The organism is Methylobacter tundripaludum (assembly GCF_002934365.1).
GTDB classification, from domain to species: Bacteria; Pseudomonadota; Gammaproteobacteria; order Methylococcales; family Methylomonadaceae; genus Methylobacter_A; species Methylobacter_A tundripaludum_A.
Genome location: NZ_PTIY01000006.1, coordinates 1 through 57,671 on the forward strand (window position 1 = coordinate 1; position 57,671 = coordinate 57,671).

The 57,671-nt window shown below is 51.2% G+C and carries 48 protein-coding genes, 2 tRNA genes and 1 pseudogene (1 of these 51 running past the window's edge); 19 read left to right on the top strand and 32 right to left on the bottom strand.

The window, feature by feature from the left end; genetic code table 11:
* Positions 1-180 precede the first annotated feature (180 nt).
* Positions 181-843, top strand: coding sequence for an FRG domain-containing protein (locus tag B0F88_RS08615; protein WP_258076606.1), 663 nt, complete (start codon positions 181-183; stop codon positions 841-843).
* Positions 844-960: 117 nt separating this feature from the next.
* Here B0F88_RS08615 and B0F88_RS08620 read toward each other — a convergent pair whose 3' ends face one another.
* From B0F88_RS08620 to B0F88_RS08645, 6 genes are all read right to left on the bottom strand, one after another.
* Complete coding sequence (locus B0F88_RS08620; protein WP_104423545.1) at positions 961-1,899, bottom strand: Nudix family hydrolase; 939 nt, start codon at positions 1,897-1,899, stop codon at positions 961-963.
* Positions 1,900-2,224: 325 nt separating this feature from the next.
* Complete coding sequence (argJ, locus tag B0F88_RS08625; RefSeq protein ID WP_104423546.1) at positions 2,225-3,439, bottom strand: bifunctional glutamate N-acetyltransferase/amino-acid acetyltransferase ArgJ; 1,215 nt, start codon at positions 3,437-3,439, stop codon at positions 2,225-2,227.
* Between the two features lie 3 nt (positions 3,440-3,442).
* Entirely contained in the window at positions 3,443-4,210 is a 768-nt protein-coding gene (locus B0F88_RS19340) for a nucleotidyltransferase domain-containing protein (RefSeq protein WP_181049862.1), read from the bottom strand.
* A gap of 38 nt (positions 4,211-4,248) precedes the next feature.
* On the bottom strand, positions 4,249-5,385 hold the full coding sequence (locus tag B0F88_RS08635) for a cation diffusion facilitator family transporter (protein ID WP_104423547.1): 1,137 nt from the start codon (positions 5,383-5,385) through the stop codon (positions 4,249-4,251).
* Positions 5,386-5,590: 205 nt separating this feature from the next.
* Entirely contained in the window at positions 5,591-5,824 is a 234-nt protein-coding gene (locus B0F88_RS08640) for a sulfurtransferase TusA family protein (RefSeq protein ID WP_104423548.1), read from the bottom strand.
* Positions 5,821-6,867, bottom strand: coding sequence for a tRNA (5-methylaminomethyl-2-thiouridylate)-methyltransferase (locus B0F88_RS08645; RefSeq protein WP_104423549.1), 1,047 nt, complete (start codon positions 6,865-6,867; stop codon positions 5,821-5,823). Before B0F88_RS08645 ends, B0F88_RS08640 begins: the two co-directional genes overlap by 4 nt.
* Before the next feature lie 310 nt (positions 6,868-7,177).
* Between B0F88_RS08645 and B0F88_RS08650 the strand changes: the two genes are divergently transcribed.
* From B0F88_RS08650 to B0F88_RS19905, 3 genes are all read left to right on the top strand, one after another.
* Positions 7,178-7,933: a glycoside hydrolase family 75 protein gene (locus B0F88_RS08650; RefSeq protein ID WP_104423550.1), complete on the top strand. Its 756-nt coding sequence runs from the start codon at positions 7,178-7,180 to the stop codon at positions 7,931-7,933.
* A gap of 150 nt (positions 7,934-8,083) precedes the next feature.
* Entirely contained in the window at positions 8,084-8,947 is an 864-nt protein-coding gene (locus tag B0F88_RS08655; RefSeq protein WP_104423551.1) for a hypothetical protein, read from the top strand.
* 92 nt (positions 8,948-9,039) lie between these two features.
* A complete protein-coding gene (locus B0F88_RS19905) occupies positions 9,040-9,666 on the top strand; it encodes an HNH endonuclease (RefSeq protein ID WP_181049863.1) in 627 nt (208 codons plus the stop codon).
* Between the two features lie 240 nt (positions 9,667-9,906).
* Here B0F88_RS19905 and B0F88_RS08665 read toward each other — a convergent pair whose 3' ends face one another.
* From B0F88_RS08665 to exaC, 3 genes are all read right to left on the bottom strand, one after another.
* Complete coding sequence (locus tag B0F88_RS08665) at positions 9,907-11,334, bottom strand: PilT/PilU family type 4a pilus ATPase (protein ID WP_104423552.1); 1,428 nt, start codon at positions 11,332-11,334, stop codon at positions 9,907-9,909.
* Positions 11,335-11,585: 251 nt separating this feature from the next.
* Positions 11,586-12,728: a PilT/PilU family type 4a pilus ATPase gene (locus B0F88_RS08670; RefSeq protein ID WP_104423553.1), complete on the bottom strand. Its 1,143-nt coding sequence runs from the start codon at positions 12,726-12,728 to the stop codon at positions 11,586-11,588.
* Between the two features lie 338 nt (positions 12,729-13,066).
* Positions 13,067-14,587 carry an acetaldehyde dehydrogenase ExaC gene (gene exaC / locus B0F88_RS08675; RefSeq protein WP_104423554.1) on the bottom strand — a complete coding sequence of 507 codons (1,521 nt, stop codon included), beginning with the start codon at positions 14,585-14,587 and terminating at the stop codon, positions 13,067-13,069.
* A gap of 380 nt (positions 14,588-14,967) precedes the next feature.
* Here exaC and B0F88_RS08685 point away from each other — a divergent pair, with 380 nt between their 5' ends.
* Entirely contained in the window at positions 14,968-17,535 is a 2,568-nt protein-coding gene (locus B0F88_RS08685; RefSeq protein ID WP_104423556.1) for a chemotaxis protein CheW, read from the top strand.
* A gap of 513 nt (positions 17,536-18,048) precedes the next feature.
* Here the strand turns inward: B0F88_RS08685 and tsaB are convergent.
* Entirely contained in the window at positions 18,049-18,741 is a 693-nt protein-coding gene (gene tsaB, locus B0F88_RS08690; protein ID WP_104423557.1) for a tRNA (adenosine(37)-N6)-threonylcarbamoyltransferase complex dimerization subunit type 1 TsaB, read from the bottom strand.
* A gap of 190 nt (positions 18,742-18,931) precedes the next feature.
* Complete coding sequence (locus tag B0F88_RS08695) at positions 18,932-20,848, bottom strand: ATP-dependent DNA helicase (RefSeq protein WP_104423739.1); 1,917 nt, start codon at positions 20,846-20,848, stop codon at positions 18,932-18,934.
* A 332-nt stretch (positions 20,849-21,180) separates the two neighbouring features.
* On the opposite strand from B0F88_RS08695, the gene B0F88_RS08700 reads away from it, so the two are divergent.
* On the top strand, positions 21,181-22,806 hold the full coding sequence (locus B0F88_RS08700; RefSeq protein WP_104423558.1) for a multicopper oxidase family protein: 1,626 nt from the start codon (positions 21,181-21,183) through the stop codon (positions 22,804-22,806).
* A gap of 29 nt (positions 22,807-22,835) precedes the next feature.
* Here the strand turns inward: B0F88_RS08700 and B0F88_RS08705 are convergent, their stop codons facing one another.
* Positions 22,836-24,392 carry a bacteriohemerythrin gene (locus B0F88_RS08705; protein WP_104423559.1) on the bottom strand — a complete coding sequence of 519 codons (1,557 nt, stop codon included), beginning with the start codon at positions 24,390-24,392 and terminating at the stop codon, positions 22,836-22,838.
* A 233-nt stretch (positions 24,393-24,625) separates the two neighbouring features.
* Here B0F88_RS08705 and B0F88_RS08710 point away from each other — a divergent pair, with 233 nt between their 5' ends.
* From B0F88_RS08710 to B0F88_RS08730, 5 genes are all read left to right on the top strand, one after another.
* Positions 24,626-25,237 carry a paraquat-inducible protein A gene (locus B0F88_RS08710; protein ID WP_104423560.1) on the top strand — a complete coding sequence of 204 codons (612 nt, stop codon included), beginning with the start codon at positions 24,626-24,628 and terminating at the stop codon, positions 25,235-25,237.
* The gene (locus B0F88_RS08715; RefSeq protein WP_104423561.1) at positions 25,234-25,845 is read left to right on the top strand and encodes a paraquat-inducible protein A; all 612 of its coding nucleotides are present in this window, start codon (positions 25,234-25,236) and stop codon (positions 25,843-25,845) included. Before B0F88_RS08710 ends, B0F88_RS08715 begins: the two co-directional genes overlap by 4 nt.
* A gap of 1 nt (position 25,846) precedes the next feature.
* On the top strand, positions 25,847-27,427 hold the full coding sequence (locus tag B0F88_RS08720) for a PqiB family protein (RefSeq protein ID WP_104423562.1): 1,581 nt from the start codon (positions 25,847-25,849) through the stop codon (positions 27,425-27,427).
* A gap of 1 nt (position 27,428) precedes the next feature.
* Positions 27,429-28,025, top strand: a complete 597-nt coding sequence (locus tag B0F88_RS08725; RefSeq protein ID WP_104423563.1) for a PqiC family protein — start codon at positions 27,429-27,431, stop codon at positions 28,023-28,025.
* Between the two features lie 61 nt (positions 28,026-28,086).
* Positions 28,087-28,162: transfer RNA gene (locus B0F88_RS08730), tRNA-Lys, on the top strand.
* A gap of 106 nt (positions 28,163-28,268) precedes the next feature.
* On the opposite strand, the pseudogene B0F88_RS19695 reads toward B0F88_RS08730, so the two are convergent.
* The 5 genes and pseudogenes from B0F88_RS19695 to B0F88_RS08755 form a co-directional block, all read right to left on the bottom strand.
* Positions 28,269-28,376, bottom strand: a pseudogene (locus B0F88_RS19695) (IS200/IS605 family transposase); the annotation flags it as partial.
* 98 nt (positions 28,377-28,474) lie between these two features.
* Positions 28,475-29,428, bottom strand: coding sequence for a hypothetical protein (locus tag B0F88_RS08740; RefSeq protein ID WP_104423564.1), 954 nt, complete (start codon positions 29,426-29,428; stop codon positions 28,475-28,477).
* Between the two features lie 46 nt (positions 29,429-29,474).
* Entirely contained in the window at positions 29,475-30,155 is a 681-nt protein-coding gene (locus tag B0F88_RS08745) for a phage tail protein (protein WP_104423565.1), read from the bottom strand.
* Between the two features lie 530 nt (positions 30,156-30,685).
* Entirely contained in the window at positions 30,686-31,387 is a 702-nt protein-coding gene (locus tag B0F88_RS08750; RefSeq protein WP_104423566.1) for an aspartyl/asparaginyl beta-hydroxylase domain-containing protein, read from the bottom strand.
* Positions 31,384-31,920: a GNAT family N-acetyltransferase gene (locus B0F88_RS08755; protein WP_104423567.1), complete on the bottom strand. Its 537-nt coding sequence runs from the start codon at positions 31,918-31,920 to the stop codon at positions 31,384-31,386. The genes B0F88_RS08750 and B0F88_RS08755 overlap by 4 nt, the downstream gene beginning before the upstream one ends.
* A gap of 39 nt (positions 31,921-31,959) precedes the next feature.
* On the opposite strand from B0F88_RS08755, the gene B0F88_RS08760 reads away from it, so the two are divergent.
* Positions 31,960-32,265 (top strand): DUF6916 family protein, encoded by a 306-nt coding sequence (locus tag B0F88_RS08760; RefSeq protein ID WP_146083338.1) that lies wholly within the window; start codon positions 31,960-31,962, stop codon positions 32,263-32,265.
* Positions 32,266-32,517: 252 nt separating this feature from the next.
* Here the strand turns inward: B0F88_RS08760 and B0F88_RS08765 are convergent, their stop codons facing one another.
* From B0F88_RS08765 to B0F88_RS08785, 5 genes are all read right to left on the bottom strand, one after another.
* Positions 32,518-33,012 (bottom strand): hypothetical protein, encoded by a 495-nt coding sequence (locus B0F88_RS08765; protein WP_104423569.1) that lies wholly within the window; start codon positions 33,010-33,012, stop codon positions 32,518-32,520.
* A gap of 250 nt (positions 33,013-33,262) precedes the next feature.
* The gene (locus B0F88_RS08770) at positions 33,263-33,463 is read right to left on the bottom strand and encodes a cold-shock protein (RefSeq protein WP_104423570.1); all 201 of its coding nucleotides are present in this window, start codon (positions 33,461-33,463) and stop codon (positions 33,263-33,265) included.
* A gap of 286 nt (positions 33,464-33,749) precedes the next feature.
* Positions 33,750-33,837 (bottom strand) — tRNA-Ser (locus B0F88_RS08775).
* A 103-nt stretch (positions 33,838-33,940) separates the two neighbouring features.
* The gene (locus B0F88_RS08780; protein WP_104423571.1) at positions 33,941-35,836 is read right to left on the bottom strand and encodes an ATP-binding cassette domain-containing protein; all 1,896 of its coding nucleotides are present in this window, start codon (positions 35,834-35,836) and stop codon (positions 33,941-33,943) included.
* Position 35,837: 1 nt separating this feature from the next.
* Entirely contained in the window at positions 35,838-37,136 is a 1,299-nt protein-coding gene (locus tag B0F88_RS08785) for a competence/damage-inducible protein A (protein ID WP_104423572.1), read from the bottom strand.
* A gap of 594 nt (positions 37,137-37,730) precedes the next feature.
* Between B0F88_RS08785 and B0F88_RS08790 the strand changes: the two genes are divergently transcribed.
* From B0F88_RS08790 to B0F88_RS08800, 3 genes are all read left to right on the top strand, one after another.
* Positions 37,731-42,911, top strand: a complete 5,181-nt coding sequence (locus tag B0F88_RS08790) for an AAA family ATPase (RefSeq protein ID WP_104423573.1) — start codon at positions 37,731-37,733, stop codon at positions 42,909-42,911.
* Positions 42,886-43,575 carry a response regulator gene (locus B0F88_RS08795; RefSeq protein ID WP_104423740.1) on the top strand — a complete coding sequence of 230 codons (690 nt, stop codon included), beginning with the start codon at positions 42,886-42,888 and terminating at the stop codon, positions 43,573-43,575. Before B0F88_RS08790 ends, B0F88_RS08795 begins: the two co-directional genes overlap by 26 nt.
* A 162-nt stretch (positions 43,576-43,737) precedes the next feature.
* Positions 43,738-45,720 (top strand): putative bifunctional diguanylate cyclase/phosphodiesterase, encoded by a 1,983-nt coding sequence (locus tag B0F88_RS08800; protein ID WP_104423574.1) that lies wholly within the window; start codon positions 43,738-43,740, stop codon positions 45,718-45,720.
* A gap of 32 nt (positions 45,721-45,752) precedes the next feature.
* Here B0F88_RS08800 and B0F88_RS08805 read toward each other — a convergent pair whose 3' ends face one another.
* Positions 45,753-46,652, bottom strand: coding sequence for an AEC family transporter (locus B0F88_RS08805; RefSeq protein ID WP_258076607.1), 900 nt, complete (start codon positions 46,650-46,652; stop codon positions 45,753-45,755).
* 113 nt (positions 46,653-46,765) lie between these two features.
* Here B0F88_RS08805 and B0F88_RS08810 point away from each other — a divergent pair, with 113 nt between their 5' ends.
* From B0F88_RS08810 to B0F88_RS08825, 4 genes are all read left to right on the top strand, one after another.
* Positions 46,766-47,149 (top strand): rhodanese-like domain-containing protein, encoded by a 384-nt coding sequence (locus B0F88_RS08810; RefSeq protein ID WP_104423576.1) that lies wholly within the window; start codon positions 46,766-46,768, stop codon positions 47,147-47,149.
* A 93-nt stretch (positions 47,150-47,242) separates the two neighbouring features.
* Complete coding sequence (pyrF, locus tag B0F88_RS08815; RefSeq protein WP_104423577.1) at positions 47,243-47,968, top strand: orotidine-5'-phosphate decarboxylase; 726 nt, start codon at positions 47,243-47,245, stop codon at positions 47,966-47,968.
* Positions 47,969-48,176: 208 nt separating this feature from the next.
* Positions 48,177-48,905, top strand: a complete 729-nt coding sequence (locus tag B0F88_RS08820; protein WP_104423741.1) for a sulfite exporter TauE/SafE family protein — start codon at positions 48,177-48,179, stop codon at positions 48,903-48,905.
* A gap of 9 nt (positions 48,906-48,914) precedes the next feature.
* The gene (locus B0F88_RS08825; RefSeq protein WP_104423578.1) at positions 48,915-49,880 is read left to right on the top strand and encodes a sigma-54 interaction domain-containing protein; all 966 of its coding nucleotides are present in this window, start codon (positions 48,915-48,917) and stop codon (positions 49,878-49,880) included.
* A gap of 8 nt (positions 49,881-49,888) precedes the next feature.
* Here the strand turns inward: B0F88_RS08825 and B0F88_RS08830 are convergent, their stop codons facing one another.
* The 9 genes from B0F88_RS08830 to B0F88_RS08870 form a co-directional block, all read right to left on the bottom strand.
* On the bottom strand, positions 49,889-50,623 hold the full coding sequence (locus B0F88_RS08830) for a PP2C family protein-serine/threonine phosphatase (protein ID WP_104423579.1): 735 nt from the start codon (positions 50,621-50,623) through the stop codon (positions 49,889-49,891).
* A 54-nt stretch (positions 50,624-50,677) separates the two neighbouring features.
* The gene (pdxJ, locus tag B0F88_RS08835; protein WP_104423580.1) at positions 50,678-51,421 is read right to left on the bottom strand and encodes a pyridoxine 5'-phosphate synthase; all 744 of its coding nucleotides are present in this window, start codon (positions 51,419-51,421) and stop codon (positions 50,678-50,680) included.
* Positions 51,414-52,211 carry a DNA repair protein RecO gene (recO, locus tag B0F88_RS08840; RefSeq protein WP_104423581.1) on the bottom strand — a complete coding sequence of 266 codons (798 nt, stop codon included), beginning with the start codon at positions 52,209-52,211 and terminating at the stop codon, positions 51,414-51,416. Before recO ends, pdxJ begins: the two co-directional genes overlap by 8 nt.
* Entirely contained in the window at positions 52,204-53,085 is an 882-nt protein-coding gene (era, locus tag B0F88_RS08845) for a GTPase Era (RefSeq protein WP_104423582.1), read from the bottom strand. The genes recO and era overlap by 8 nt, the downstream gene beginning before the upstream one ends.
* A complete protein-coding gene (gene rnc, locus B0F88_RS08850) occupies positions 53,082-53,765 on the bottom strand; it encodes a ribonuclease III (RefSeq protein WP_104423583.1) in 684 nt (227 codons plus the stop codon). The genes era and rnc overlap by 4 nt, the downstream gene beginning before the upstream one ends.
* The gene (locus tag B0F88_RS08855) at positions 53,762-54,139 is read right to left on the bottom strand and encodes a DUF4845 domain-containing protein (protein ID WP_104423584.1); all 378 of its coding nucleotides are present in this window, start codon (positions 54,137-54,139) and stop codon (positions 53,762-53,764) included. Before B0F88_RS08855 ends, rnc begins: the two co-directional genes overlap by 4 nt.
* A 44-nt stretch (positions 54,140-54,183) precedes the next feature.
* Positions 54,184-54,960 (bottom strand): signal peptidase I, encoded by a 777-nt coding sequence (gene lepB, locus B0F88_RS08860; RefSeq protein WP_104423585.1) that lies wholly within the window; start codon positions 54,958-54,960, stop codon positions 54,184-54,186.
* Between the two features lie 178 nt (positions 54,961-55,138).
* A complete protein-coding gene (gene lepA / locus B0F88_RS08865) occupies positions 55,139-56,938 on the bottom strand; it encodes a translation elongation factor 4 (protein ID WP_104423586.1) in 1,800 nt (599 codons plus the stop codon).
* 142 nt (positions 56,939-57,080) lie between these two features.
* Positions 57,081-57,671, bottom strand: partial view of a DUF3530 family protein gene (locus B0F88_RS08870; protein WP_104423587.1) — the 3' portion only. 231 nt of this gene lie beyond the right edge of the window; 591 of the gene's 822 nt are visible here — the last part of the coding sequence; the start codon falls outside the window, past its right edge — the gene reads right to left on this strand; it ends in the stop codon at positions 57,081-57,083.

Sequence of the window (57,671 nt, forward strand, 5' to 3'; positions counted from 1 at the left end):
TTGGTCTGATGACCTGTACTGGAAGTAATCAACATTTTTCACCCTTTCGACCGGAAAACAGGGGCATATTTTAGCATTTCCGGTCGAAAAGATGGGCTTAAAAATAGATATTAATTAAATATTTCAATTGGATAGAGGGTTTTTCAGGAGTGACTAAGTAACGGTAGCTTCACTACCAGAATGTGGCGGGGACAAGGTGATCTTGATTGGCCAATTCATAGTTCTGCTTACCGAAGAATCTCATCGCCTAGCGAAGGGAAATTAGCTTCATATGAACAGCGCCTGCTTGAACAAGCCACCCATAATGGCTATAGGTTTTTGGATGGTAGAGAGTTGTCAGACATGGAGTTGCTCGCTCGCCTTCAACACCATGGTGCAGCAACCAGATTAATCGATACAAGTAAGAGTGTGTTGGTAGCTCTCTGGTTTTGCTGCGTTTCGGAACCTAATAAAACTGGGGCTCTTATTGGCGTACACACCAATCATTTGGGTGGCTATGAAGGTGAAACTGATCGCCGCAAATACCAAGAGGTGATTAAAGGCCTAAAGGGGGTACCGCACCCACTTACTTGGGAGCCGCCGTCAATTACTAAACGCATTGCGGCCCAGCACTCACAATTCTTGTATAGCGAAGTTAAGAAAGATAAATGGGGTAGCTTAGCCCTCCCAAGGGATAAGGGGGCTACCTATATATTCGCTATTCCTTCCACACTAAAAACAAAATGCATTGAGATTCTACAAGAGGCTTTCGACATACGTCATCTGACGCTATTCCCTGATTTAGACGGTTTCGGACAGGCAAATAGCCATAACAAATATGAGTTCTATAACAACAGGTGGTAATCAATAGTATTAGTGCCATAGGATGGGCCGAGCTTGCAAGCCCACCGTTCGCGATTGATGCGGTTCGCTACTGCTCACCACATCCTACGGCACTACCCCATACCAACCCTACAGCACTCAATCCAAAAAAGCCCTGATCGCCGCTATCCCTTGGCCTCCACTTTGCCTCGCTGTCGTCAGATTGGATTCGGTCATGCCGCCCAGGGCGTAAACAGGCAGGTTGATCTTGGCGACCAGATCGGCAAATTGCTCCCAGCCTAACGATGCCGCGCCCGGATGGGTTTGGGTTGCGAGCACAGGAGCCAGCACGACAAAATCAACGCCTATGTTTTGCGCATGTAGCAGTTGTTCAAGATTGTGGCACGATGCGGCGAGCCATTTGGGTCGCTTGGTCAAGGCTTGTCCTGAACTAGATCGAAGGGCCATTAAGTGGTTGCTGGTTAGGTGGACGCCGTCTACTTCGGCTGGACATTCAACGGCTGAATTCATTAACAACACGGCCTGTTGCTGTTGGCATAGCGGGTAAGCCTGCTCAATAAACTTTGTGACGGAGACTGGCGGCAGGGTTTTCAATCTGGCCTGGATCAGCTTGACGCCCCGGTTCAATATTTCTTGCAGGTTAGTCAGCAACAAGGCTTCATCTGCGTCATCCAGAATCGCGTAATGATGCGGCAATCGGGCGGCGGTGATGATGGGCCGGTTGGCGGCGGGAAATGCGTAGTGTTCCAGTTCAGCCGGTGTTACCCATTTAAACAGCTGGCCTTCCAAGCTTTTGGCCTCGCCTGAAAACTGCTCGACCAAGAAAACGTTTAGCTGTACGAGCCGGTCGGGATACTGGTGCTTGATGGTAATCAGCGGGATTGCCGTGGTCACGGTGATGTTGATCTCTTCCTTGAGTTCGCGGGCCAGTGCTTGTTCGGCTGTCTCAAATTCTTCAATCTTGCCGCCGGGGAATTCCCACAGGCCGCCTTGGTGCAAATCGGCATGGCGCAGGGAAATCAGGATTTTTCCTTCCGGGTTTTTGACTACGCCTACGGCGACTTGGAGTGGGTTCATATTTTACTGGACGCTGGAGCGATCATCGTAATACACAAGTGTCTGGGGTACACCGTCATTCCGGCAGGGATTCACTTCGGGCTGTCCTGCCCGAAGTCCTTCGGATAAATGCAAATCCGTTCCTGACGGATTTGTGCCGGAATCCAGAGCACAGGGATGTGAATTCTTGATATTGTTGCTGTTTCAGTATCGCCATCCATGGCATCTGGATCCCGGCAATCCCTGCCGGGATGACGTGCTTTAAAATACCTGTGTATATCGACGGGCGCCGGAGCGTGGGAACGATAAAATCTTTCGCCTTGTACCTTGCGCCTTTCACCTGCTTTTAAGTCCTATATTCCGCATTGATTTTCACGTAATCATACGAAAAGTCGCAGGTTAAGACTTCCTGTACTGCACTCCCGCGACCCAGTTTGACGGTCACGGTGATCTCTTCCTGATTCATCACCCGCTGCCCGGCTTCCTCGGTGTAGTCGCCAGCCCTACCTCCGTTTCTGACGATGCAGACGTCATCCAGATACAGCTGCACGTCTTCCAGCACCATGTTTTCGACGCCTGCGCGGCCGACCGCCGCCAGTATCCGCCCCCAGTTCGGGTCGCTGGCGAAAAAGGCGGTTTTCACCAACGGCGAATGGGCGATGGTTTTGCCGACGCGCACCGCTTCTTCATCGGTCAAGGCCTGCTCGACCACGATGCGCATCAGCTTGGTTGCGCCCTCGCCGTCCCTAACGATGGCTTCCGCCAGTTGTTTGCAAACGGTCATCACGGCGTCGGCAAAGATTTGATAATGCTCGCTGTCCTGTTTGATTTCAGGAGCCAGCGAGCAGCCGCTCGCCATCAACACGCAAGCGTCATTGGTCGAGGTGTCGCCATCGACGGTGATGCGGTTGAACGATTGCTCGACGGCCAGCGCCAGGCAGTTCTGCAACAGGGTTTGCTCGATTTTTGCATCGGTCGCCATAAAGCCCAGCATGGTCGCCATATTCGGCTGGATCATGCCCGCGCCTTTGGAAATGCCGTTGATAGTGATGGTTTGTCCGTCGATTTCGATGACCTTGGATACGCCTTTCGGGAAGGTATCGGTGGTCATGATCGCCTGGGCAGCCTTGTCCCAGTTGGCGGCACCAAGGTTGCTGACGGCTTCCCGTAAAGCGGCTTTGATTTTGTTGACCGGCAGCGATTGGCCGATGACGCCGGTCGAAAAAGGCAACACCTGGGTTGCCGCACCGTCGACCACTGCGGCCAGATCGGCGCAGGTCGCCAACGCATCCTGCATGCCCTGCTCGCCGGTGCCGGCGTTGGCGTTGCCGGAATTGATCAGTAACCAGCGCGGACTATGCGCCAGATTCGCTTTCGCGACATGCACAGGTGCCGCGCAAAAGGCGTTCTGGGTAAACACCGCCGCACAGGTCGAATGCTCCGGCATTTGTATCACCAGAATATCATCCCTGACGGTTTGCTTGATGCCTGCGTTCGCTGTACCCAGCGTTATGCCTGCTACCGGGTGCATAATCGGAAAACTGCACTGTCCTACTGCCATAAGTTAAGCCTCGTTAAACTGAGTGGTTATATAACACTTGTCTTTTATCGCTAAATAAATGCCTTCAATAACTTCTTTTTTTGCATAAATTAAATTAATACTATTGGCCATTTCAATGGCGTCATCCTCATATTCATGAGACAACTGATTTCGTATATTTCTCAAATCCTGCCATTCATTGACAATATCTATATCGATATATTTTTCCATTTTTTTAATAACATCCAAAAACGATAATTTATCGGCATTGCCTTCAAACCGCCCCACTAATACCCTAAAAAGCTTTTCACCCATACTATCCTGGAGCTTTGAAAACCTAAACAAATACTGATCTATCGCTTGCACTTGATCTTTGGATAAATTTTCATATTTAGTCGCAGTAAGCGGCATAAATGCCGACATATCGCTATAGGCTTCGTTTATCCGTTGCAAATGCTTAGTGCATTCTTTGAAAATCTTCTCGATTTTTAAGTTCTCTAAGTTCAATTCTATGCCTTTTTCAATCGCTTCTTTTTCTATGGGCCGGGTTTTGTCTTTGGCGATAACAACATCTATTTTTTGCTCGCCTAAAGCCATGTCTAATGCGCTTAAAAACTTGATCTTTTTCTCATACAAATTATCTTTATTATCAGGTACAAGATATAAATCTATATCCCCGCCTTTTTTATTGTCATCTACTCTGCTGCCAAAAAGATATACCTTTACTGTATCGCCGAATATGTTTTGGGCACTGTGTTGTATAGCGGTTATCTCAAATAGGGTTAATCGCATTATTTATAACCTATCCTGCAAAACTGGCTTTTAACGGATCAAACTTTAAAAAACACAAACACATTATCGATTTTTTTAACTTCCACGCACATCAGTTTGCATTGTTTTTTTATCGCCTCCAGCTGCTCGCTGAGCGCAAAAGGCAAAATCACTTCCACTTCAATCTGGCCGTCCAGGTAATGGATTCTGAAATCCTCTATAGCCGTCTTAAATTCCACCAGATAAATATCCAGCAATCGCTGCACTTCCCCTCGGGACAGCGGTCTGGATTGCTCCTGCAAACTTTCGTCATCTTCGGGGTCGACATGCACCAACACGTCCATCACGTCGTCAAAACGCCGGATCAAATCATCCCTGACGATGTCGCCGATCATGTGGCCTTCCGAAACGGTAATGCGGGGATCGACGACGATGTGCGCATCGATCAGCGCATCCTCGCCCATTTGCCGGGTGCGCAGTAAATGGATGCCTTCGACGCCATCAATCGCATGAATGGCGGTCCTGATCTCGGCGACCAATGCGGGCGGCAATGAGGTGTCGACCAGTTCCTTGATGCTTTCAAACACCAAGTTCAAACCGATTTTAGCCACCATCAACGCAACCACTACGGCGGCAATCCCGTCTGCCAACGGATAGCCCATCATCACCGCGCCTATGCCGAACAAGACCACTAGCGATGAAACGGCATCGCTACGCTGATGCCAGGCATTGGCCAGCAGCAATTTGGAGCGGGTCTTTTTGGCGATGCGCTTGGTATATTGGTACAGCCATTCGTTGATCAGGATTGAAACAGCCGCAACAGCCATTGACAAAACGTTAGGTACAGGCAGGTGCTCGGGATCCGCCATACGCTCCATGACCGACCAGACGATCGCGCCGCCGATCGCAATTAAGCTCCCGCCCAGAATGACCGTCGCGATGGTTTCAAAGCGGCGGTGGCCGTAGGGATGATCATGATCGGCCTCGCGGCTGCCTAACCTAACCGCAATAATCACCAGCAGATCGCTGAGCAAGTCCGAAAGCGAATGAATGCCGTCGGCAATCAGGGCCGCAGACTGCCCGAGGATGCCGAAACCGATTTTGATCAGCGTCTGGACAACATTAATCGCCGCGCCGACATAGCTGGCTCTGGCTTTTAATTTATCCGTTTTTGCGGCGTCTAAGGCTTCGGCCATTATTCTATAAATCCTCGTTTCCAAGCGCTGCCATTAAGTTAAGTTCAAATGGAGTACAAGGCTTGCCTTGTACTAACCGCGCCATATTGCAAGGCCAGCCTTGCACTCCAGCCGTTGGAAATACGCTGTCATTAACTTAATAGCAGTGACGCAGCGCCTGGGAACAGGAACCGTAGCGGGTAGGAATGAGGTATTGTCTAAAACCTCAGCCATTACCGCCCACTTCCAAAATAATAATGTATTCATGATCGCCCGAACGGGTTTCCAGCACCTTATGCCCGTTGATCCGGCACCAGGCCGGGATGTCCTGCATGACGCCCGGATCGGTGCAGATAACCTCCAACTGGTCGCCTGATTTAAGCTGCTTGACTTTATCCTGAGTGCGGATGACCGGTAACGGGCACAACAGGCGGCGGGCGTTTAAAGTTTCTCTATTCATATATACCATTCTTGCGGAATCTCTTCTGTGCCGAACGGCTTGACCTGAATAACCCGTTCGGAACCCGCTTTATCGGTGATGCTCACATCGACTTGCTCGGCATTGCGCCCCTGGCCGTAGCGGGCGGTAATTCTGGCCGCCAGGAACAAATCCTCGGCCGAAGGCGAACCGTCCACCAGCACCAATGGCCCTGCATGGCTGGTGCAATTCATCGTGATGAATTCTTTTTTGTAGCCCTGCATGAAGCGGCCTTCGCCTTCCTCCCTGGCGACAATAACCTTAAAGTTTTGTCCCGGCCTGATGTGCCTGCCGACTTTCAGCAGCATCACATCGTCCAGGTCGTATTGTTTGTCGCCGTCGCGCGCTTTCCATAAATCGACCAGTTTGGCCGAATAGTTGGCATCGGTCAGGAAACAGCAGCCGCCCGCAGGCTGGGCGTAGTCGTCAAAACCAAACTGCCGGGCCATCGCCATCTGCGGCTTGCGCGAGCGCCCGGTAAAATCATACAGCTTCTCCCGATCGACCCAACCTTCCCGTTCCGGCAGGGTGAGCGGCAAATTCTTCGCGCACAAAGGCCGCAGTAAGCGGTCATCGGCGCCTGATTCTCTCGATATGATCGGCATCGTATCCTTGCGTTGCGACATCGGCCGTTGGCCGATCACTTCGCCGGTTATGATGAAGTCGAAATCGTTTTCCACGATCCACTGCTTGGCCTTGTTGACCATGAAAATCTTGCAGTCCAGGCAAGGATTCATGTGCGCGCCGTAGCCGTGTTTCGGGTTGATCAGGACATCTTTGTATTCTTCGATCACGTCGACGATATGCAGCTTCATGCCCAGCTGTTCGGCGACCCAGAGGGAATTGTTGCGTTTAGGCTTGGCCTTGTCATTGGCCCGGATAGCATGGGTGTGGCCTTCCACGCAAAAACCGGTAAAGAAGTTGATGCCTTCGACATGGACGCCCTGCTCCATGATGGTTTTCGCAGCCAGCATCGAATCCAGTCCGCCGGAAATTAACGCCACTGCTTTTCTTTGTTTACTCATATCACTCAAAAATTGGGAAAATTTGCCTATTATACCGGCTTATCTTCCAATTTGGCTTTCAATTCCATGTTCCGGCTTCGTAGGTACGCTTTGCGTAGTTTTCGGCGCTCAATGGTATGCACAGCGTACCCTACATGGCTGGGTCGAGTAATTTTTTGGGAGGGTATCGATGTCGTATTTGTTTGCATGATATGTCGCCTTGACCTATACTCTAGCCAAGTAAAAACAACAAGATAGCTTTAATTAAGCATGATTATACGACACATCACACTGATGTCGTATATATTACGTTAGCTATTAAGGAGAAGTTATGCGTATCCAAGCATTTGTTGTAATGTTGTTTCTGTGCGGCTACTCACTTGCCGAAGAAAAATACACACCACCTCAAAGTAGTGCGCTTGGTGGGGTGAGCTTCGACGGAACGGCAGTTGGGCAACAATTTCATTCGCGTTTTACTGAATGCGATATGAAAAATATGTGTGATGGAAAAAAATTAAAATATGGTTGCAGCAGTGACCAGAATCACAACACAACAATACTAAAATTGAAAAACGACACCATTTTTTATGACGCAAAAATGGGACTTGACGCGGATGGGTCGCCATACTCAAAAAATACACCTGGGCAAACAGATCAACCTGAAACGTCGTTACGCTATCCTCTTTCAGGCAAGCCTAGCATTAATGCTGACCGCGTTCCTTTTATAGTTATTCCTTTGGGCGGTTTTGATAACGAGTTGGGAGTTACAATTGGTGATGTAGCTGCGGTTGTCTATGGTCAAAAACGTGTATTTGCTGTTGTTGCGGATCAAGGGCCTAAGTGTAAATTAGGTGAAGGCTCAATACAGCTTCATGAACTACTCGGTCATACGGTTTGTAAGGCTAGAGATTCCAAAGGCGACTGCGTAAAACTCCGCAACGTTGGCATTGATAAAAACGTCCAGTATTTTATCTTTCCTGGAACACACAAAGAACTTATGCTGGGTTTAACTCCACAAAATATCATTGAGCATATTAATTCCATTGGTGAAACGTCTTGGCAAAAGCTAACAGCATCTGCCGAGTAACAGCATTGGCTAACAAGTCGGTCAAAGGGACGCGCCGCCCGTTGGCGGTTTTGAAGTCCAGTCTTTTATCAAGGTTCGGCGGCTTCGCTCAAGCCCAGAGAGCGGCGCGCCCCTTACCGTAACGTTGGGCGTCATAGGAATATTCCTCGCATGCAATTCACATTCCCGCCGGGCCGCACCTGGTTCTATGAGGTGTGGCATCACAAAGCATCGGTGCTCGGGGCCGTCCTAGCAATCATTTCTCTATCGCTAGCGCACTACGCTGGCTTTTTGATGAAAGTTCCACTCCAGATCGTGGCAGTAGCCGGAATGTCGCTCGCCAAAGGAGTGACCGCTACATTTCTGTTTTATATGTTTTTTTGCGCGGTTTTTGCGCGGGTATTTACTTCGATGTTGCAGCTCGTTGTCCTTCCATTTCTCGCCTTAACCGATCGGCTGGAACGCGGATTCAGCCGAAAAATGGATTGGACACATCAGCGCCGCTTCGTCCGATCGCATACCCAGACCATCAAGTGGGAAGGACACATTTGGATTGCTATTCAAGCATTTTTGTTTCTTCTACTGATGTTGGGGATATACGTGGAATTTACGATTACTTGGATTTCAGGTGTTGGGCTATTCACGTCAATAGTATTAGTCCTCCTGTCCGGGCTTGTCCGATCTGGATTCTTTCTTCAACCAAGTCCAAGCACCTTTTCCAGAAAAATCAAAAAGCGTCCCGCGCGCTCAGGACGTGCGGCATCAGCTGCGTTTGTAACAATCACGGCAGCTCTTATTCTCGTGGCGTTTTTCATGGGGGGCATGCGCGCAAGTTTGTTACGAGATCAAGAGCCGCAGATGACAATGACAAAAGACTTCACTGGTATGGCTACAGTAATTGCAAGTTCTGAAGGGGCGCTGCTTTTGTTTCAAAAACAGGGCATCGAGCTTCGATATATCTACTCCACCCCTGAATTTACGACATCAATAGAAACCAAGCCGGTGTTCCCGCCAATCGGCTCTAAGAAGGAGTGACAGTGACGCCCAACCCATCATTTCACCGGACCTGCGCGAAAAGCCGCGCAGGCCAATGAATTTAAACGCTAGAGCTCTCAGGTCATCACACCATGCCTACATCAGTCACATGTCTTTGGAATGGCTCTGCAATTGGGATCGCAGAAGCTATCGAAATTAGAGACAGGGGAGATTCGCCTCTGTTCTTGTGCGTTCATTGCGGGGAAAGGGTAAAAGCCCACTCAGGCGGCGGGCATACCAGCGCTCACTTTGAGCATGTCCAAAGGAATCCAGAATGCCCCTTAAGTCACAGTGACTCCTATCAATATGGAGGCATTAAGGGAGCGAATTGGCAAAACACGGACGCTGAGGATGCTATTGAGGGCTATGCGAGAGAGCGAAAATACCTCGCACATCACCGCAACGGAGCTATTGTTCTGCAATGCAAAGAAAGAGATAACTATACGTGCAGGGCGTGTGGATTTTCTTTGCGCGTAAACGGAAGAAGCATTGTCGAATGTCATCACCTAGTTCCATTGGCAAATAGTCGCGAGCGAGTGACATCGGTCAATGATCTTGTTTGCCTGTGTCCGACATGCCACAGAGTTGCGCATACGTCAAATCCTCCACTCCCGCTTGAAGAAATAGCGAAACTTACAAAAGGTTCTAACCCTACGTTGCAGGGGACGCCCGGCAAGCGGTGTGCTTCCAACCAATCCGCATCGCGCGGTCGCCCCTGAACTCCACGTTAAATGCAATGAAACCCAGCGTTGTTCGCATTAAATCTGAGTTTAGCGTTGCTCTACCCGCCTTACGAAAAGCTGCAAGGTGGATTCGCGCCGACAATCTGACGTGACCGGGATGATCTTGTCTGGCTCTTACCACTAATTTTGAAATCGCCCTACAACCATCCGCGTAAACCCGTTCAATCCGTGTCGCCTAGAGGCGCCTACTTTTGGCATCCGTGTTCCATTGCTTTATCAACCGAAATTGATCTTAGCCTCCAGATCGTTACTGGAATCGGCATTTTTCAGCGCCTCTTCCAGACTGATCAGTCCTTCTTTATAAAGCCCGTACAAAGCGTCGTCGAATGTTCGCATGCCTTTGCTGCCGCTCGACGCCATTGCCGATTTGATTTCATTCAATTCCCCTTTCAAAATCAGGCTCGCGATATGAGGGGTGTTGATCATCACCTCGATGGCCGCGCAGCGCTTCCCCGCCGTGTCGGGAATCAGGCGCTGGGAAATAACGGCGTTTAAATTGGTGGCAAGATCCATAAACAACTGGGCATGATAATCATGGGGGAACATGTTGACTACCCGCTCCATGGCCTGGTTCGCGTTGTTAGAGTGCATGGTCGATATGCACAAGTGGCCGGTATTGGCCAGTTCCAGCGCGGCCGACATGGTTTCACGGTCCCGGATCTCGCCGATCAAGATAACATCGGGCGCTTCCCGCAAGCAAGCTTTCAGCGCTCTGGCATAGGAATCCGTATCCACGCCGACTTCGCGCTGGTTGACGATGGACATCAGGTTCGGGTGCGAGAATTCGACCGGGTCTTCGATGGTCAGAATATGACCGGCTGAATTGGCGTTGCGGTGGTTAATCATGGCCGCCAGCGTGGTCGACTTTCCCGATCCGGTGCCGCCGACCATCAACAGCAGCCCCCGTTTGGCCATGATCAGTTCCATCAAAATATCCGGCGTGCCTAAATCCTTGCCGGTCGGAATGACCGATGGAATCAGGCGCATCACCAAACCGACGGTTTTGCGCTGGTAAAAGGCATTGGCGCGAAAACGCGCGCTGCCGTCCGGCAGTGTGATAGCAAAGTCCAGGTCCCGCTTGGCTAAAAACTCGTCGATTTGTTCCTGGGTCATAATCCCGAATGCGCCGGACTGGGTCAGCTCGGGCGTCAGCAGGAAATCGTCCAGCGCCACGACCTTGCCGTAAATTTTGGCTTTGACCGGCGAATCGACCGTTAAAAACAAATCCGAAGCGTTCAGTTTAGCCATTGCCGCCAGATACGGCAGGATGTTTAAATCGTCTTCCGGCGTTGCGCCCAAAATTTGATAGCTGACAGGCTCCGGCTCATCGGTTTTTGCCTGCGCTGAATCGGGGACGATCAACAATACCAAGCCGTTATCCTCGACCTTGGCGCTAACCCTGAATTTCTCCCCGTCAGGCGCGGCGCATTTAAAATCAAGCGCTTTGTTTTGGACTAATTCCTGCTTCTGGGCGTCGTTAATCAGGCTGAAGGTGATTTCTCTGATGATATTCGGGCTTAACTCGTTTTTACCCAGGGGATATTCCTCCCCGGCCAAGCCCAACAGCGCCGGTGAGCCCGCCTTTAAAGACAAGCTATCGGCGTTTTTTTCCAGCATTAGTTTTAAATAAGGTGTCAGGGTCATATCGGTATCTGGTTTTGTGTGATGGGGTTAGAAATCTGCCTATATCGATTTGCGGAGCTTTATCTGATGAGTCATCACTACCCGGTCATCGTTCCGGCAGGGATTCATCGACACTTTAACGGATGCCGGAACGAGGCGGCTTACGTTGCTTACATCCATGTAGTCTGGATACCGGCAATCCCTGCCGGTATGACGTGCTCCTATGAAGCCTACCTTTTTGCTAATCAAGTCGCTTTACCACAGCGGCAATCCTACTCTTCGTCGCCGCCGTCCTCTTTCGATTGCAGCGAAAGCCCGCCCATCGACCTGTCCTCGCCGGACGCCAGTTTGATCTGCAAGCGCAACTCATTTTGGGAATCGGCATTTCTTAAGGCTTCGTCATAATCTATTTTTCCGGCCTGATAAAGTTCCAGTAAGGCTTGGTCAAAGGTCTGCATCCCCAGTTCGCGGGATTTGGCCATCAGCGGCTTGATGCTGGAAGCCTCGCCTTTGGCGATATAATCGGAAATCAGCGGGGTATTCAATAAAATCTCGATAGCCGCGCAACGCCCACCGTCAACAGTTTTGACCAGACGCTGGGAAATAATCGCGCGCAAATTGACCGAGATGTCCTGCATCAATTTCGCCTGCTTCGCCATCGGAAAGAAACCCAAAATCCGGTCGATGGCCTGGTTGGCGTTGTTCGCGTGCAAGGTAGCCAACGCCAGATGACCGGTCTGGGAAAATTCCAGGCCGTAATTCATAATCTCTTCGTCGCGAATTTCGCCCAGCACAATCACATCGGGAGCCTGGCGCAAGGTGTTGTGCAGCCCCGCTTCCCAGCTTTTGGTATCGACGCCGACTTCCCTTTGCATGATCACGCAGTTTTTATGGCTATGCACGTATTCAATCGGATCTTCCAGCGTGATGATATGGCCGTAACTGTTCGCATTGCGATAATCGATCATTGCCGCCATAGACGTTGATTTACCTGAACCGGTGCCGCCGACCATGATAACCAGGCCGTTTTGGTTCATCATCACGTCTTTTAAGATCGGCGGCAGACCCAGTTTATCGAAATTGGGTATTTCTGCGGCGATGACCCGGACGACCAAGCCCTGGCAGCCTTGCTGGACATAGGCGTTAACCCGGAACCGGGACAGCCCGGCAGGCGCAATCGCGAAGTTGCATTCTTGTGTTTCTTCAAATTCCTTGAGCTGCTTGTCATTCATGATGCACTGCGTCAGGGCCTTGGCGTCATTGGCCGATAACGCCTGCTGCGAAACCGGCGTCAGCTTGCCTTTGATTTTTATTGCAGGTGGAAAACCGGCGGTAATAAATAAATCGGACCCTTCTTTATGTAGCATAAGCTTGAGCAACTTAATCATAAAGTCCATCGCTTCTTTTCTTTCCATTGATTTCCCCCTGTATTGGTTAGCGGTATGTGGTTTTACCCGGAATCAGATAACACGCGCTTGATTATAATTTTAATTATTCAGGATGCCTAAAAAAACGCATCTCAGGTAATCGAGCTGCGGACTGGGCAGGAGGCAATGCCATGACGGCTTCGCCGCCGATCTATAATGAGAGGGGAAAGCCCCGGAACCCATCGTTCCGGCGCTAATATGTCGCTGATTTTTTAGGGAAGCGCTGAATAAAATGCTTCCGTTCATGGTTCGACGGGCTCACCACGAACGGAATCAATACGTTACCGTTCGTCCTGAGCCCGTCGAAGGACTAAATCGACACTTCCCTAGAAAAACCCCAATGGATTAATATCGTAGCTGACCAGCATGTTTTTGGTTTGCTGATAATGATTCAGCATCATCTTGTGGGTTTCACGGCCCACGCCTGATTTTTTATAACCGCCGAAAGCCGCGTGCGCCGGATAATGGTGGTAGCAATTAACCCATACCCGGCCGGCCTGAATGCCACGGCCCATACGATATGAACGATTCATATCGCGAGTCCAGACACCCGCGCCCAGACCGAACTGAGTGTCGTTGGCAATCTCCAGCGCTTCGGCTTCATCCTTAAACGTGGTGACCGATATGACGGGGCCGAAAATTTCTTCCTGGAAAATGCGCATCTTATTGCCGCCTTTCATGATCGTCGGTTCGATATAGTAGCCTTCGGAGAAACCGCCGCCTAAAGATTCAGCCTTGCCGCCGATTAAAACTTCAGCGCCTTCGTCCTTACCGATTTGCAGATAACTCAGAATCTTGTCAAATTGTTGTTTAGAGGCTTGCGCGCCTACCATCGTTTCGCTGTCTAACGGGTTGCCGCGTTTAATCTGCTTGACGCGCGCAATGACCTTAGCGATGAATTCATCGTAGATGGACTCCTGCACCAACAAGCGGGATGGACAGGTGCAGACTTCACCCTGGTTGAAAAACGCCAGCACCGCGCCCTCGACGCATTTGCTGACAAAATCATCTTCCTGATTTAATACATCCTCAAAAAAGATGTTCGGCGATTTTCCGCCCAACTCAACGGTTGACGGAATGATATTTTCGGCGGCGCACTTTAGAATATGCGCGCCGACGGGGGTTGATCCGGTAAAGGCTATTTTGGCAATCCGTGTACTGGTCGCTAATGCCTGCCCTGCTTCCGCGCCATAGCCGTTGACGATATTAACCACGCCTGCGGGCAATAAATCGCCGATCAACTCCATCAGCACCAAAATAGACGCAGGGGTTTGTTCCGCCGGTTTCAAGACCACACAGTTTCCTGCGGCCAAGGCGGGGGCTAATTTCCAGCAAGCCATCAGCAACGGGAAATTCCACGGAATAATCTGTCCGACCACACCCAGCGGCTCATGAAAATGGTAAGCGACGGTATTTTGGTCGATTTCGCCGATAGAACCTTCCTGTGCGCGAATGCACCCGGCAAAGTAGCGAAAATGATCGGCGCACAGCGGTATGTCAGCCGCCAGCGTTTCCCGCACCGCTTTGCCGTTATCCCAGGTTTCGGCAACGGCCAATGCTTCAAGATTCGCTTCAATCCGGTCGGCTATTTTTAACAGCCTGTTTGACCGCTCGGTGACGGAGGCCGTTCCCCAGGCGTCTTTGGCGGCATGGGCGGCGTCCAGCGCCAGCTCAATATCTTCCGCGCTGGAGCGGGGTACTTCGCAAAAAACCTTGCCGTTAACCGGACTCGAATTTTCGAAATACTGGCCTTTGACCGGAGCGACCCACTGGCCGCCGATAAAATTTTGATAGCGGGATTTAAAGTCAACTTTACTGCCTGGCTGATTTGGAGCTGTATAAAGCATTGCTTTCACCTAAATATGGATAAGTTGAGAGTGGCGAATTCTATCATCATAAGCAACGTAAAATAACGTTCCTTTTCATTGGCAAAATCGTAGCATGAACGGAATTTGAAAACAGCGGCCGTTATCCTTACGCCTGCCTGACTAGGGTTGTCGGCTTTGGCACAATCAGAAACCACAAATAAATCAAGATATACAAGCGGCCCGCACAACATTAGCAACTATCGCCCTTATTTACGCACCATTATTGTGCATCAACTAAAACGCAATATACACGATAACCGCGCAAAACCTTATCTCCGTAGAGTCATGAGCAATGTGGCTTATATATTGCTTTTTGTCATGCATATCTCATTTGTAATGCATAATCCAGGATCAATGACATGCTGACTGAAGCTGAACGTTTTGAAACTTTCTCCCCCTATATTCGAAGTGTTACCCAGTGCAAGGAAATACTCCGCGACTTGAACGGAACCTGGGGGCTTATTTCTTCGATTGCAGAAATAAGCTGCCCTAAAGAAGCCGCAACGATACTGCCGGCGATGGAAGCGACAAAAAAAGGTTTTGCCGATCTTGAAGGCAAATTGAACAGCCAGCTGGTATCCGAAGAAATTAAAAAAACCTGCCTTGAGCTTGAATCCAAAGCGCAAGTATCCATCGACATTCTGGTGCGCAACCTGTACGAGCGCACCGCAGACATCGGCTTTCTGGCGACCAATGCCGATATATGCAATTTTGTACTGGATTCCGTAAACGGCGAAAGAACCGATATAGATTCGATTAACCGGCTGCTCGATGAATACTGCGCAAAATATACCGTATACGACGACATTATCATTCTGGATGCCAAAAGCCGCATACTGACCCGGCTTGACCGCAACGCGCCGACAGGCGCGCAAAGCATTTCCGATCCGATTATCGACCGCACCTTGCATTCGATAGAAGACTATGTCGAAACCTTCGGTAAAACCAGCCTGCGCCCCGGCGTGGACCGGGCCCTTATTTATTCAAAACGCATCGTCGACCCGACCGACGACTCGGTGATTGGCGTTTTGTGCCTGTCGTTTCGTTTTGATAACGAGATGGAAGGCATCTTCCGCAGCCTGCAAAAAAAAGGCGATAAAGCCGTGATGCTACTGCTGAACGCCGATTCCGTGGTCATTGCCACCAGCGACTACGACCATGTGCCGATTGGCCGCGTCATCGAAGCCGTTCCTGAAGGCCGTCACTACGGCGTAACCGACTTTGCCGGACGCGAATATCTGTCGGTAACGCACAGAGGGCGCCCGTACCAGAGCTATTCCGGGCAGGAATGGTACGGCCATGCGATGATTACATTGCATTCGGCCTTCGCTCCTTCCGCGTCCGACAAGGAGATCAATGCCGAAATTCTTCGTCATGGCGACTCGCTGTCGCCCGAGCTGTCCAGCATCGTTGCGACCGCCGCCCAGGACATCAACATGTTCCTGCACCGCGTGATATGGAACGGCCAAGTCATGGCGACCAACCAGCACGGCAACCTTTTATCGCTGAAAGCGATTCTAAGACAGCTGCGTTCGATGGGCGCCCGCACGGCCCAAGCGCTTGCCGACTCCAGCAGCAAACTGCATACCACGATGATTGCGTCCGAACTGCGCAATGCCGAGTCCATCGCGCGGCTGATGATTGATATTATGGACCGCAACCTGTACGAGCGCAGCAATGACTGCCGGTGGTGGGCGCTGACTTCGGAAATACGGCGCATCCTGTCCGAAGGCCGCCTGAGCCCGGAAGACAAGGCGAAAATCACTGATATTCTGGTCTACATCAACAAGCTTTACACGGTCTACACGCGCCTTTTTATCTACGACATCAAAGGCACTATCGTGGCCGAGTCCAATCTGCATGACGACCCGATGGACGCCCTGGGCAGGCAGGTGACCGCCTCCTACGCGCAGGAGACTTTTTCGTTGCGCTCGCCGCAGGAATACCGGGTATCGCCTTTTGAAGAATCCTGGCTGTATGAAGGCAATCCAACCTATGTCTACAATGCCGCCATCCGTCATATTGACGACATGAACAAAATAGTCGGCGGTATCGGCATCGTTTTCGACTCCACGCCCGAATTCAAGCACATGCTTGAAGATTGCCTGCCCGACAAACCCGGCTCTTTCGGCTTATTTGTGGAGCGCCCCAGCGGCCGGATTATCGCTTCGACCGAGGGTTCCAATTACACCAATGGCGAGGTTCTGTGGATAGACCCTGAGTTTTTTGAGCTGCAAGAAGGCACGGGCAAATCCAAAATCGTGTTTTACAACAAAAAGTACTACGCCGTCGGCTGTTACTCGTCGCGCGGATACCGCGAATTTAAAACCACAGGGGACTACCATAATGATGTAGCGGCCTTCGTGTTTATACCCATCGGCGAGAAAAGCGAAGCCACGGCTGCCGAACAACGCGTAGCCATCACTTACCCGCAAGAGCCGGTAACCGGCGAAGTTACCGACCTGGCAACGTTTTACATCGGCCAGGAGATCTACGCATTTCTTGCCTCCGAGGTACTGGAAGCCGTGGACGTTGCAATGATCAACGCCCTGCCCGGCGTAAAATCCTATATTGTCGGTAGCGTCATGTATTGCGATAACAGCCCCGACGGCATCAACGAAAAAATCCCGGTTATCGTCATTGACGGCAGGATTCTGACTAATACGCCGATTGATTCCGATCAAGCGGAAAAGACTAACGGCGCAATCATCATTGTCCGAACCCAGGTAGGCCCTATCGGTCTGTTGGTTGACGGGCTCGATGCCGTTCCCAGCTTTGAGAAATCGCAAGTCCAGCCGGTTAACGAATTACTGCGCGGCGACGGCGGCTATGTGAAATCATTGGTCAACATCCCCGAAAGCAACACAACCGGAAAAATGCTTATCGTATTGAATCAAGACCTGATTCTTTCCTCGGTTCGCAAGTAATAATTGCATCTGCCCGCGATTGGGTGGGCGTGTGAAAGCCGTTCGTACTGAGCCTGTCGAAGCATGAGCGGCTTTCGCACGTTCCAACTTCATCTTTTAGTTGATTCGGCCTGGAGTGTACTTTAAAAGATGCAATGTCGCGCTATTACATCAACCGTTTAAATAGAAGTTTGGTTGAAAATGTCAACTCAGATTGAAGCTGAAATTAATCATTATTTACTGATGTTACGCATGGATAGTGTTTGTCGCGCTGCATGGATGGAGTGCGTAGAATACACTCAACTCGCGGCGTAGCGCGCCTTTAACCGCATTCCCGCGCAGTGCGGGGGAACGAGAAAAAACGAAGAAATTGGAGTGCAAGCTTTGCCTGCTAATGCAAGCAGAGCTTGCACTCCAGCCAATGCTCTTTCTTATATCGTTTAATTTAACGGGGCTTCCCGTTTAAGGCGGGACATATAAAAGGCTTAACCTCAGGCTGTCCCGGCTTAAGTTGATAGCCCTTACGGTATTGGCTTAAGGGTTTCGTCGCTCTAACTCTGTCTTGGCAACTTTATCGCGCAAGTAAACCGGCATGGCCTGTTCGACGACAACGGCCAAGCCCTGCTCGAAACCTCGCGCGCCTAAACGGGCAATCGCTCCGGCTCTGGGCAGCAGTTCGGCTTGATAGCGACTGACGCGCCCTGGCAAGCGGGCCGTCAATTCCTGGCTGTAAACGCCCCAGCCTGAACCGATGCCTACGCCGGTCAGATCGGGGAACTCAACCGCATCGGCCGGAGTCACCGCTTCGTCACCGATCAGTTCGGCATAGCCCTGTGCATCGCGCCGGTAAACGCCCCAGAATATCTCATCCATCCGCGCGTCCATCGCGACAAAGGCGACGTTATCATCATTGTGATCGAAAAAATCCTGGGCGATAGCCGCCAGCGTGGACACGGGCACGACCGGCAAGTCCGCGCCCAACGCGATACCCTGGATCACGCCGGTGGCGATACGCACGCCGGTAAACGAGCCGGGGCCGCGGCTGAACGCCAACGCATCGAGCTGTTGCGGCTTTAAGCCCGCGTCTGCCATTAATGAATCGATCATCGGCAAAATCAGCTTGGTGTGTTCCTTGGGCGCCAACTCAAAGCGTTCCACCACTTCGCCGTCGATAAACAGCGCTGCCGAACAGGCTTCGGTCGATGTTTCTACTGCCAATAATTTCATTATTCGGTCTCTGTGATAATTAAGGAATGTGCGTGAATAACTTTTTAAACCATGAAGAGCATGAAGAATTTAAGTCTTCATGTCCTTCATGCTCTTCATGGTAATTGATTAAATTTATGCCTGTTCCTGCAAAATCAATATGTAGGGCGTGCCGTGCGCGCCTTAGATCTCAAGGCGCGCACGGCACGCTCTACTGCTCTTCGTCCTGAAAAAACGCCCGCACATCTTCTATATCGCGGGTGCGCTTCATCGCCGGTACGCTGTCTAAAAATATCTGGCCGTATGATTTCTTTAACAACCTGGGATCGCAGACCATCAATACGCCCCTGTCGGTCACGTCGCGGATCAAACGCCCTATGCCCTGCCTCAACGCTATCACGGCGGTGGGCAGTTGGTATTCGAAAAACGAGTTCCGGCCCTGTTTGACCATTGCATCCAATCGCGCTTTCAATACCGGGTCGCCGGGCGATGCGAACGGCAGCTTGTCGATAATGACGCAGGATAAGGCTTCGCCCCGGACATCCACGCCCTCCCAAAAACTCGAGGTGCCGAGCAACACGGCATTGCCCGCGTCTTTAAACTGGTCCAACAGCAAGGCCTTGGGGCGGCTGCCTTGAATCAGCAACGGAAAATCGATTTTCTTCTCCAGCAATTCTGCGGCCTGTTTTAGTGCGCGGTGGCTGGTAAACAGGAAAAACGCCCGGCCCTTGCTGGCCTCCAACACCGGCACCGCAAACTCGATGATCAGCGGGATGAATTCGGGATCATTGGGCTGCGGCAAGCCTTTCGGATGATAAAACAGCGATTGGTGGGCGTAATCGAAAGGGCTGCCCCAACTTGCGCTGGCCGCATTGCTCAGCCCCAGGTTATTGGCGAAATGATCGAACCTGTTCGCCACGCTTAAGGTCGCCGAGGTAAATATCCACGCCGCCTGATGTTGTTGCATAAAGGAACGGAATTCCGCCGCAATATCCAGCGGCGTCCGGCTCAAGGTGAAGGTGTTTTTATAGGTTTCATACCAGCGTATCCATTTGCCGCTGTTGTCTTCCAGGATAATCTTTAGCTGCTGCACCAGTTCGTCGGCGCGCTTGAAACACGAATCCAGGCCCTTGGATTTGACCGACGCCAGTTCCAGCTGGTCGGACAGGCGCTGCAACTGGTCTTTAACCGCCGTCAACGCACCAGCTATTTTCGGATTATTCTCGATGTCCTGCCAGTCGCCGCGTTTAAGCTCGATGCCGAACGCCAGCCGCATGTCTTTAACTTCATGCTCCATGTCTTCGCAGGCGGTGCGCAACGCGGGCATGTCGGTCGCGTCCTTGAAATATTCCATCAACGCGTCTTTGGTCAGATCGTTCAGCTGCTTGGCGCTGACGGTAATGCCCAGAAAATTGGACGCGGTATCGGCCAGCTGGTGCGCTTCGTCGATGATGACCACCTCGGCGTCGGGCAACAACTCGCCGAAACCGCTGTCGCGTATCGACCAGTCTGCGCACAGCAAATGATGATTAACCACCAGGATCTCGCTTTCCTGCGCTTTTTTTCTGGCCTTGACCAGAAAACAATCGGCGTAATCAGGGCAGTCTTGGCCCAGACAATTATCCAGTGATGAAGTCGCCTGATACCAGACCGGGTCGGCCTCGGTCACCTCGGACATTTCCGAGGTATCGCCGGTTTTGGTGCGCTTCGACCAGGAGCTTATTTTTGCCAGAGCGGCGGCATCTTCCTTGCTGAAACCCAGCGTGGAAGTCAGTGCGTTTTTCAGCCGGTAGGTGCATAAATAATTGCTGCGGCCTTTTAGCAGCGCGGCGATAAACGGCGTCTTCATCGCCTTGCGGATCACCGGCAAATCCTTGTTGAACAGCTGATCCTGAAGGTTTTTGGTGCCGGTCGAGATGATGACTTTTTTGCCGGATAAAATCGCGGGTACCAAATAGGCGAAGGTTTTGCCGGTTCCGGTTCCGGCTTCGGCGATTAAATGCTGGTTTGCGTCAATCGCATGGGCAATGGCCTCGGCCATTTCAATCTGGGCCGCCCGCGGCTGATAGCCTGGGATGACTTCGGCCAAGCCGCCGTCACTGCTGAAAAAATGTTTCGTGTCTGTCAATTGAGTCTCTTGCACTGTGTTTATTGGCTATTTTAAATTTAATTATCAAGTGCGGTTCATTTTTTTACGATAAATTAAAAACCATCACCACGAAGACACGAAGGACGCGAAGCTTTATTTATTCGTGCCGTTCGTGTCCCGGCAACCGCTCCCGGCCGCATAAACCGCCTGTTTATCAGTGCCTGCCTCGTTCTCGATTTGACTCCAATACCGTCCAATTTACAACGCCATTGACTAATTATTGCTTGTGTAGTCTCATCACACTACGGAGGCCGTGATACAAAATCGCATGCCCCAATTACTAAAATAATAATTAAACCGAGGAAGGCCACATGAAAACGACGACGAATTGCAACCGCAGAAAATTTTTAAAATATGCCGCAATCGGTATCGCCGGAGCGGTCACTTACCCGAGCTGGACGCAAGCGGCCGGCAAATTTACCCGAGTCAATACGCCGTCTGACGATTTTCTTCCCGACGTTGAAATTGAATTGACCATGAACACGGCCGATGTAGCCATTTTAAACGGTGAAAAAACCCGCGTCTGGAAAGTCACCGGCAAGGTCATAACAGGCGATTCAAACATTCTTGATAATAATGAAGGCACCTATCTGGCCCCTACCCTGCGCTTTAAAAAAGGCCAGAAAGTCAGGATGATCCTTAATAATGATTTACCGGCGCAATCGATTCTGCACTGGCACGGCCTGCATGTGCCCGCCAACATGGACGGCAACCCGATGTACGCGATCAATCGCGGCGAAACCTATATCTATGAATTCGAGATACTCAACCGGGCGGGCACTTATTTTTATCACGCCCACACCCACGGCGTAACGGCCCGGCAGGTCTATTCCGGCTTGGCTGGCCTGTTACTCGTCAGCGATGACCAGGAACACGCGCTGCATTTGCCGAGCGGCGACCACGACGTGCCGCTGGTGATTCAGGACCGCAGTTTTGACGGCCAAAATCAGCTGGTTTATTCGGCTAACATGATGCAACGCATGCAGGGCTTTTTGGGCGACCGGATCCTGGTCAACGGCCGGCCTGATTTCGTGTTGCCGGTGGCGACGCGCGCCTATCGGCTCCGGCTGGTCAACGGCTCTAATTCCCGCATCTACAAACTCGCCTGGGATGACGGCACGCCTATGACCGTGATTGGCGTTGACGGCGGTTTGCTGGAAAAGCCCGAACAACAGCCTTATGTGATGATGGCGCCGGGACAGCGGCGGGAGTTATGGGTGGACTTTAGTGGACGGGCGGTAGGCGCCGAGCTGACCTTGCGCAGCCTCCAGTTCGACATCGACATGCACGGCGGCATGATGGGCAGGCGCGGGGGCATGATGGGGCACGGTATGATGGGACACAGGCGCGGCATGATGGGCGGCATGATGTCGGTCAGCACCCTGCCTTCAGGATCGGACTACCCGATCTTAAAAATCCGGGTCGCCAAAAAGGAGCAAGGCGACAACACCTTGCCGAAGGCGCTGACCCCGATCACCGAACTGCAAACCAAGAACGCGGCCAATGCGGGCAAGCCGAAAACCATCGCCTTATCGATGGCGCACATGTCGGCCCTGCTTAACGGCCGCTCTTATAAAATGGACGACGTTCAACCGGATGAAATTATCCCTGTCAACAGCCTGCAATTAATCGAGTTCGATAACGGTTTTGATGGCGGCATGCACGGCATGATGATGGATATGCCGCATCCGATGCATTTGCATGGCGAACAGTTCCAGATCGTCAAGCGGGAAGTGAGTGCGCATGTGACCGATAACTACGCCACCGTTTCAGCAGGGCTTATAGATAGCGGCTGGCAGGATACGGTTCTGGTGATGCCGGGCGAGAAAGTCACGATATTAAAACCGTTTAACGACTTTAAAGGCCTGTTCATGTACCACTGCCATAACCTGGAACACGAGGATATGGGCATGATGCGGGATTTCCTGATCAAATAAGCTCAAATGCGCTATGGATGGCGCGTTTTCTACGCAGTGACCAGCGAACGCAGTTGGGCGTCTTCAATCAGGATGTGTTTCACCAGCCAGTCGCGCAAATAAGTCAATACATCAAATTGCGCGACCAGCGGATTCGCGTGCAGCTCTTCGTAAAACTCGCAAATTTTCGCCTCGAACGCGTGATGCTGATGTTCCTGGCGATTAAGGCCCTCATAGCCGTAATGCGTCATCATCAATTCCTCGGCGCGAAAATGCACTTTGGCATAAGCATCCAGTGCCTTGACCAGGCGCGCCACTTCGCGGGCTCCGAGCTTATTGCTGACCACCTCGTACAAATCGTTGATCAGGTCAAACAGGTAGCGGTGATGTTCGTCGATGACATCAATACCGACACTGAGGCTTTCATTCCATGGCGCCCACGCGTTTTCTCTCGGTTCGACCGGTGGGAGCATCAATACGTGTTTGGGATCGATGATGTCATCGCGGTACAGCTCGCGCACCCGTAAAATTTCCGGCATGGCAAGCTTAAAGGCATCGACGATTGCAGGATCAAAATGCTTTCCCGATTCGGAAATAATCCAGGCGGCCGCATCCTCCACGGTCCACGCTTTTTTGTAAGGCCGTTTTGAGGTCAACGCATCGAATACATCGGCCACCGAACAAATCCGGGCCAAAATCGGAATCTGCTCGCCAGCCAAACCTTGCGGGTATCCGGTTCCATCCCAACGCTCATGATGCGAACCGGCAATATCCCGCGCAGCGGCAATCAATGCGTCATTACCCATCAAGATGGAAACGCCGATATTGGTGTGCGTTTTCATGATTTCAAATTCATCATCCGTCAGCTTGCCGGGTTTTAGCAATACCGCATCGGCAATGCCGATTTTTCCCACATCGTGCATCGGCGCCGCAACATAGAGCAACTCCCGCTGATCCGCCGGCAGCCCCATCGCTTTCGCAATCGCCTGGGCAAAGTTGGTCATGCGCATGATGTGCCAACCGGTCTCGTTGTCGCGATACTCGGACGCCACCCCCAAGTTGCGGATTGCATCCGCACGCGCTTCCTCCAGTTCCAGCTCCCGAATACGGAGTGTTTCATTGGTCAGGGCGCGATGAATCAAACTGGAAAGGACATACGCCAATTCATTCATGAAATCGAGATGGGAGGGAGACGACTGATAATCGAGCGGAACAAACATCGTGGTGTAACCGATTCCCTGGCCGTCAATACAAAGCGGCAACAGAAATAATCGCTGTTGCAACGCCTGTTCATCACCAACGCCGGGGTGGAACGAAACCGTTTCAACCAGGCAGCCCGGCGCAATAACGGCGGATGCAAACACCCCGAAATCCCAGCGCAGCTGCGATTTCCATAAGGGCTCCATGCCGAATTGCGCGACTTGAAAGTAGCGGCCCCGCGGATTAAGCAGCACCATCGCGCCACGCGGTTCTAACGGCAGATCGTGATAGTCGCGCAATATTACAAACAAGCGCTCAAGCAATACATCCAAATCCGATGAAGTGGCGCTGCTGACGGTTAACTCAAACACCCGTTTTCTGATGGACTGCAATGCTTCTTCGTTCATAATAAGTCCTGACGATGATAAAAGAGGGCCGTAGGTGATAACATGAGTACTTTATGCACTGGCGAATCAATAAATATTACGGCCCCAAAACTTATACTAATTTATCATCGTAAACTTAATTTTTTTACAAACCAAGAAATATCTGCCTTTACTCCCGCCGCTTTAGTCAAAATGACAACAGGCGGGCTGACGGGGATAATAGCCACCACGCCCTGATTATTTAACCGCTCGACATGAACAAGATAACCCTCACCGCCTGCCCCGAGTGTGATTTATTGCTTAACCCCACCCAGACTGTCGTCGGCGACAAGGCGCATTGCCCCCGTTGCGGCTACCTGCTGCAACGGCCGAGCAAACAAAGCATCGAGCGTACTTTTGCGCTGTCTATCGCCGGGCTGATATTAATGTTCCCGGCCAATTTGATGCCGTTAATCGGCATCAAGATGCTGGGTAATGCGAAAGACGGCACCTTGTGGTCGGGCGTGCTTGCGTTATTCGAGGAACACATGTGGGGCGTTGCGGTACTGGTGTTCTTGTCCAGCATTTTATTTCCGCTGCTGAACATCATTTTGTCCTTGCTGATCAGCGCGCATCTTTATTTTAATAAACCGAACCGGCATCTGGCCCACTGGATGCGCTGGCTGCAACACATTGATGAATGGGCGATGCTGGAAGTCTATATGCTAGGCATTATTGTCGCCTGCGTTAAACTGTCCTCCACGTCCGAGCTTAAGTTCGGTTTTGGACTCTACGCCTTTGTCGCCCTGCTGATCGTAACCGGCATGCTGACCAGCAGCCTGGATAAAGTTCTGTTCTGGCGGCAAATCGGACGATTAAAACCATGAAATCAAAAAAGACAGCCCTGGCTCAAGGCTTTATCCGTTGTCATGATTGCGGCTGTTTATCGAAACGGGCCGACAAAAACAGGCTTTGCCCGTTATGCGGCGGTCAGTTGCATCCCAGGCTACCCAACAGTTTTCAACGTACCGCCGCATTGCTGCTGAGCGCCTTCTGCCTGTATATTCCGGCCAATACTTTTCCGATCATGACCGTTACGAGCCTGGGCGTCGGAGAGCCGCACACCATTATCGGCGGCATTATTGCGTTAGTTAACAGCGGCATGGTGCCGATAGCCCTGCTGGTTCTGGTCGCCAGTATTCTGGTACCCTTGTTAAAACTGCTGGGAATCAGCCTGTTATTGCTCAACGTTCATTATCGCTGGCAAGCCCATGCGAAAAAATGGACTGTCATGTACCGGATTATCGCTTTTGTAGGCCGCTGGTCAATGCTGGATATTTTTATGATTTCAATTCTTGTGTCTTTGGTCGATATGGGCGGTGTCGCGCAGGTTATCGCAGGCCCTGCGGCAACGGCGTTTGCTGCGGTCGTGGTGTTGACCATGTTCGCCGCCAAAAGTTTCGATCCACGTTTAATATGGGATAACCAGCGCTAATATGAATGACTTTATCGACCCTGATGTATCGGAAGTAATCATCAATAAAAGAACCGAGTTGCCGCTGGTGTGGCTCCTGCCGTTAATCGCCCTGCTCGTCAGCGGCTGGTTAATCGCCAAGTCCATTAATGAAAAAGGCCCGGTCATCACGATCAGCTTCCCTACCGCAGAAGGCCTGGAAGTGGATAAAACCAAAATCAAATACCTGAATGTGGAAGTCGGCAAAGTCACCGCGATCACCATCAGTGACGATTTAAAAACCATCCTGATTACCGCGCAAATGAACAGCTCGGCGGCCGACTATTTGAACCAGAATACCAGCTTCTGGGTGGTGCGGCCCCAGGTGGGCTTGGGCGGCATTTCAGGCCTTGGCACACTGCTCTCGGGGCCTTATATAGAGGTCAAACCGGGCGACGGTTCCAGGCAAGATCATTTTGTCGGGCTGACCGCGCCGCCCTTGTTGAAAAACAATGCCGAAGGCACACATTTCATTCTGGAAACCAATAATCTTGGCTCTATGAGGCCCGGAACGCCGATCAATTTTCACGGCATAACCGTCGGTGAAGTGCTCAGCCACAAATTATCCGATGAAGCGAACTCGATACGCCTGACCGTTTTCATCAACAAACCTTACGACCAGTTCATCAGGAAAAATACCCGTTTCTGGATAGACAGCGGCGTCGATTTATCCGCCGGGGCCGATGGTTTTAAAGTCAGGACCGGGCCGTTGATTTCCTTGTTAAGCGGCGGCATTGCCTTTCGCGCCTCTGCGGAGGACAGCATTGAAAATATCCAGCCTGAAAACACCATTTTTCAACTGTACGATACCTATGATCTGTCGACTCAAGTTGTGTATCAAAACACATTGAAATACGTCATGTATTTTAACGGCTCCGTGCGCGGATTAACCGTAGGTGCGCCGGTACAATTACGCGGCATCGCCATCGGCAAGGTCACCGACATCAGTCTGGAGCTGGACAAGAAGACTGCGGAAATCCACATTCCGGTCACCGTGGAACTCGAACCGGCGCGCATCAAGGAAATCAATAACGACAGCAACATCAGCGATAAGGATATTATGGCGCAGCTGATCAACAAAGGCCTGCGCGCGCAATTGCAAACCGGCAGCCTGCTGACCGGACAACTGCTGGTCGATCTTGATTTTCACCCGAAAAGCAAAATTGTGTTGAGCGACAATCAAAGCGTTTATCCCGAGTTCCCGACCACCGCCAGCTCGTTGGATCAATTCACCCATTCCGCGAACATCATCATGGATAAAATCGCCAAATTGCCGCTGGAGGACTTGACGATTGAAGCCAATAAAACCCTGCAAACCTTGCAAGGCACCTCAAAGGCGGCAACCGGCATGCTGACCACCGCCCAAGGAACGCTCGATACCGCCGACAAAACCATGAATTCGGCGCACCAGGTATTGAGCATTATGGAACCCGGCTCCACCACCCACTACGAACTGGAACGGCTGTTGCAGGAACTGACCCAGGCGGCAAGTTCGGTCAAACAACTGACCGACTACCTGGAACAAAACCCCAACTCATTAATTCGCGGCAAAGAAGAGCAGTAATATGGCAAATCAACTTTCAAAATGGTTACTACCGGTCTCGGCCTGCACCCTGCTCTCGGCATGCCTGTCGACGCCGCCCACCCATTTTTATGTATTGGAACCGCTGAGTGAGTCGCCCCCACCCTCAACGACAACTGAAACAAAACGCCAAATCGGCATCGGTCCCGTATCCATACCGGCATTACTTGAGCGTAAGCAGATTGTCACCCGGCTGCCGGATAACAGCGTAAACATTGCCGAATTTCATCAATGGGCGTCGCCGTTAAAAGATAATGTCGCCCAGGTGTTAACCCACAACCTGGCGACGCTGCAAACAGGCGACCTGATCAGGGCCTATCCCTGGAGTGCTTACGGAGCGGTCGATTATCGGGTCATCATAGACATCATCAGATTCGACGCCAACCCGGAGCAGGCCGTAAATTTTGAAGCCCGTTGGTCGATCATGAATGAAAAAAACCATACCCTTATAAGCAATGGTCACTCCAAAACCGAACACCGGTTGGATGACTCGTCCTACCCGTCGACCGTCAAGGCGCTCAGCAAAGTCCTCAGTGAATTCAGCCAGGAATTGTCTATAGCGCTGGGTAAGATAAAGTAAAGCCGGGTATTTTGTCCTTGGATTTACTTAGAAAATCCTTTAGAATTACCGGACAAATATTGGGATGTTAGCTCAGTTGGTAGAGCAGTGGACTCTTAATCCATGGGTCCAGGGTTCGAATCCCTGACGTCCCACCAATAATATCAAGGCCTTACAGATTTATGTTTGTAAGGCCTTTTTTGTTTGCTTTGAAATTGCACCCCGTCTGCAACCGCGTTTACTCAAAATTAGGGACGCCCTCTGGATATGATCCTTGCTGACGACTCCTTTTATAATCCGAATTTCAAATACCTCGCACGTTTGCCTAACCAATTCCTTGACTCGTCTACCTACATCACCTTTCCAAACCTTTGGTGCGCAAGCGCGTCCTACTCGATTAACATTTGTTTGCGACCTATTTTTCTTAACTTTTAGTGGCAGTGAGGCAACGTAAAGGAGCTGGACAACGCTCACGTTACAGCATCACAACGGCGTTGCTCGAGCTGCGCATACAGTGGCGCGACTCGTTGTTGCAGTATCGGGTGCGATGAGACTGGCGTCGCATCGGCGCTGAACCGGATGCCCTGGCTTTTGGCATGAAAACCGGCCCGTTGCCGCATGCGCTCCAGTTGTTCCAACGTGCAATCGAGCCCTTGCCTGGGCAACAGGTCTTGCCACAGGACATCCGGCAATTGCCGGTAATTGATTAATTGCAAGTGTTCTACATTGGCGAGCGCCGCTTCGAAGAAGCCGGCCAAAACCTTGGTGCAATAGCCGTCCAAATCCCCTGCCTCCAATGTTTCCGCCGCCAGCGACGCGATCATGCCGGGCACCATCTGCGGTCCGCGCTGGCGTCGATGCGAAGCCAGTACGGCTTCCGGTTCGCGGTAGAGAAACCAACATGGCGTATTCGGGAAAGCGGCGCGAAATATCGGCAAAAATTGAGTATGCCAGCTATCGAGCTTGATGAAAAAGTGAGTTTCTTCGGGGGTTCGCTGTTGCCCCAAGGCCAGAATTAATTGCCTAAGGTTCGCGCTGCCGCCACTGGTTTCAGGCTCTGTTTGATGGCTATTTAAGAAAGCATCAATGACCGGCGGCTCCGACATCACAATACAACAGGACAGGGTTGACAATAATTGGGTCAGCAAGGTAGAGCCGCAACGCGAGGTATGAAAAATAAACGCGCTCGGCATCAGCCCCGGTTCCAGACGCTTCAACCAGTCGAATCCTGTGCGGCAGATATAACGTTGCGCCGGATTTTGCTGTTGCAATGTATCGGTAAAAAACGAAGCGGTAAAGCGGCCTTGGACATGCCGCCAAACGACTTCCCGTCCTTGCAGACTTACCGGAAACCAATTGCGCAACGATGCCAAAGCGTCGACTGCAACAGGTCGACCGCGTAATAACTGCTGGTCATTCAACATGGGATAGTATGAGAAGGAAGGCGCGGACAAGCCGCGCCTAGCAGGTTTAATTTCTGGAAGGGAAAATGCCTTCCATCGCAATTATGTAGTTAAGCCCAATATAGGGAGGCATGGTGGAAATGTTGGCACTGGTTATAACTGGAGCCGTCACTGCAGAACCTGTCCCAGTGGTACCTGAATTAACATTAGCATTACCTACAAGCGTAGTCGTTACACTTTGGCTATTGAGTGCAACCAAATCCGTAGCGGGACCGGTTGTGGCCTGATACATTGCAGCGGAGGTTGGGCCTGTACCGGTAGTGCACAAGGTTGCGTTAGCAGCGGGCGCCGTTGCTCCCGGCCCCTTCGAAGTGGCATTGAGCGTTGAGGAAGCCGTGAATGCACTTCCCGGTACAGTTACGGCATGGTTGTGTTGAGGCAGATTATTGATACCTATTGTAAATGATACCGAGCCAGAGCTAACCACAGTTGCAGTATTTGCACCACCCTTTAAACCCTGCGGAACATTCATCAAACCCGGCCCTTGGGCCTGCGACCCGACGACGACCCGGCCGCGCAGATCGGGTATGCCGAAAGTGTTCTGCCCATCCCCGCCATACATGGTGCCTAATAACGCAAACATTGCCGCATTCTGCTGAATCGGCACTGTTTGACCATTGCAAAACAGCCAGCCTCTTGGCGGATAATTAAATCCCACTGCCAGAACGCTTCCCATAAATGCATCCATAATAAACTCCTGCTTTTACTCTATATGATTGAAATGCAACGGCAATAGACCGCTGCACAATAAGATCGCCTAGTATTTAATCACGCAAACAGGGTTATGTTTTTTAGTAAAAAGCCTTAAAAAACAGCCCACACAAAACAATACGCCCCCGATTTTTTTGAAATTAAGCACTGGTTACCGGTAATACAATTTTACTCAAACTCCAATCGGTAAGATGAAACTAAGGTTTGAATTTAATTCACAGCCGCAATTTATTGTTTACTTAATTGGAAAAGTCAGTGCTATGCCCAATTTTTAATTCTAGCCAAGCTAGTCAGCTGACCGGGGCGAAAGATAGCAGAACATATCGTTAAATAAAACAAAAAAGATCAGGGGCTAGTCGGACCGGCGAGCAATTTACGCGGCATCGACAAATAAATGACTGAATATATTGATTAAATCCCCAGCTTTTCTTTCACAGAGCCGCGCACTACTGCCGATATTATTTTATTAAGAGAGAGAAAGCGCAACTATCGCTTAATTGTGTTTATTTAGCGCGCCGCATCCAATCGATTAGCCAAACTCAATGCTGCCGCAGTGCCGCTTTGCCTCAATTCAGCAATAACTTCCAGTACATTAGCATCGGTGATACTGGGATCGCCATATTTCGGTTCGGGATTAGCAACAAATCCGGCAGCGTTAAATATATCGGTCAGCCATTGGTTCGGGATGCAATCAAGCACTAAATGAATACGATGCACCTTGCTAGAGTTTTCAACCCGGTGCCTGCAATTGGCATTCATGTACCAAGTGCCGCCCGCGGTAAAATGAATCGGCTCGCCATCCAGCCAGAATAATACCTCAGGATCGGTGATAACAGGAATATGCAAGCGCGCCAAGCCATCTTCGAAATTGGTTCCGGGATCGGTATGCTCGTGGATGACGCCGCCGGGCGCCAATGCCATCAAGCGCACGGCGCAAGTTTCGCATTTGAAGCGCTGCAGAACCTGCTGAAAATAAGGGCAGCGCGCCAATAACGGCGTATCCAGGAATTGATTATTCGAAAATGCCAGAATATCGTCGCTACGTCCATGTGGAGAACGCAACGCCTGACAGTGCCAATACCCGGCGCCGGCAGCCTGGTCATTGTAATGAGGCACCCATTGATCCGGCATTACGCGCTGCAAATCGATTTGCAATGCGGTCAGATCGAATTCGAACGGCAAACGCAAATAGCGGGTAACCTGTTTCATACCGTAATTCCAGCTCGCCAGCGCATCTGTTCGCTCAGTGCATCTTCGTCAACAATTTGGAAGCCGGCAGAAAGATAGAGCCGGCGCGCTTTGAAGTTATTTTTTACCACACGCAAACTCAAGCTTACCTGATGGGTTCCGGCCATTTGTTGAAGGTACTGCAACATATATCGCGCCAAACCCTGTCCTTGAGCGCTAGGCAGGACTGCAATGTCGATCAGGTGAATATCGCCGGTAGCATGCTCGTATATCATGCGCCCCAGCGCTTGACTTTGAGATTCGAGAATTTTGGTTTGAGCATTTGGATAGTTCTGCTGCACTCCAAATGCATGAAGCTGCTGCTGAGATCGAACCAAGTTGTCGATAAAGACCGGATCCATCGGCAACATGAGCAAATCTTCGCGGGTTGAGCGGTAAAGTATGTCGATAAATTCTTGATCGCGCTCATGAACGGAACGTAAATAAAAATCGGGCGGCGACATATCTATAAATTTTTTTACGAAGTTTAAAATATTTTTTCTGCTATCATGCACTCCGTCGGCTTTTGACGCAACTCTATCTAAAGGTTAGCAATGAATCTTAGTCTTGAACAAGCCTCTCCGTTAGTGGGCACAAACTTTACAATACACACACAAGCAGGCCTCATCGACTTGCAATTAATCGATGTAGCGGAATTACCGCGCCGCAATATACCGGAACAATTTCGCACTCCGTTATCATTGGTCTTTACAGGGCCGCCCGACATACTGTTGTTGCAAGATATTTATCTTGTTGAGCATGCTGAGTTGGGACAGCATCAATGGCTGATGGGGCCTATATTATCAATCAACCCGGGGGTTAATGATAACAAACTCTACTATGAGATAATGTTTGCCTGAGAATAACAGGTTCGCCGCACAATAATCCAAGCAGAACCCATCATTAAAAGCCATGCAATCGAGCAGGGCTGCTTTATCGGTCCGAGGTGACGAGAGCCGTCCGTCACCCATCCGGCTTACCTCGCCAAGCTGAAAGCTGAGCACAAACCCCGTGATTTGGGTTAGTTCGATTCTGTTGAGACTTTCAAGGATTGGCGATTTCTAAATTTATCTTTAAATGGGTGATTTATACTTGAAGCAGCCAATACATTGCTATTCCCTTAACCAACGTTGCATCTGTGGAAACGCTTTCCAGCCTAATTGCTCGGCCTTGCTCGGTTCCGCAGTCAACCCCATCCACTGCAACAGTGGTACTCCCAGATTGCTGCCGTTGCTAAAAATATCTATCAACCATTCCGATTCGCCTTTATAGCCATCGGGATGAAACACAACTTCCGGCTTCAGGTTTAAATGCACCAGCGCCGCCCACGACCAAGCTAACGCAGCTATTTCATCACCGGCATTTTTGCTGACGTCGTTACATAAAATGTTGCGTTGCGCACCGTCCATAACGGCTAAATGTCCAGCCTCATGCAATAAATCTCCCGGATATTTCAACTTGGTTTCGTCCACTACCAATACGCCCTTATCGATCAAAATACCGGGCAAAACAACATTATCGGGAATTTCTCCTGCCTGTACAGGGATACCTATTTCGGAAATAAAATCGGTGATTTGTTGGGTTAATGGATTTGCAAATACAACCATATTTTTCTCCTCGTGGGTTATTATTTTAGATATATTTGTTCAAGCCGATAATCCTGATTTTTGACGATCTCGTCAAAAATTGACCAACAGTTGCTAAATTAATATTTCAACTGGTACAAATAACGGGATAAAGCGTTCTAATGAAGAAATTATCAATAATATTATAACGGCAAAAGTTGGCTGCTTTACTGACTAACAGGCATAAAAAAACCGTAGCTCCCGAAAAAGCTACGGTTTTGTTTGCCGGCAATTAGACGATTGTTACTTCTTCTGCTTGCGGGCCTTTTTGTCCTTGAGTGACAGTAAACTGTACTTTCTGTCCTTCATCAAGGGATTTAAAGCCGGAGCTGTTGATGTTGCGAAAGTGAACAAAAACATCTGGGCCGTTTTCTTGCTGAATGAAACCAAAACCTTTTTCAGCGTTAAACCATTTAACTATACCTGTAGTCATTTTGTGTAATCCTAATTTGTAGTAATTGAAGCCTTATAAAGGCCGATGGAGCTGGGAAATTAAAGAATTACTTAATGATAACGGAAGAACAATTACATGACGAACTTCGTAGCGGTAAGCATAACGGTAAAACAATTTCAAGCTGAGCGCATTCTATAGACGCGCAATGGCAATGTCAAGCCTTTCAGTTTAGCGATGCGACAAAGAGATGGCGGCTTGAAGAATTGAATGTGCTAACGAATAGAGCAAGCGGTCACAAAATACATCGTGCGCGCAGGATGTTAGGTGGCGGAGAGAGAGGGGTTCGAACCCTCGATACGTTGCCGTATACACACTTTCCAGGCGTGCGCCTTCGACCACTCGGCCATCTCTCCTAACTATTTTTTTTGCTCCCCGCAGATAGCGGGAAGCCGCGTAGAATAATCGATATTGCGTTTTAGCGCAATGGCCTTTCTGCTTTTGGTAACCGCCGCTTGCTTAGCGCATCGCTTCCAGCTCATCCCACCGGTGATAAACCCGCTCCAGTTCGGCATCGATCAGTTTCAGTTCGTCCAGTGTCTTGGCAACGACAGCTTGGTCTTTTTTATAGAACTCCGGCGCACTGATTTGCTGGTTTAATTCCGCTTGCCGGGTTTCCAGATCATTAATCAGTTCCGGCAACTTATCCAGTTCCTGCTGCTCCTTAAAGCTTAATTTCTTTTTGGCTGCGGTAGGCGCGGAAGTCTGTGCCGCCGGTTTTTCCTGCTTGGTCACCTTGGCAGTTGTTTCGGCCTGTTTCGCCTGCTTGACATGGTTCAGCCAATCGCTGTAACCGCCGACAAACTCATCGACGTCCCCTGAGCCGTCAAGCACAAAGACGCTGGTCACGACGTTGTCCAGGAAAGCCCGGTCATGGCTGACCAGCAACAAGGTGCCGTCAAAATCGACCAGTTTTTCTTCCAACAATTCCAGGGTTTCCAAATCCAGGTCATTGGTTGGTTCGTCCATAACGATCAGGTTGGACGGCTTGGTAAACAGCCTGGCCAGCAGCAAACGGTTTTTCTCGCCGCCCGACAAACTTTTTACCGGGGAACGCGCCCTGGCCGGAGCAAACAGAAAATCCCCCAGATACGACATCACATGTCTTTTGTTTCCGGCGATTTCGACAAAATCGTTGCCGTCGGCGACGGTGTCGGCGACAGTCATTTCCGGGTCGAGCTGGTCGCGCAACTGGTCGAAGTAGGCGATTTCAAGCCGGGTACCCTGCTCTACCGCGCCGCTGTCCGGTTCCAGCTGCTTTAACAGCAATTTCAACAACGTCGATTTGCCTGCGCCGTTCGCGCCGATCAAACCGATTTTGTCGCCCCGCTGAATCAGCGTGGAAAAATGCTTGATAATCTGCCGGTCCTGGTAAGCAAAGCTGATGTCGTTGACTTCGATCACTTTCTTACCGGACGCATCGCCCCGGTCCAGGGATATTTTGCTGGTGCCTTGGGTGTTGCGGCGCTGGGCGCGTTCGTTACGCAATTTCTCCAACGCCCTGACGCGGCCTTCATTACGTGTGCGCCGGGCTTTTACGCCTTGCCTGATCCAGACTTCCTCGTCGGCCAGCTTCTTGTCGAACTCGGCATTCTGGTTGGCTTCGTCCTCCAGCGCGGCGGCCTTGCGAGTCAAAAAATCGTCATAACTGCCCTGCCAGGACACCAGATTGCCGCGATCCAGATCGATAATGCGGGTCGCCAATTTTTGCAGGAACGAGCGATCATGGGTCACAAACAATACCGCGCCTTGGAAATTGAGGATTTGTTCTTCCAGCCAGCTGATGCTTTCAAAATCCAGATGGTTGGTCGGTTCATCCAGCAACAACACTTCCGGCTCTATGACCAGAGCTCTGGCCAAGGCTACGCGGCGCTTCCAACCGCCGGACAAGCCGCTGATTTTCAATTCGCCGGGCAAGTCCAACTTGCTTAAGGTGGTTTCGACTCGCTGCTGGAAATGCCAGCCGTTATGGGCTTCCAGCTTGTGCTGCAAATCGCCCAGCTCATTCAAGGCCTTTTCATCATCGTAATCCATCGTTAACGACAGCGCATGATAACGGGTGATCCACTCGCCCAGCTCGCCCAGACCACCGGCAACGGCATCGTAGATGGTCGCATCGTCAGGCAATTCGGGCGTTTGCTCCAGCCATGCCAACCTTAATCCCGGTTGCCGCCAAATCTCGCCGTGATCGGCCTGGATGTTGCCGGCAATGATCTTCATCAAGGTCGATTTGCCCTCGCCGTTGCGGCCTAACAAGCCTACCCGCTCCCCGGCATCCAGCTGAAAATCGGCATTGTTTAATAAAGCGTGAGTTCCGTAAGCAATGGAAACGTTGGACAATCGTAATAAGGGCATTTTAAAGTTCTTTATGTTGTAAATAGCGTCGTAATAAATCCAGTGCCAGCAACGCCGCCTGATTTTGCTTGACGTTGATAGGACCTGCCACGGAATGGGTGGTTTGATGAAATCCGTCTCCAGTCAGCAACGTATTATATAGAATAATGGCCCGGTCTTTATCGCGAAATGTTTTATTGTCTCCGCCATTCAGCTGAACCAGCACAAAATCGGCTGCGCTGGTCTTTTGTATTTCAGCGGCAATGGCCTGTGCGGTTGCCGGTAAATCATATGAAATACATTCCTGTATTTCACCCTTCGGGCCAGCTGTTGGCTGTTCAAGTTCGCTCCCGGCGAATTTGTCGGCATTGACGGTAACCGCAAGTTTTTGCACCAACCTTTCCACCGACTGCTCATAGCGTGCTTCCAGCAGCCAATCTGCGCCTACGCACTTGGCCGCCAGCAATCCTTGACTGACTGTTTCCACGACAGCCAGCGTGTATTTTCCGCCCGTCATCAGCCGATCGATCACAAAGGCCAAGTCGCCGCCGGCCTGCCCGAAACCGTCAATGGCAAAAACATGATCGCCCAGTTGACCTGCAACTTCGGACACCAATGCCGTCATGGCTGTTTCAGGATAATCATGCGGAAACAGCAACTTGGTTTGCACATCATCGGGACTCGCCCGAAAACCCAGCTGTACTTGAGCCGGAATTTCAACACCGCCGATGAGTTGCTGAATCGATGACTCGCCTATGCCGAGAGTTTTGATGCTAACCAGCTTGCCGGGCCGCAATAAAAACCGGCTGGCCAATGTCGGCTGTATGGACTCCAGGAACAAATGGCGCATTTCCGAAGGCACGCCGGGCACAAAGGAAAACCAGCAGCGCCCGGCTTGCAAGGAAAAACCCGGCGCAGTACCCCAGGCATTGTCGATACGCTCCGCACCTTTCGGAAACATCGCCTGCTTGCGGTTCGACTCGGGCATGACCCGGTTTCTGCGCGCAAAAAACCGTTGAATCTGTTCAAAGGCAATCCCGTCGAATTCCAGCGGCAGACCGAACGCCTTGGCGACAGCCTCGGCGGTCAAATCGTCGCTGGTAGGCCCGAGCCCGCCCGTGCAAATGCAACAATCCGCACGCTGTGCAATTTCCCGCAGCAGCGCGATCAAATCATCCAGCTTGTCGCCTACGGCGGTATGCCGCGCGACCGTAAAGCCCAGGGCTACGGCCCGCTCCGACAACCAGGCCGCATTGGTATCGACGATTTGCCCGGTCACGACTTCTTCGCCTTGGGAGAATATTTCTAATATTGGATTCATGTTGTCAATCGGTGCTATTGGGTTTGTGTGCCGGCCATAGTCTGATAACCCGTATTAAAATACAAATTGACCTTGCGGATGAAAATGGTTTCTTATACTTCATAAAGCCTTTAATTGACCACGAAGACACATGGTTAGGAACATGCATAAATTAATTTAAGCAATCACCATGAAGCGCATGAAGACTTAAATCCTTCATGCGCTTCATGGTTTAAAAATAAAATTTGCTCAAGTTATTTCATGCACGATCCTTAGTTCTACTTTGTCATATTTAATGAACACATAATATCCAGAATCGTCATTCCGGCAGGGATTCATGTCAGGCTATCCTGCTGACACCCTTCGGGTTAATGCAAATCCGTTCCAGACGGATTTGTGCCGAAATCCAGGCTCCTGGGATGGATTTAAGCTGACCATCCTTGGCTCTGGATACCCGCTTCCCGGCGGGCATGACGAGCTTGCGTATAATCTAACAAAGTAAAATTAGCTGTTTGCAGTTTTGCAAACACATTATATGGATTTTCCCACTTAAACCGATGCCGATGACAAAAGCGTAGAATAATCCGATCGACACGACACGGATTGAAAAATATTATGAAAAGAAGCCGGATACCGGATACGCCTAAATTCCAATCCTACATTCTCACCGAGAAACTCGGCGAGAGCCTGCAATCGCAAGTCTATAAAGGCTATCACAAGAGCAGGCCAGAGCAGCCGCTGGTGTTCAAACTGCTCAAGCTGCTATCCGGCTGGGATGACCAATCGCGCCATTTGCAGCAAAAAATCGAACGCCTCAAGGTGCTGCACGACCCGCGCGCCTGCACGCCTATCGCCCTGGATTCGGATGCCGGCGTGCAGTTTATCGTGCAACCCTGGTTTGCCGGGCAGACGCTGAAGGCCTGGACCGATCAGCAACGGCACATCAATCTGACGGATTTTTTCAAGATCGCCTGCATGCTGGCGGACACTTTGCAGGCCGTGCATGAAGCCGGCATCACCCACGGCGGCGTCAAGCCGCACAACATTCTGGTGCAGCCGGGCACGCTCACCTTGCGCCTGACCGATTTCATCACGCCGCTGGACATCCGTGATGTCAGCCATTTCATCTATGACCCCGAGTTTGTGCGCGGCACACTGGCCTATACTTCTCCCGAACAAACAGGGCGCATCAACTATCGGGTGGATTTTTCCACCGACCTTTATTCGACGGGCATCGTGTTCTACGAGCTGCTGACCGGCAAGCTGCCGTTTTTTTCCACCGACCCGCTGGAACTGATACACTCGCACCTGGCTGAAGAGCCGCCCAAAGTGCATGAAAGCAATGCAAAAATCCCGGAGCAGCTCAGTAAAATCATCGCCAAACTGACATTCAAGCAGCCGGAAAAGCGTTATCAAAGCGCGGCAGGATTATTGGCAGACCTGATTCGCTGTCACGAGGACTATGCAGCAACCGGCGCAATTGCCGATTTCCCGGTCGGCTTGCGCGACCGCAGCAAACGCATGATTTTCATTTCAAAAATGGTCGGACGTCATGCGGAATGCGCGCTGATCCGGCGCGAATACGACGAGGTCATGCGCGGCGCATTCCGTTCGGTGTTCATCTCCGGCCTGTCCGGCATCGGCAAGACCCGACTGATTCAAGAGCTGCAAAAGCCGCTGGTACGCCATCGCGGTTATTTCACCTCGGGCAAGTTCGACCAGTATCAGAAAAATATCCCCTACAGCTCGCTGATCCAGGCGCTACGCAATCTGATGCGCACCTTTTTGACCGAAAGCGATGCGCAGGTGGCGCAGTGGCGGACCAAGATTCTCGATGCGGTGGGCCGCGACGGCCGTGTGATTATTGACGTGGTGCCGGAACTTGAATTCATCATCGGCGCGCAGCCGGAAGTGGCGCATCTGCCGCCGGTCGAAGCGCGCAACCGCTTCAATAATCTGTTCGGGCGTTTTCTCGCCCGTCTGGCCGACGAAGCGCATCCGCTGGTGCTGTTCATTGACGATTTGCAATGGTGCGACACCGCCACCTTCGATTTTTTGCAGACTATTTTCGCCAATCATAAAGAACATCCTTATTTATTTTTTATCGGAGCCTACCGTCACAACGAGGTCGATGCCGCCCATCCGCTGACCAAACTGATCCGCAACATTCGGGAGCGCAAAGACGCATTGCAGGAAATCCGGCTAAATGCGCTGGACGAAGACGATTGCCACGAGATGGTGGCTTATATCCTGGATTCGCCGCTGGGGACGACCGCCAACCTGTCTCAATTTATCGCGCGGCTGACCGAGGGCAATCCGCTGTTTGTCAGCGAGAGTTTGGCTTGGCTGTACAACGAGAATCTGCTGCACACGGACGAACAGCAACACTGGCAATGGGATATGAACAAGATCCGCGATGCGCGGATGCCCGCCACCGTGGTCGAATTATTCAGCTCCAAAGTGCGCACGCTGCCGCCCGCCGCATTGCACATCCTCAACTACTGCGCCTGCATGGGCAACCGATTCACGGCCGCGGAGGTGGCGCAGGTGCTCGACATGAGCCTGGAACAACTGTTCGAAAACCTGAAACCGGTACTGACGCTGGGGATGCTGCTGGAGAACAAATCCGACCTGCAATTTGTGCATGACCGGGTGCAGGAAGCGGTGCTGCGCCAAGTCGATGAACAGGCGCGCCCCGGTATTCACTGGCGTATCGGCAACCGTCTGTTGGATGAGATACCGGCAGGTGCAAATCTTGAGGTACAGGATAATTTATTCAATATTGCGATGCACCTTAACCGGGGGCGTCCGGCCGATATGGATCAAGCCTCGCTTTACCGCCTGGTCGATATTAACTTCCATGCCGGAAACAAGGCGCTGGATGCGCTGGCCGGGGACGCCGCCAACGACTTCTTTTCCATTGCACACGATCTGTTGCCGCCGGATTGCTGGAACAGCGCTTACGAGATGACCTTCCGCATCTACCAGCGATTGGCGAAAACCGACCTGATGCGCGGCCGCTACGAAGCCTCCGAATCGCTAATCAATCAACTGATCGAGCATGCCGTCAGCGATTTTGACAAGGCCGAAGCGCTGGCCGAACAGACGACTTCGCTGTCCTCTTTCGGCAATTTTAACAAAGCCATCGAAACCGCCAACCGCGGCCTGGCCTATTTCGGCAAATCCATACCCGCAGCCCCGGATCTGGCCCGGCGGCACACCCAAGCCCTGATGGCGCAGATCGAAGCGCAGGACGATGTGTGGAATACCATCCTGCACATGCCCTTTACCCAGGACCGCAAAAGCAAGATTGAACTCGCCTTTTACAGCGAGCTGATCCCCGATCTCTACATGTCCGGGCTGGTAGAGCAACTGTACCTGTCCGCCGCGCAATCGACCCAGCTTTGCCTGGCGGGCGGCATGGATGAGTCGGTCATCTATTCTTTCTCGATCATGGGACTCAATTTGGGCGAGCAGGAAAAATTCGAGCTCGCTTTCCGTTACGAGGACCTGGCGCATGACCTGTGCGCGAAATACCCGAATACCTTCGGAGCCACCCGCGGCATGAACGGCATCGTCTGGTGCAATATGCACTCGCGCAGCCACCCCGCCGCCATTGCCGACTACTGTTTAAAGGGCATCCAGTGCGGCAAGAACTGCGGCGACTTGTACAACGCCGGCTTGTCCTACGGCCCGCTGATGTGGAATTTGCAGGTTCAGGGCAAGAATCTGCACCTGATCGAAGAAACCGCCGAGGAGTGCCTGAGCTTCTCGCGCAAAAACCAACTGTCTTTCTCGCTGGCCCTGGCGGAAGCCGTGCTGGCAGGCTCGGTGGCTCCGATGAAAACGGATTACCGGCCGGTGGCGATGGAAGAAACGCTGCAACGCTGGGCGACTGACAATTATGTCGCCGCGTCCGGCAGCTACTTTGTGCTGCTCGGCATCAGCCGGCATTATCTGGGCGACTACGCGGCGGCAGCGGTTTCGCTGGCTGCGGTCGAGCGTTATCTGCATGGACTGACCGATAACGTGCTGAAACGCTTATGGTTTGTGTTCCGCATTCTCAACCGATTGCGCCTGCCCGCCGAATCGACGTGGACGGAAATCGAAGCGGAAATCGCCCCGCTGCTGCAAAATATCGAAACCTGGGCGCGACTGGGCCCTTTGCTTCGGCCTTATCTGGCCTTTATTCGCGCCGAAATCGCCCGCGTCAAAGGCGAACCCCGCGAAGCGCGCAATCTGTACCTGGACGCGATTGCCGAAGCGCAGGTGCAACAATACGACCTGCTTGCCGGACATTTGTTCGAAAGCCTGGGCGACTTACTGACAAAAACCGCGCTGGGCGATGCCGCCATCTACTATGCCGAGGCGCGGCGGCTATATCTTGCCTGCCGCGCCGATAGCAAAGCCGCCCGGCTGCTGGAACAGTGCGACGTTGCCCAGCCGGGCAAATCGCTACAGGACCCGGAAAGCGAAACCGAGATAATGGAACTGTCCACCCTGCCCAATCTCGATATTAACTACCTGATGAAATCCGCGCTGGCGCTGTCCGCCGAAATCGACCTGGCGCAACTGCTGCAAAAAATCATGAATGTGGAATTGGAAAGTTCCGGCGCGCAGCACGGCTATTTGCTGATCAAGGAACAGGACGAACTGGTCATCGTCGCGGAACACCATGTCGGCAAAAAGCAGGCCATCAACCCTCAGCACTACAGTCTGACCAAAGCGGTCGGCGTTTGCCAGGCCATCGTCAATTACGTGTACCGCACCCACGAAAAAGTAGTGCTGCGCGATGCAAGCACCGAGGGCGACTTCCAAAATGCGCCCGAAGTGCAGATGCTGGGCTTGCGCTCGGTACTGTGCCTGCCGATGATCAAGCAAGGCGAGCTGGTCGGCGTACTTTACCTGGAAAACCGGCTGTCTGAGGGCATCTTCACCACCGAAAAGAGCGTCATGACCGAGCTGCTGACCTCCCACGCCGCGATTTCCCTGGAAAACGCCCGTTTGCTGAACGAAACGCGCCATGCTTATACGCAGCTGCAGGAGAGCCGGGAACACATGATGCAGATGGAAAAACTGTCCGCTCTCGGCACCTTGGTCGGCGGTGTCGCGCATGAAATCAACAATCCGTTAATGGGCTTGATGAACTTTGTCGAGTTTGCCGAAAGTAAAGCAACCGATCCTAAAACCCGTGAGATGCTGGGTAAAGCCCTGCATGAAATCGAGCGCATCAAGACCATCGTGCGCAATATGCTGATTTATGTTAGAACTAAGTCACATCTGACCGGTGCGTCGCAAATCAGCGAGACGGTCAGCCAAACTTTGTCTCTATTAGACGGGGAATTTAAAAAATCCAATATCCAGCTGCATATCGAATTACCCGATAACCTGCCGTTGATTGTGTGTGACGCCGACAGTCTGCAACAGATACTGATTAATCTATTGCTTAACGCCAGAGACGCCTTGTCGGGCCGCGACCAAGCCCACATCGACATCGCAGCGCAACGGAATGGCGCGATGGTGGAATTGACCATAGCCGACAATGGACCGGGCATTCCTGACGCCATTCTCAGCCGGATATTCGATCCGTTCTTCACCACCAAACCGCCGGGAAAAGGAACGGGGCTGGGTTTGTCGGTGTCTCACCGTTTAATCGAAGAAACCGGAGGAAATATAATCGCGTATAATAAAATTACATATAATGAGGTTATAAGCGGTTGTTGCATGAAATTACAATTCAAAATAGCCGATCAGTTTACTAGGGGGAATGATGCCAAACAAAATACTGGTTATTGATGACGACCCGGCAGTGCGCGGAGCATTCAGCTTGGTACTGGGCGAGGCCGGCTATGACCTGCGTGAGGCGGAGAATGGCTTGCAAGGCGTCGAAATGGCGAAGGCTGATCGCCCCGACCTGATTTTCCTCGATCTCAGAATGCCGGGCATGGATGGCGTCGAAACCTTGCGCCGTCTGAAAGCGATAGATGGCACAATGAACGTTTACATCGTGACAGCTTTTGCCCATGAATATATGGAACAACTCAAGGTTGCCCTCGATGAAGGCTTGAGCTTCCAGCTTGCAAGTAAGCCGCTGTCATCCAAACAAATCAAACACGTCGCCAACTCCATCAACCGGCCGATGGAAGTGAACAAGGAAGGCGACAAACTGCTTCTGACGTTGTATATCGTTTCCCTGAACGCAGAGTTCAGAATGCTGGTTGAGCAGCTCAGCACGGTCCTGGCGGCTACCTATAAACCGGGATACTGGCGGCTGGATGTGGTGGAGGTGCTGGAGATGCCTGAAAAAGCGCTGTCGCAAAATATATTCGCCACGCCGATGCTGGTGCGGGACCTGCCGACACCGGTATTGAAATTGCTGGGTAACCTGACCAAAATGCCGGAAGTGATTGCCTCCATTACCTCCCACCATAGCAATGGATCAGATACCGTTATCATGTAATTTTTACGGCCCAAGTTACGCTAACGAACCTGTGAAAACATCCATTATCCTAAAAACCGCAGTTGAGCATTCCAACATCCCGCTCATCCTTCGACAAGCTCAGGACGAACGGGCTGTTGAAATGCTCACAATAAACCGCCAACCAGCCCAATACCTAAGCACATGACCCCCGCTCTAGCCAACCTGGACCTGATTCTTGAGACTATTACCGATGGCATATTGGTCGTCGATGAGCTGGGTTTTGTCCTGTATACCAACCGGAGCGCCGAACGCATTTTCGACCAGGATGCGCTGTTGGGGACCAAGCTTGCGATTCCGGTCAGTCCGAGTGACGCTCCCCAGGAAATCAACCTGGTTCGCCGTAGCGGTCTGGGCTGGGCGGAATTGAGATCCGCGCCCATTGAGTGGGAAGGTCGCAAGGCCTATGTTATTGGCGTGCGCGACATTACCGAACGCAAGCTGAGCGATGATCGCCTGCTTCAGGCCGCCACGGTTTTTGAAAGCACCCGTGAAGGCGTGCTGATGACCGATGCGAACAAACGCATCCTGAGGATAAACCGCGCATTTACCGACATCACCAGTTATACCGAGGCCGAAGCCATCGGCCAACAACCCAGCATGCTGCGTTCCGGCCGACATGACGCGAAATTCTACGCCGAAATGTGGGCCAGCATCGCGGCGACCGGCCATTGGCAGGGCGAAATCTGGAACCGGCGCAAAAACGGCGAGGTCTATCCCGAGCTGCTCAGCATCAGTGCGATCACCGACAAATCGGGCGAAGTGACCAATTATGTCGGGGTGTTTGCCGATATTTCCCGGCTCAAGGCGACCGAGTCGCAGCTCGATTTTCTCGCCCATCACGACCCGCTGACCCGCCTGCCCAATCGTTTATTACTGCTTTCTCGGGTCGATCATGCCATTGAAGTCGCATTGCGCGACGGCAAAATGCTGGCGCTGCTGATGATCGACCTGGATCGATTCAAAGATGTGAATGACAGCTTCGGCCATTTGACCGGCGATGATCTGTTACAACAGGTGGCCAAGCAGCTTAATTTCCGTCTGCGCGGCATCGACACGCTGTGCCGGTTGGGCGGAGACGAATTTACCGTACTGATGGAAAATATCGCACATCCTGAAGATGCGGCACGGGTGGCTAATGACATCATTACTACATTGGGCGAGCCTTGGCTATTATCCAACGGCAAAGAAGTGCGTATCGGCGCCAGCGTCGGCATCAGTCTGTTTCCAGAGCATGGCGCAACCCCGGTGGAGTTGTTGCAACAGGCAGATACGGCTCTTTATCAGGCCAAAGCGGAAGGACGCGGCCGCTTCAAATATTTCTCGGAGGAGCTCACTCATTCCGCCCGCGCACGCATGGACCTCGAAGTCCGTTTGCGCCGGGCGATTGATAAAGGCGAGCTAAGGGCGTTCTATCAACCGCAGGTCAATGTCGACAATGGCCGCATTGTCGGCGCCGAGGCGCTGATCCGCTGGCAGGATCCCGACCAAGGACTGATTCCGCCGTTGCGCTTTATCCCGGTCGCCGAAGAAACAGGGCTGATTACAGCGATCGGCAACTGGATTCTGAAAGAAACCTGCCGCCAGGGTAAATGCTGGATCGAAGCCGGTTTGCCGCCGCTGACGCTGGCGGTGAATGTTTCGCCGCACCAGTTTCTGCACAGCAATTTAGAAGAAATCGTCGCCGAAACCTTGGCCGAAACAGGCTTTCCGGCCAACCGCCTGGAACTGGAGCTAACCGAAAGCGCGTTGATGCAACGTGAACATGAGGCCATTCGGATTCTCAACCGCCTGCATGCGCTGGGCGTGCGTCTCGCCATCGATGATTTCGGCACCGGCTACTCCTCGCTGGCTTACCTGAAGCTGTTTCCGCTGGATGTGCTGAAAATCGACAAAAGTTTTATCGACGACATCCCGCATCATCGGGACGACATGGAAATCGCCGCCGCCATCGTCGCCATGGCGCATACGCTGCGCCTGAAGGTGCTGGCCGAAGGTGTCGAAACCAAGGAACAGCTTGCTTTCCTGCAGGCGCAAGGTTGCGATCTATACCAGGGCTATTTGACCAGTCCGCCGGTGCCTGCGGATCAATTCGAGAAGTTGCTGCCGGCTCAAGGGCTTTTGTAAAAAGCTGAATAATTAAAAAATCTTTTTACAGATCACTGCTGCAACACGCTATGCCAGAACGGCAATGCAATCAGGCTGATTGCCGTCGTTACCGTTACCGCCATCGCGTACAGCGAGCTATCCAGGCGATAGCGGTCGCAAAAAACAATGCCCAACACCATGCTCGGCATCGACAGATCAAGCACCGCCGCCTCCCTGTATTCGCCGGTTATCGGCAAAAAACCGACCAAAATCATTGCAAGCAACGGCATTACCGCCATTTTAATAACGGCAACGGGGATAATATAGGGGATATTGCGGACAGTTAGCGCCTTCCAGCTTAAAGCCAGTCCCAACGAAAACAGCATCAGTGGCACGACGCCGGCGGACAACTTTTGCAGTACGCCCAACAGCCAAACCGGAGCGACAACCCCGTTAATATTTAAAATAACGGCAGCTGCCGCCGCCCAAAACGGAGGCGCATGAAAAAACAGCCATACCGGCCTCGGACTTTTTGCGGTTTCTTCGCCGTAGTGCCGGGCAACGATGACGCCGATGGTAAACAATAACGGCGTGGCGGCAAAGAGATCCATCTGTATAGCCACGGACCTGGCCCAGCTGCCGAAGGCCTGCTCTAAAACCGGCAAGCCCAAGTACGTCACGTTCGGAAATGCCGCCGCCAGTATCATTGCCCCCAAGCGCCTGTCGTCAAACCTGAACAACGCGCCAATCACCCAGAGGCAGAGCATGGCGGCAATAATACTGCCCATCCCCAGCCAAGCGTACTGAAACGAATGCAAGCCTATATCCGCTGACCATAACACCTCCAGAACCATGGCCGGCAGCAGCAGATAGTAGACCACTGTCGTTAAAACCTGCCGGGTTTGCTCGGCTGACAGCCCCGCCGGTTTTGCAAAACGCCAAGCCGCGCCGCACACCATTATCAGGGTCATTTGTATCAATGTTGAGTTCATAATCGGAGACTATTGTGACAATAGTGAATTTTAACATTCACCGTTAAAACAAGTTCCGGTAATATATATCGAAATTATTTTGGAGCGTTTGAGTGCGTTTATTGTCAAAGTTTTGCCTACTCGGTGTTTTTTTATTGATGATCAGTTCTTTTGCCGTTGCGGAAACTGATGTCATCTCGCCTAATGAAGCTGCAACGATGCGCGTTAAGAACAAGGCGGTCATTGTCGATGTACGTGAACATGACGACTGGAATGAACATCAAATTCACGGCGCCATTCATATTCCGCTGTCCCAATTAAATGAACGGCTAGCGGAACTTGAACCTTATAAGAATCGCCCGGTCATCACACAATGCCAAGCCGGCCTGCGTTCCGCACAAGCCCAACTGATATTAAAGGCGGCGGGATTTCCCAAGGTTTACTTAATGAACGGCGGAATACAGGCTTGGCATGGACAAGGCTTTGTGACTGAATAAGCCTTTTACCTTTTACCTTTTACCTTTTACCTTTTACCTTTTACCTTTTACCTTTTACCTTTTACCTTTTACCTTTTACCTTTTACCTTAACCATGCCCCACTCATTCGTCTCAACCAAACCCATCCCCGTCCGTGAACGCTTAATCATGGCGCTGGATGTCCCCAGTATTCCCGAGGCGCAGGCGTTAGTCGAAGAACTCGGCGATTCGGTAATCTTTTACAAAGTCGGCATGGAACTGTTTATGTCGGGCGATTATTTCGGTTTTATTGAATGGTTGAAACAGCGCAATAAAAAAATCTTTGTCGATCTGAAATTTTTCGATGTCCCGGCCACCGTGGGCCGTGCGATTAAAGCCTTGAGCAGCAAAGGCGTTGATCTCGCCACCATACACGGCAACGACGCGATTATGGAAGCCGCCGCCAAGGAGAAAGGCGATCTTAAAGTGCTGGCCGTAACCGCATTAACCAGCCTGGACCGCGGCGACCTTGACGACTTGGGCTTTGCCTGCGATGTCCGCGAGCTGGTTTTGTCCCGCGCCAAACGCGCGCTGCAAATCGGCTGCGACGGCATTGTCTCATCGGGACTTGAAGTCGCGATGTTGAGGGAGGAACTGGACCATAAGCTGCTGGTCATCACGCCGGGCATCCGACCGGTCGATAACCGCGAAGAGGACGATCAAAAACGTGTGGTCAGCGTAGAAATGGCTTTCCAGAATGGCGCTGATTACATCGTCGTCGGCAGGCCTATACGCGATGCCGAAAACCGAAAAGAGATGGCGGAGAAGATTCAGGGACAGATCCTTGCGCAGTTTGAGTAACTGCCTGCACACAAATAAATTCGCTTAAAAAATACAAAAAATTCACCACGAACGACTGCACGGATGCAGGAGGTAGAGCAATGCAGGAGCAATTGCCGAGACACGAAGTTTTATTTCTTCGTGTCTTCGTGGCGAATAACAAGAGTTAAATAACTTATAATTTTGCGCAATGGGCGACCTTGCTCCTATTTTAATATATCCTGCGACTATGGAATTTGACCTCGCCTTTAGCACCTCTACTCTGGTCGCCTTTACTATGGGCCTGTTCAGCAGCATGCATTGCATCGGCATGTGCGGCTCGATTATCGGGACATTAACCTTAAGCCTTAACCCGGAAATACGGAACCAAAAAAGCAGGCTATTTCCCTTTGTATTCAATTACAATATCGGGCGCATTACCAGTTATACGATAGCCGGGGCATTAGCGGGCGTTATCGAAACATTGATTACCATGCCGATGGGTGAAATCAGCGGACATCGGTTGCTGCAATTGCTGTCTGCTGCCGTCATGACCGGCGCGGGACTTTATATCGCCGGCTGGTTTCCCCACTTTGCCTACATTGAAAAATTAGGCCTGCGTTTCTGGAAGAAAATAGAGCCTTTCGGCCGGAAACTGATCCCAGTCAAAAATCTCAGCCAGGCTTATCTTTTCGGCATGGTGTGGGGATGGCTGCCGTGCGGTTTGGTTTATTCGGCTTTGGCGCTCGCCGCAACCGCAGGCAGCATCAGCCAAAGCGCGCTGACCATGCTGTTTTTCGGCTTAGGAACTTTGCCAGCCGTCATGGGAGTCGGTATAATGACCGGCATATTAACAAGGTTGTCCAGAATGCAGCGTTTCAAACAGGCTATCGGCCTGTTTATGATTGTCCTGGCTTTGCTGGCCGCCCTGCCCTGGCTTAATCCCATGGCCATTACGACACACACAGCTCTACATTAAGAGGCATCTATGGATCATTTTAACGCGATCATCGGTCAATCTCCTGCACTGGATTCCTTAATCCGTAGCGCCAAAATCGTTGCCGCTACCGACGTCACTGTATTGCTTAAAGGCGAAACCGGTACCGGCAAGGAAGTGCTCGCTTCCGCCATTCAACAAGCCAGCGCCCGCGCCGACAAAGCGTTTATCACCCTAAATTGCGCGGCCTTGCCTGAAAGCCTGATCGAATCGGAATTGTTCGGCCACAAAAAAGGCTCGTTTACTGGAGCGACGACCGATAAACAAGGCCTGTTCCAGGCAGCTGATGGCGGCACCTTGTTTCTTGACGAAATCAATTCCTTGCCGCTGTCGATTCAGGCAAAATTATTGCGTTTCCTTGAGTCCGGCGAATGTCTTGCAGTCGGCGAAATCAAGCCTTACAAAGTTGATGTGCGCATTATTTCCGCAACCAACGCCGATCTGAACAGACAAATTGACTCAGGCGAGTTCCGGTCGGATTTATATTTCCGTTTGAATGTCGTGCCTTTAGAACTGCCGCCGCTGGCGCAACGCACTGAAGACATTGAGTCGCTGATCAAGCACTTTCTCGCATTATTCGAGGATGCGCATGCGCTGACAGCCCCCAAATTCAGCAAGCAGGCTTTAAGAGTGCTAAAAACCTATGCTTGGCCGGGCAATATTCGCGAATTGCGTAACTTATGCGAAAGACTCAGCATTTTATTAGCGGGCAGAGTCATCGAGCCGGAAAACCTTCCATCTGAATTTACCGCCAAAGTCATCGCTAATGCGCCTGCAACATCCAATTTCACGCTGCCTGAGACCGGTCTACAGTTGGATACCTTGGAAGCCGATTTGATACATCAAGCTTTGAACCGTACTAACGGCAATCGCAGCAAGTCCGCAAAACTGCTGGGCATCTCCCGCGACACCTTGCTTTACCGTATGCAAAAACACGGTTTTGCAGTGTCGCATTAATCGGACATTTAATACCGTCTAACCCACTGCGCGGTTACGTTGTCGCTTTTCCCATGAGCGCGGAATATCGCTAATCGCGCCAGTTTTGCCAACTCCTCCTTGCCGCTCGCTGGTTCCGCCAATTGCAACAGCTCTGTTGGCTTTATGTATTCCCAGAAACCGTCGCTGCAAAGTATAAAAGTCTCGCCTTGTTGCATAGCCGGGTACAGATTAATCTCCGCCTCATGCGCTTTCAAGATGTTGATGCTGCGTGTTAAGCGGTTTTGCTCCCGGTGCTGACCCATTTCCCGCTCGGTAATCTTGCCGTTATTCAATAATTGTTGCGGAATGGAGTGATCCTGGGTTCGCCACAAGATCCGTTGCGGATTCATCCTGTATATCCGCGAATCGCCGCAATGCGCGGTCAACACCCGCTGTGCATCCAGGTAAAGAATTGCACAGGTGGTGTGTGCATCATTACCCGATTGATCGATTGCGAACAGTCTTTTCATTTCATTGACAGCCGCCGTAATCCAGGCGGAAAAAGTCTCGACAGGACTCTGTGCTATCTGTTTGCTGTAAATATCGGCGCTCTTTAGCAAGCCATCGCAGAAAAAACGGGACGCTTTTTCTCCGGCATGATGGCCGCCTAAACCATCGGCAACGACAAACAGCGCATAAGCCTCAGTGACGCTATGCGTCATAAAATCTTGATTAATCTCCCGATCGCCGACCGAGCTTAGTTGATAAAACTCCAGCGCCACTTGTTTCCCTCAGGTCAAACGATCTTCAAATACTCTGCTGTAGTCTTGCATCGCCTAAAAGCGCCTACTGTTGGTGCGCATGATCCGCTTCAAATCCCTGACCGTCTGAGCCAAGCCTGAAAATACGGCCTGCGCGATAATCGAATGACCGATATTCAGCTCCACCATTTCCGGTATCGCGCATATCGCTTCGACATTATGAAAATTCAGGCCATGCCCCGCATTAACCTGGAGCCCGGCGCTGTGTGCATAAAAAGCGGCCTGCCTGATGCGCGCCAGTTCTTCAGCTTGCTGTTGCGGGTTTTCCGCATCGGCATAACAGCCGGTGTGTAATTCGACAACCGGCGCGCCTGCTTTTACCGCCGCATCGATCTGACTTTCATCAGGATCGATAAACAGCGACACTTCGACACCGGCGCTCGCCAGTTTATCGCAGGCCCATTGCATGCGATGCAGGTTGCCGGCAACGTCCAGCCCGCCTTCGGTGGTCAATTCTTCCCGTTTTTCCGGCACCAGACAACAGGCAAAGGGTCGCACTTTCCCGGCTATGCCGACCATTTCATCGGTCACCGCCATTTCCAGATTCAACCGGGTATGCAGCACGTCTTTTAATAAATAGATGTCCCTGTCCTGAATATGCCGCCGGTCTTCGCGCAAATGCGCGGTAATGCCGTCGGCTCCGGCCTGTTCTGCAATTAATGCGGCCTGAACCGGCTCGGGGTATAGCGTGCCTCTGGCCTGCCTCAACGTAGCGACGTGATCGATGTTCACGCCTAATAGGATCTGTTTGTTATTCATTTTTCATATTGGACGGCGTTATCACGCCGCCCACTCCGTTTGAGATATGTTGTGATTGACGATAGGTTTGCAATCCCCGTTCGCCGCCGGTGTGTTTCATGATGTTATTAATAACCGCCCGGCTTTTAAGCTGTCTGCCCTGCAAATAAACATCAATGACCGTCCTCATCAGTAGTTTTGCTTCGCTTAACACTTGCGGATCGATCAATTCCCTGGTGCTTAATGCCTGGAAAGTCCGTCCTGAAAACTGTCCGCGCCCGGCTTCAACCGGCCCCAGCCCGACATTGAAGTCGTATTTTTTTGCTGATGCAATCGGATGTTGCTTGTCATCATATTCCAGCTGCAAGCCATAACCCGAACACTCGATCAGGTTCAACTCAAACAGCCGCAATGCCGCTTCCATGCCGGCGCCATCCGCCAGACCGGATAAACATTCGCGGTAATGGCCGAACACTTCGGGATGGGGGTCGTATTTGTGCAAAAAACAAGCGACCAGCTCATTGATATAAAAACCGCAATAAAGCGCAAGCCCCTTTATCTGGCTAAACGGCTGAATCATTTCGACATCGGTCAGCGTTTTGAGCTCCGCCTTACCGAAATAGGAAATGGTCAACGGGATAAAGGGTTGCAGCATCCCTGCCGTTTTGGACTTGGTTTTTCTTACGCCTTTGGCCAACAGGGAAATCCGGCCGAAATCGCGGGTTAACGCATCGATAATCAGGCTGGTTTCCCGGTATTTGCGCTGCTGCAAGATAAACGCAGGCTGCAAATAAACGACGGTTTCAGTCATTAAAACCTAGGCTTTGCAAGGCGCGTTCACTATCCGACCAGCCTTTTTTAACTTTGACCCAAAGCTGCAAATAAACTTTCTGCCCGATCAATTTTTCTATGTCATGCCGTGCGTCGGTACCGACTTTTTTCAGCATCTCGCCGTCCTTGCCGATCACGATGTTCTTTTGGGTCAAGCGTTCCACCCAGATAATCGCGTATATTTTGGTGATGTTGGGCTTTTCTTCGTAGCGCTCAATCTCTACCGTCAGCGCATAAGGCAGCTCGTCGCCCAAGCGCCGGGTCAGCTTTTCCCTGACAATTTCAGCGGCCAAAAAACGCTCGGACCGGTCGGTCACCTGATCCTCGGGATAGATCAAGTCCCGTTCCGGCAACAGCCCCATGATCAGGCTTTCCAGCTGATCGAGATTGGTGCTTTTTAATGCGGAAATGGGCACTAAATGCTTGAACGGGAACCGGTGTTGGGCTTCGTTAAAGAACGTCAAGATAGCTTCCTTGTCCGCGACCTTATCGACCTTGTTCACAGCAAGAATCACCGGTAGGCCCGCCTGCTCCAGTTTTTTGAAGATCGCCTCGTCATATTCATGCCAGGACAATCCGTCGATCAGCCAGACGATCACGTCGACGCCCAGCAAGGTCGTATCGGCGGTCCGGTTCAAATAACGGTTCAATGCCCGCTTTTCGCTGTCATGCATGCCCGGCGTATCCATATAAATGGCCTGCCCTGCGTCGGTGGTGTTAATGCCGAGAATTCGGTGCCGGGTTGTTTGCGGCTTGCGCGAGGTAATGCTGATTTTCTGCTTCAACAAATGATTCATCAATGTTGATTTGCCGACATTGGGGCGCCCAATCAGGGCGACGAAACCACAATTCATTTAGTGTCCTTATTTAATAATTCGAGCATGAGCTCCGCTGCCGACTGCTCGGCTTTTTTCCTGGAATTTCCCATGCCGATACAAGACTCTGTCGTTAATGGCGTTGTGCACTTAACTTTGAAGGTTTGCTCATGTGCAAGCCCCGACATGGTCATTAAGGTGTAATCCGGCAGATCCATTTTTTTTGACTGCATTAATTCCTGTAATTGGGTTTTAGGATCTTTCTGCCAATTATCCAGCGACAAGCTTTTCAGCTTTTCCGCAAACATCTGCAAGATCCATTGCTGGCAGGCATCCATGCCCTGGTCGTTGTACAGCGCGCCGATAATGGCTTCCACCGCATCGGACAGGATCGAATCGCGGCGAAAACCTCCGCTCTTCAACTCCCCTGAACCCAGCAGCAAATAATCACCCAGCTGATGCTTTCTGGCCAACTCCGCCAGTGAACTCTGATTGACCAGGCTCGCTCTTAACCGGCTCAAAACGCCTTCGCTGGCACCCGGAAACAACTCATATAACTTATGGGCGATCACAAAACCCAAAATTGAATCGCCTAAAAACTCCAAACGTTCATTATTGCTCGAACCTGCGCTTCGATGCGTTAAAGCCATAGTAAAAAGCCGGGGATTATTGAACGTCAGGCCCAGCTTTTTAGATAATACTTCAGGCTTTTTTATCACTTCTGTCCGACCTCGAAAGAGTCATGAAACTCGGCTAATGCGCTCAGGTTGCCGACCAATTTCACAACCGTCTCATACTCGATATCCACCTTCACATAATCGCCATGCCTGACGACGGTAATATCGTCCTGGTTAACATCGTAGACGTAATTGATGTTAAAACGCTTGGTCAAGCTATCCCTGATTTCAAATTCGCTAAGCGTTTGCAGATCGGGCATTTGTTTTAACGCCTCCAGAGCGCTCTTTACCTTGCCGTGATCCAGGTAAATAGGGACTATCTTAAGTGTCAATAAGGTAAAAAATCCGATCAAGCCCAAAACAAAAACAAGCGAGATCAAGGTCAAGCCTTGCTGACGTCCAGGTGTTAAATTCATTCTTTTCTCCAGATGATTTATGAAAAAACCAAGTATAGTGCAGTTTATTTCAGCGCTGTGCCAATACGGTCAAGGTTCACACCTTTATATTGCCAATCCCAGCTCATCCAGATAAAAAAAGCTTGTCCAACCAGATTTTCTTCGGGAACCGTGCCCCAATAACGGCTGTCATTGCTGTTATCGCGGTTGTCGCCCATCACAAAATAATTCCCCTCCGGCACCACATAAACACCCTCGGCTGAAAGCGCTCCGCTCCTGATCAAAATACTGTGCTCAATACCGGTCAAGTCTTCCAGCAAGTGCTCATTCCCGGTCATATCCTCGCCCTGGCCTACACCCTGATAGCGTCCCAAAGACACTTGATTGATCGGCTGCCCGTTGATATGTAGTTTTTTATCGTAATAAGCAACCCGATCGCCCGGCAAGCCGATCACACGCTTGATGTAATCGACAGTCGGATCTTTAGGATAACGAAAAACGACAATATCCCCGCGCTTGGGTTCATTCAGTTCAATGATTTTTTTGTTGATAACCGGCAAACGTATGCCGTAAGTGAATTTATTAACCAGAATAAAATCACCTATCAGTAAAGTCGGCATCATTGATGCCGAAGGGATGCGGAAAGGCTCGGCAATGAAAGAGCGCAGCAATAACACGATCAATACGACCGGGAAAAAAGACCGTGCATACTCTACCAGTATAGGTTCATGTTCTTCATCGAAAATCTCCCCCCTCGCTTTGAGCACCAGCAAATACCCGCCCCAAATTACACCGGTAACCAGCGTGGCGACGGCAAGAAAAAAGGAAAAATCGTAGTCCATGTTTTTAAATTTAGATTAGGTTAAGGGCTAAAGGCTAAAGGCTAAAGGCTAAAGGCTAAAGGCTAAAGGCTAAAGGCTAAAGGCTAAAGGCTAAAGGCTAAAGGCTAAAAATTGAACGGCTTATTAAATCCAAGCGCAAGCTTTTTTACCTTTAGCCCTTCACCTTTTGCCTGTTTTTTTATTCTTTATTAAGCTGCAAAACGGCCAGAAATGCTTCTTGAGGAATCTCAATATTGCCGACCTGTTTCATCCGTTTCTTACCGGCTTTTTGTTTTTCCAGCAGCTTTTTCTTACGGCTGATGTCGCCGCCGTAACATTTCGCAATCACGTTCTTCCGCATCGCTTTAACGGTGGACCGAGCGATAACCTTGGAGCCAATCGCCGCCTGTATTGCAACCTCGTACATTTGCCGCGGAATCAGGTCTTTCATCTTTTCAACCAAATCCCGGCCCCGATTTTGGCTCAGGTCGCGATGCACGATGATAGACAGCGCATCCACTTTCTCGGCATTAATCAACACATCCAGTTTGACCAGCTCGGCCGGCTGGAAACGCAGGAACTCGTAGTCAAACGATGCAAAGCCGCGGCTGACCGACTTTAAGCGATCGAAAAAATCCAGCACCACTTCGCTGAGCGGCATTTCATAATGCAGCGATACCTGTCTGCCGACGTACTGCATGTCTTTCTGCACGCCACGCTTTTCTATGCACAACGTGATCACGCCGCCCAAATAGGTTTCAGGAACCAGGATATTGGCCCGGATAATGGGTTCCCTGATTTCCTTGATGGTCCCCATATCAGGCAACTTGGCCGGATTATCGATCATCAGAACCTGTTCGTTCTGGGTGATGACCTCATAGATAACGGTAGGCGCCGTCGTGATCAGATCGACATCGTATTCCCTTTCCAAACGCTCCTGCACAATTTCCATATGCAGCATGCCGAGAAAACCGCAACGGAAACCGAAGCCTAAAGCCTGCGAGGTTTCCGGCTCAAAATACAAGGAAGCGTCGTTCAGGTTTAACTTCTTCAGCGCCTCGCGCAAATCCTCGTAATGATCGGAGCTGACCGGATACAAGCCGGCAAAAACGCGCGGCTGAACCTTTTGAAACCCGGTGAGCTGCTCAGCAGCCGGGTTATCCGTCCAGGTAATGGTGTCGCCGACCGGCGCGCCGAAAATGTCTTTGATACCAGCCACGACATAACCGACTTCGCCGGTATTTAGAATATCCTTTTCCAGCCGTTTGGGGGTAAAAACGCCGACCTTTTCGGCGATAAACGACTTGCCGGTGGACATGATGGTGATCTTTTGCTTCCTGCGGATACTGCCGTGCATAATCCTGACCAACGACACCACGCCCAGATAACTGTCGAACCAGGAATCGATAATCAACGCCTGTAACGGACCTGCCGTGTCGCCTTCAGGCGGCGGAACTTTCAGCACCAATTGCTCCAGCACATCCTGCACACCCAACCCTGTTTTAGCGCTGATCATCAGCGCCTCGTCGGCCGGGATGCCGATCACCTCTTCGATCTCATTCTGCACCCGCTCGGGCTCGGCAGAAGGCAAATCGATTTTATTCAACACCGGCACCACTTCGAGCCCCTGCTCTATCGCCGTATAGCAGTTAGCGACGCTTTGCGCCTCGACGCCCTGAGCCGCATCGACGACCAGCAGCGCGCCTTCGCAAGCCGCCAAAGACCTGGAAACCTCATAAGAAAAATCGACATGCCCCGGAGTATCGATGAAATTAAGCTGATAGGTCTCGCCGTCTTTCGCCTTAAAATCCAGCGTGACGCTTTGCGCTTTAATGGTAATGCCGCGCTCTTTCTCAATATCCATCGAATCGAGCACTTGCGCGGACATTTCCCTGTCGCTCAGGCCGCCGCAGATTTGAATGAAACGATCAGCAAGCGTCGATTTTCCATGATCGATATGCGCGATAATGGAAAAATTTCTTATATGTTTTAAATCCACTTGGTTTTCAACTTGTTATGGTAGTGTTAATGCATGGCGCCAAACATTGTCGTAATCGTATTTGCACACCTGTGTCAGCCTGCATTGTAACAGATTTAGACCTGTTCAAAGCCAATGTTGAGGGATATTGCGCACATTAGCCTCACTGATTTTGGGGCGTAACATCATCATTACCCGGCTTCGCCGTCTCCGCAGTTACTCCCAACCAACTGTATATCCGCTTAACAACCAAGCCTTCATCATGCAGATAAGCATGGCCTTCATCGTCGATTCTAATCTGCCGGTAACCCGCATTTTCTTTTGCCGCCAAGCGCCTGTCCCTGGCGCTTTGTGTAACATCAGGCACATCTACCGCACCATAAATATCCAGCATCGGAATATTGATTTTTTTGATAAATTCCAGCGTTTGACCTGCTTTGTTGTCGGTAATCGGCGCCGGCAGACTGATAGTCACCAGCGCTTTAATATCCAGCCCCTGCTCACTGAGCGCATAAACACTCATCAGTCCGCCCAGCCCATAACCGGCCACAATGATATTTTCCGCGCCACCGCTCCTTGCATAGTCGATTCCGGCCCGAATCCGCGCCGCCGCCTCAGGAAACAACGCATAATAATCTTCCTGTCCAGCACCGACTTCCCTGAGCGGCATTTGCAGCGAAAGCGTCGCCCAGTTATGCTCGGGCAAAAAAACTCTCAAGCCGTAAATCAGCGGCCGCTGATCGGGATGCCCCCC

Excerpts from the sequence above, each read along its gene's own strand:
- B0F88_RS08710 (WP_104423560.1), top strand. The coding sequence starts at position 24,626 with ATGAACAAGATAACCCTCACCGCCTGCCCCGAGTGTGATTTATTGCTT.
- B0F88_RS08700 (WP_104423558.1), top strand. The coding sequence starts at position 21,181 with ATGAAAACGACGACGAATTGCAACCGCAGAAAATTTTTAAAATATGCC.
- lepB (WP_104423585.1), bottom strand. The coding sequence starts at position 54,960 with ATGGACTACGATTTTTCCTTTTTTCTTGCCGTCGCCACGCTGGTTACC.
- pdxJ (WP_104423580.1), bottom strand. The coding sequence starts at position 51,421 with ATGAATAACAAACAGATCCTATTAGGCGTGAACATCGATCACGTCGCT.
- B0F88_RS08665 (WP_104423552.1), bottom strand. The coding sequence starts at position 11,334 with ATGACCCTGACACCTTATTTAAAACTAATGCTGGAAAAAAACGCCGAT.
- B0F88_RS08650 (WP_104423550.1), top strand. The coding sequence starts at position 7,178 with ATGCGTATCCAAGCATTTGTTGTAATGTTGTTTCTGTGCGGCTACTCA.
- B0F88_RS08800 (WP_104423574.1), top strand. The coding sequence starts at position 43,738 with ATGACCCCCGCTCTAGCCAACCTGGACCTGATTCTTGAGACTATTACC.
- B0F88_RS08720 (WP_104423562.1), top strand. The coding sequence starts at position 25,847 with ATGAATGACTTTATCGACCCTGATGTATCGGAAGTAATCATCAATAAA.
- B0F88_RS08765 (WP_104423569.1), bottom strand. The coding sequence starts at position 33,012 with ATGGTTGTATTTGCAAATCCATTAACCCAACAAATCACCGATTTTATT.
- B0F88_RS19905 (WP_181049863.1), top strand. The coding sequence starts at position 9,040 with ATGCCTACATCAGTCACATGTCTTTGGAATGGCTCTGCAATTGGGATC.
- recO (WP_104423581.1), bottom strand. The coding sequence starts at position 52,211 with ATGACTGAAACCGTCGTTTATTTGCAGCCTGCGTTTATCTTGCAGCAG.
- B0F88_RS08635 (WP_104423547.1), bottom strand. The coding sequence starts at position 5,385 with ATGGCCGAAGCCTTAGACGCCGCAAAAACGGATAAATTAAAAGCCAGA.
- B0F88_RS08640 (WP_104423548.1), bottom strand. The coding sequence starts at position 5,824 with ATGAATAGAGAAACTTTAAACGCCCGCCGCCTGTTGTGCCCGTTACCG.
- pyrF (WP_104423577.1), top strand. The coding sequence starts at position 47,243 with ATGCCCCACTCATTCGTCTCAACCAAACCCATCCCCGTCCGTGAACGC.
- B0F88_RS08740 (WP_104423564.1), bottom strand. The coding sequence starts at position 29,428 with ATGTTGAATGACCAGCAGTTATTACGCGGTCGACCTGTTGCAGTCGAC.
- B0F88_RS08745 (WP_104423565.1), bottom strand. The coding sequence starts at position 30,155 with ATGGATGCATTTATGGGAAGCGTTCTGGCAGTGGGATTTAATTATCCG.
- B0F88_RS08825 (WP_104423578.1), top strand. The coding sequence starts at position 48,915 with ATGGATCATTTTAACGCGATCATCGGTCAATCTCCTGCACTGGATTCC.
- B0F88_RS08670 (WP_104423553.1), bottom strand. The coding sequence starts at position 12,728 with ATGGAAAGAAAAGAAGCGATGGACTTTATGATTAAGTTGCTCAAGCTT.
- B0F88_RS08785 (WP_104423572.1), bottom strand. The coding sequence starts at position 37,136 with ATGAATCCAATATTAGAAATATTCTCCCAAGGCGAAGAAGTCGTGACC.
- B0F88_RS08750 (WP_104423566.1), bottom strand. The coding sequence starts at position 31,387 with ATGAAACAGGTTACCCGCTATTTGCGTTTGCCGTTCGAATTCGATCTG.
- B0F88_RS08725 (WP_104423563.1), top strand. The coding sequence starts at position 27,429 with ATGGCAAATCAACTTTCAAAATGGTTACTACCGGTCTCGGCCTGCACC.
- B0F88_RS08715 (WP_104423561.1), top strand. The coding sequence starts at position 25,234 with ATGAAATCAAAAAAGACAGCCCTGGCTCAAGGCTTTATCCGTTGTCAT.
- B0F88_RS08780 (WP_104423571.1), bottom strand. The coding sequence starts at position 35,836 with ATGCCCTTATTACGATTGTCCAACGTTTCCATTGCTTACGGAACTCAC.
- era (WP_104423582.1), bottom strand. The coding sequence starts at position 53,085 with ATGAATTGTGGTTTCGTCGCCCTGATTGGGCGCCCCAATGTCGGCAAA.
- B0F88_RS08790 (WP_104423573.1), top strand. The coding sequence starts at position 37,731 with ATGAAAAGAAGCCGGATACCGGATACGCCTAAATTCCAATCCTACATT.
- argJ (WP_104423546.1), bottom strand. The coding sequence starts at position 3,439 with ATGGCAGTAGGACAGTGCAGTTTTCCGATTATGCACCCGGTAGCAGGC.
- tsaB (WP_104423557.1), bottom strand. The coding sequence starts at position 18,741 with ATGAAATTATTGGCAGTAGAAACATCGACCGAAGCCTGTTCGGCAGCG.
- B0F88_RS08770 (WP_104423570.1), bottom strand. The coding sequence starts at position 33,463 with ATGACTACAGGTATAGTTAAATGGTTTAACGCTGAAAAAGGTTTTGGT.
- B0F88_RS19340 (WP_181049862.1), bottom strand. The coding sequence starts at position 4,210 with ATGCGATTAACCCTATTTGAGATAACCGCTATACAACACAGTGCCCAA.
- B0F88_RS08655 (WP_104423551.1), top strand. The coding sequence starts at position 8,084 with ATGCAATTCACATTCCCGCCGGGCCGCACCTGGTTCTATGAGGTGTGG.
- B0F88_RS08705 (WP_104423559.1), bottom strand. The coding sequence starts at position 24,392 with ATGAACGAAGAAGCATTGCAGTCCATCAGAAAACGGGTGTTTGAGTTA.
- B0F88_RS08805 (WP_258076607.1), bottom strand. The coding sequence starts at position 46,652 with ATGACCCTGATAATGGTGTGCGGCGCGGCTTGGCGTTTTGCAAAACCG.
- B0F88_RS08820 (WP_104423741.1), top strand. The coding sequence starts at position 48,177 with ATGGAATTTGACCTCGCCTTTAGCACCTCTACTCTGGTCGCCTTTACT.
- B0F88_RS08685 (WP_104423556.1), top strand. The coding sequence starts at position 14,968 with ATGCTGACTGAAGCTGAACGTTTTGAAACTTTCTCCCCCTATATTCGA.
- B0F88_RS08855 (WP_104423584.1), bottom strand. The coding sequence starts at position 54,139 with ATGAATTTAACACCTGGACGTCAGCAAGGCTTGACCTTGATCTCGCTT.
- B0F88_RS08645 (WP_104423549.1), bottom strand. The coding sequence starts at position 6,867 with ATGAGTAAACAAAGAAAAGCAGTGGCGTTAATTTCCGGCGGACTGGAT.
- B0F88_RS08795 (WP_104423740.1), top strand. The coding sequence starts at position 42,886 with ATGCCAAACAAAATACTGGTTATTGATGACGACCCGGCAGTGCGCGGA.
- B0F88_RS08760 (WP_146083338.1), top strand. The coding sequence starts at position 31,960 with ATGAATCTTAGTCTTGAACAAGCCTCTCCGTTAGTGGGCACAAACTTT.
- B0F88_RS08620 (WP_104423545.1), bottom strand. The coding sequence starts at position 1,899 with ATGAACCCACTCCAAGTCGCCGTAGGCGTAGTCAAAAACCCGGAAGGA.
- B0F88_RS08615 (WP_258076606.1), top strand. The coding sequence starts at position 181 with ATGTGGCGGGGACAAGGTGATCTTGATTGGCCAATTCATAGTTCTGCT.
- exaC (WP_104423554.1), bottom strand. The coding sequence starts at position 14,587 with ATGCTTTATACAGCTCCAAATCAGCCAGGCAGTAAAGTTGACTTTAAA.